This window comes from Rubripirellula lacrimiformis (genome assembly GCF_007741535.1).
GTDB classification, from domain to species: domain Bacteria; phylum Planctomycetota; class Planctomycetia; order Pirellulales; family Pirellulaceae; genus Rubripirellula; species Rubripirellula lacrimiformis.
The window spans coordinates 461,372-519,042 of the sequence record NZ_CP036525.1; the positions used below are offsets into that span (position 1 = coordinate 461,372).

General features: G+C 57.1%; 37 protein-coding genes (2 of these 37 running past the window's edge). 18 read left to right on the forward strand and 19 right to left on the reverse strand.

The window, feature by feature from the left end:
* Both K227x_RS01645 and K227x_RS01650 read left to right on the forward strand, forming a co-directional pair.
* Window positions 1–1,096: the 3' portion of a glutamate decarboxylase gene (locus K227x_RS01645; protein ID WP_145167773.1), read on the forward strand. 302 nt of this gene lie to the left of the window's left edge; only the last 1,096 of its 1,398 coding nucleotides appear in the window; its start codon lies off the left edge, out of view; its stop codon occupies window positions 1,094–1,096.
* A gap of 54 nt (window positions 1,097–1,150) precedes the next feature.
* Window positions 1,151–2,017: a hypothetical protein gene (locus K227x_RS01650; protein ID WP_145167774.1), complete on the forward strand. Its 867-nt coding sequence runs from the start codon at window positions 1,151–1,153 to the stop codon at window positions 2,015–2,017.
* A gap of 154 nt (window positions 2,018–2,171) precedes the next feature.
* Here K227x_RS01650 and K227x_RS01655 read toward each other — a convergent pair whose 3' ends face one another.
* Both K227x_RS01655 and K227x_RS01660 read right to left on the reverse strand, forming a co-directional pair.
* Window positions 2,172–3,161 (reverse strand): NAD-dependent epimerase/dehydratase family protein, encoded by a 990-nt coding sequence (locus tag K227x_RS01655; protein WP_145167775.1) that lies wholly within the window; start codon window positions 3,159–3,161, stop codon window positions 2,172–2,174.
* A gap of 2 nt (window positions 3,162–3,163) precedes the next feature.
* Complete coding sequence (locus K227x_RS01660; protein ID WP_218933692.1) at window positions 3,164–4,339, reverse strand: AraC family transcriptional regulator; 1,176 nt, start codon at window positions 4,337–4,339, stop codon at window positions 3,164–3,166.
* Between the two features lie 201 nt (window positions 4,340–4,540).
* Between K227x_RS01660 and K227x_RS01665 the strand changes: the two genes are divergently transcribed.
* The 3 genes from K227x_RS01665 to K227x_RS01675 all read left to right on the forward strand — a co-directional run bounded on the left by K227x_RS01665 (window position 4,541) and on the right by K227x_RS01675 (window position 10,072).
* Window positions 4,541–7,537 (forward strand): PSD1 and planctomycete cytochrome C domain-containing protein, encoded by a 2,997-nt coding sequence (locus K227x_RS01665; protein ID WP_246146438.1) that lies wholly within the window; start codon window positions 4,541–4,543, stop codon window positions 7,535–7,537.
* Window positions 7,538–7,596: 59 nt separating this feature from the next.
* Window positions 7,597–8,988, forward strand: a complete 1,392-nt coding sequence (locus K227x_RS01670; RefSeq protein ID WP_145177086.1) for a DUF1501 domain-containing protein — start codon at window positions 7,597–7,599, stop codon at window positions 8,986–8,988.
* Window positions 8,989–9,136: 148 nt separating this feature from the next.
* A complete protein-coding gene (locus tag K227x_RS01675; protein WP_145167777.1) occupies window positions 9,137–10,072 on the forward strand; it encodes an SMP-30/gluconolactonase/LRE family protein in 936 nt (311 codons plus the stop codon).
* Window positions 10,073–10,092: 20 nt separating this feature from the next.
* Here the strand turns inward: K227x_RS01675 and K227x_RS30165 are convergent, their stop codons facing one another.
* Entirely contained in the window at window positions 10,093–10,374 is a 282-nt protein-coding gene (locus K227x_RS30165) for a hypothetical protein (RefSeq protein WP_218933693.1), read from the reverse strand.
* A 127-nt stretch (window positions 10,375–10,501) separates the two neighbouring features.
* Between K227x_RS30165 and K227x_RS01680 the strand changes: the two genes are divergently transcribed.
* Window positions 10,502–13,387 carry a CRTAC1 family protein gene (locus K227x_RS01680; protein WP_218933694.1) on the forward strand — a complete coding sequence of 962 codons (2,886 nt, stop codon included), beginning with the start codon at window positions 10,502–10,504 and terminating at the stop codon, window positions 13,385–13,387.
* A 151-nt stretch (window positions 13,388–13,538) separates the two neighbouring features.
* On the opposite strand, the gene K227x_RS01685 is transcribed toward K227x_RS01680, so the two are convergent.
* Complete coding sequence (locus K227x_RS01685; protein WP_145167779.1) at window positions 13,539–14,909, reverse strand: tetratricopeptide repeat protein; 1,371 nt, start codon at window positions 14,907–14,909, stop codon at window positions 13,539–13,541.
* Window positions 14,910–15,070: 161 nt separating this feature from the next.
* Here K227x_RS01685 and K227x_RS01690 point away from each other — a divergent pair, with 161 nt between their 5' ends.
* Window positions 15,071–16,222 (forward strand): cytochrome c3 family protein, encoded by a 1,152-nt coding sequence (locus K227x_RS01690; RefSeq protein ID WP_246146439.1) that lies wholly within the window; start codon window positions 15,071–15,073, stop codon window positions 16,220–16,222.
* 254 nt (window positions 16,223–16,476) lie between these two features.
* Here K227x_RS01690 and K227x_RS01695 read toward each other — a convergent pair whose 3' ends face one another.
* A complete protein-coding gene (locus tag K227x_RS01695) occupies window positions 16,477–17,748 on the reverse strand; it encodes a DUF1559 domain-containing protein (RefSeq protein WP_145167781.1) in 1,272 nt (423 codons plus the stop codon).
* A gap of 390 nt (window positions 17,749–18,138) precedes the next feature.
* Between K227x_RS01695 and K227x_RS30170 the strand changes: the two genes are divergently transcribed.
* Window positions 18,139–18,288, forward strand: a complete 150-nt coding sequence (locus tag K227x_RS30170; RefSeq protein ID WP_218933695.1) for a hypothetical protein — start codon at window positions 18,139–18,141, stop codon at window positions 18,286–18,288.
* A gap of 326 nt (window positions 18,289–18,614) precedes the next feature.
* Here the strand turns inward: K227x_RS30170 and K227x_RS01700 are convergent, their stop codons facing one another.
* Both K227x_RS01700 and K227x_RS01710 read right to left on the reverse strand, forming a co-directional pair.
* Window positions 18,615–18,794, reverse strand: coding sequence for a hypothetical protein (locus K227x_RS01700; RefSeq protein ID WP_145167782.1), 180 nt, complete (start codon window positions 18,792–18,794; stop codon window positions 18,615–18,617).
* A 1,207-nt stretch (window positions 18,795–20,001) separates the two neighbouring features.
* Window positions 20,002–21,228: a PP2C family protein-serine/threonine phosphatase gene (locus tag K227x_RS01710; protein ID WP_218933696.1), complete on the reverse strand. Its 1,227-nt coding sequence runs from the start codon at window positions 21,226–21,228 to the stop codon at window positions 20,002–20,004.
* A gap of 6 nt (window positions 21,229–21,234) precedes the next feature.
* Between K227x_RS01710 and K227x_RS01715 the strand changes: the two genes are divergently transcribed.
* Complete coding sequence (locus K227x_RS01715; protein ID WP_218933697.1) at window positions 21,235–21,786, forward strand: hypothetical protein; 552 nt, start codon at window positions 21,235–21,237, stop codon at window positions 21,784–21,786.
* Window positions 21,787–21,807: 21 nt separating this feature from the next.
* Here K227x_RS01715 and K227x_RS01720 read toward each other — a convergent pair whose 3' ends face one another.
* The 3 genes from K227x_RS01720 to K227x_RS01730 all read right to left on the reverse strand — a co-directional run bounded on the left by K227x_RS01720 (window position 21,808) and on the right by K227x_RS01730 (window position 28,087).
* A complete protein-coding gene (locus K227x_RS01720; protein WP_145167786.1) occupies window positions 21,808–22,860 on the reverse strand; it encodes a Gfo/Idh/MocA family protein in 1,053 nt (350 codons plus the stop codon).
* A complete protein-coding gene (locus tag K227x_RS01725) occupies window positions 22,860–23,630 on the reverse strand; it encodes a phytanoyl-CoA dioxygenase family protein (RefSeq protein WP_145167787.1) in 771 nt (256 codons plus the stop codon). The genes K227x_RS01720 and K227x_RS01725 overlap by 1 nt, the downstream gene beginning before the upstream one ends.
* 2,981 nt (window positions 23,631–26,611) lie before the next feature.
* Window positions 26,612–28,087, reverse strand: a complete 1,476-nt coding sequence (locus tag K227x_RS01730; RefSeq protein WP_218933698.1) for a sulfatase-like hydrolase/transferase — start codon at window positions 28,085–28,087, stop codon at window positions 26,612–26,614.
* Window positions 28,088–28,267: 180 nt separating this feature from the next.
* Between K227x_RS01730 and K227x_RS01735 the strand changes: the two genes are divergently transcribed.
* The 5 genes from K227x_RS01735 to K227x_RS01755 all read left to right on the forward strand — a co-directional run bounded on the left by K227x_RS01735 (window position 28,268) and on the right by K227x_RS01755 (window position 37,630).
* Complete coding sequence (locus K227x_RS01735) at window positions 28,268–30,526, forward strand: sulfatase-like hydrolase/transferase (RefSeq protein WP_145167789.1); 2,259 nt, start codon at window positions 28,268–28,270, stop codon at window positions 30,524–30,526.
* Between the two features lie 71 nt (window positions 30,527–30,597).
* Window positions 30,598–32,700, forward strand: a complete 2,103-nt coding sequence (locus K227x_RS01740) for a DUF1592 domain-containing protein (RefSeq protein WP_246146440.1) — start codon at window positions 30,598–30,600, stop codon at window positions 32,698–32,700.
* Entirely contained in the window at window positions 32,681–34,045 is a 1,365-nt protein-coding gene (locus K227x_RS01745; RefSeq protein WP_145167790.1) for a DUF1552 domain-containing protein, read from the forward strand. The genes K227x_RS01740 and K227x_RS01745 overlap by 20 nt, the downstream gene beginning before the upstream one ends.
* 40 nt (window positions 34,046–34,085) lie before the next feature.
* Complete coding sequence (locus K227x_RS01750; RefSeq protein WP_145167791.1) at window positions 34,086–35,297, forward strand: c-type cytochrome; 1,212 nt, start codon at window positions 34,086–34,088, stop codon at window positions 35,295–35,297.
* Entirely contained in the window at window positions 35,294–37,630 is a 2,337-nt protein-coding gene (locus tag K227x_RS01755) for a PVC-type heme-binding CxxCH protein (protein ID WP_145167792.1), read from the forward strand. Before K227x_RS01750 ends, K227x_RS01755 begins: the two co-directional genes overlap by 4 nt.
* Before the next feature lie 264 nt (window positions 37,631–37,894).
* Here the strand turns inward: K227x_RS01755 and K227x_RS01760 are convergent, their stop codons facing one another.
* The 9 genes from K227x_RS01760 to K227x_RS01800 form a co-directional block, all read right to left on the reverse strand.
* Window positions 37,895–39,334, reverse strand: coding sequence for an IS4 family transposase (locus K227x_RS01760; protein ID WP_145167793.1), 1,440 nt, complete (start codon window positions 39,332–39,334; stop codon window positions 37,895–37,897).
* Between the two features lie 318 nt (window positions 39,335–39,652).
* The gene (locus tag K227x_RS01765) at window positions 39,653–41,098 is read right to left on the reverse strand and encodes an IS4 family transposase (RefSeq protein ID WP_145167794.1); all 1,446 of its coding nucleotides are present in this window, start codon (window positions 41,096–41,098) and stop codon (window positions 39,653–39,655) included.
* Between the two features lie 480 nt (window positions 41,099–41,578).
* Window positions 41,579–43,888, reverse strand: coding sequence for a HEAT repeat domain-containing protein (locus K227x_RS01770; RefSeq protein ID WP_145167795.1), 2,310 nt, complete (start codon window positions 43,886–43,888; stop codon window positions 41,579–41,581).
* Window positions 43,885–45,237, reverse strand: coding sequence for a DUF1552 domain-containing protein (locus tag K227x_RS01775; protein ID WP_145167796.1), 1,353 nt, complete (start codon window positions 45,235–45,237; stop codon window positions 43,885–43,887). The genes K227x_RS01770 and K227x_RS01775 overlap by 4 nt, the downstream gene beginning before the upstream one ends.
* Window positions 45,234–47,135 carry a DUF1592 domain-containing protein gene (locus K227x_RS01780; protein ID WP_145167797.1) on the reverse strand — a complete coding sequence of 634 codons (1,902 nt, stop codon included), beginning with the start codon at window positions 47,133–47,135 and terminating at the stop codon, window positions 45,234–45,236. The genes K227x_RS01775 and K227x_RS01780 overlap by 4 nt, the downstream gene beginning before the upstream one ends.
* A 140-nt stretch (window positions 47,136–47,275) precedes the next feature.
* Window positions 47,276–50,383 carry a DUF7133 domain-containing protein gene (locus tag K227x_RS01785; RefSeq protein ID WP_246146441.1) on the reverse strand — a complete coding sequence of 1,036 codons (3,108 nt, stop codon included), beginning with the start codon at window positions 50,381–50,383 and terminating at the stop codon, window positions 47,276–47,278.
* Between the two features lie 334 nt (window positions 50,384–50,717).
* Window positions 50,718–52,094 (reverse strand): NAD-dependent succinate-semialdehyde dehydrogenase, encoded by a 1,377-nt coding sequence (locus K227x_RS01790; protein ID WP_145167799.1) that lies wholly within the window; start codon window positions 52,092–52,094, stop codon window positions 50,718–50,720.
* Complete coding sequence (locus K227x_RS01795) at window positions 52,081–53,049, reverse strand: NAD(P)-dependent alcohol dehydrogenase (RefSeq protein WP_145177092.1); 969 nt, start codon at window positions 53,047–53,049, stop codon at window positions 52,081–52,083. The genes K227x_RS01790 and K227x_RS01795 overlap by 14 nt, the downstream gene beginning before the upstream one ends.
* A 158-nt stretch (window positions 53,050–53,207) precedes the next feature.
* Window positions 53,208–53,375, reverse strand: coding sequence for a DUF1328 domain-containing protein (locus K227x_RS01800; RefSeq protein ID WP_145167800.1), 168 nt, complete (start codon window positions 53,373–53,375; stop codon window positions 53,208–53,210).
* A gap of 343 nt (window positions 53,376–53,718) precedes the next feature.
* On the opposite strand from K227x_RS01800, the gene K227x_RS01805 reads away from it, so the two are divergent.
* From K227x_RS01805 to K227x_RS01820, 4 genes are all read left to right on the forward strand, one after another.
* A complete protein-coding gene (locus tag K227x_RS01805) occupies window positions 53,719–54,249 on the forward strand; it encodes a TIGR03067 domain-containing protein (RefSeq protein ID WP_218933699.1) in 531 nt (176 codons plus the stop codon).
* 104 nt (window positions 54,250–54,353) lie between these two features.
* Window positions 54,354–55,382: a 2,3-diaminopropionate biosynthesis protein SbnA gene (gene sbnA, locus K227x_RS01810; protein ID WP_145167802.1), complete on the forward strand. Its 1,029-nt coding sequence runs from the start codon at window positions 54,354–54,356 to the stop codon at window positions 55,380–55,382.
* A complete protein-coding gene (locus K227x_RS01815; RefSeq protein ID WP_145167803.1) occupies window positions 55,379–57,004 on the forward strand; it encodes an FAD/NAD(P)-binding protein in 1,626 nt (541 codons plus the stop codon). The genes sbnA and K227x_RS01815 overlap by 4 nt, the downstream gene beginning before the upstream one ends.
* 87 nt (window positions 57,005–57,091) lie before the next feature.
* Window positions 57,092–57,671, forward strand: partial view of a Y4yA family PLP-dependent enzyme gene (locus K227x_RS01820; protein ID WP_145167804.1) — the 5' portion only. The gene runs 881 nt beyond the window's last position; 580 of the gene's 1,461 nt are visible here — the first part of the coding sequence; its start codon is at window positions 57,092–57,094; its stop codon lies beyond the right edge, outside the window.

The window sequence follows — 57,671 nt, forward strand, 5'->3', positions numbered from 1 at the left end:
CCGCATGCTGGCCGCGCTGTGGAATTCGCCGGATGCGACCAACACCTCGGGCTGTTCAACGACCGGTTCTAGCGAAGCAGCGATGCTGGGCGGCATGGCGATGAAGAGGGCCTGGGAAGCCAATCGCAAAGCCGCCGGAAAGCCTTACGACAAGCCCAACCTGATCACAGGCCCGGTCCAAGTGTGTTGGCACAAGTTCGCTCGCTACTGGGATATCGAACTGCGAGAAATTCCCATGGAGGGCGATCGGATGATCATGTCGCCCGAGGAAGTGGTTCGCCGCTGCGATGAAAACACGATCGGCGTTGTGCCGACGCTTGGCGTGACGTTTACCTGCCAATACGAACCGGTCAAAGCGGTGGCAGATGCACTGGATCAATTGCAGCAAGAAACCGGACTCGACATTCGAATGCACGTCGACGGTGCCAGCGGCGGATTTCTGGCTCCGTTCTGCGCACCCGACTTGGAATGGGACTTTCGCATTCCCCGTGTAAAGTCCATCAACACGTCTGGTCACAAATTTGGCTTGGCTCCGCTGGGCGTCGGATGGGTGATCTGGCGAGACGCGAGCGACCTGCCCGAAGAAGAGATTTTCTGGGTGAACTACCTGGGCGGAAACATGAAAGACATTGCGCTGAATTTCTCTCGCCCCGGCGGTCCCGTCGTTTGCCAATACTACAACTTTCTGCGGCTTGGACGCGAAGGCTATCGACGGATTCACGCGGCGTGTTACGAGACGGCACAGTACCTAGCAGCCGAAATTGAAAAACTAGGGCCGTTCGAGATGATCTACAGCGGCGACATGGCCAGCGGCATTCCCGCGCTGTGCTGGAAGGTCAAACAGGGCGTGGATCCAGGGTTCACGCTGTACGATTTTGCAGACCGTCTGCGGGCTCGCGGTTGGCAGGTTCCTGCCTATTCGCTTCCCGCCGACCAACAGCAAATGGTCATCCAGCGGATCCTGGTTCGACATGGTGTCAGCCGAGATCTCGGGGAACTGTTGATGGAAGATATGAAGCGGGCGATCGATCACTTCGAAAAGCATCCGGTCCATACGCCGCTTTCGGAGTCCGAAGCGTCCGGTTTCCGTCACTAACGATTTGCCGGCGCTCGGCCCCGCAAATCGAATCAACCATTGTCAAGGAACGTGATGGATCAGCCATCCCAAGGTCATCTGGATTTGCGGAGTCAAGCGTTGTCGGCCGTTGGGCCATGGCCGTTCACAACACGCGTGGCGTTGGAGATTGGCGGAGTGATCCGTCAACGGACCTCTCGCAGTCATCGCAAACGAGTTTCCGAGGCTTGTTCGAGTCATTCGGCTAGCCCCGATTCATGGGCGCGAATCAGCCACCGATTGAACCTGTGGATTGGTTCGGTCTTTGCAATCGGTGCGTTGCTTTTTGCGGTCGCCAGCGGGTTGGCGTTGATGCCCGCGATCGCAGGGCACGTGTTCGACCAACCACGCATCAATGCAATCTACTTTGCGGGATCGATCCCGTTCACGATCGCGGCTTGGTTGCAGTTGTATCAGGCTGCGAACGCCGGTGAATTGGATTCTGGGACGGTCGATTCCGATCGTCGGTTTCTGTTCGGATGGTTCCCGCACCGGATTGGATGGACCAGCAGCGCGTTGCAGTTCATGGGCACTGTGTTGTTCAATCTGAACACTTTGGATGCGATGTTGCCGACGCTGAATTGGTTTCAACAGGACCTGTTGATTTGGTTGCCAGATTTTGCGGGATCGGTGTTGTTCCTGGTTTCGGGTTACCTAGCGTTCATCGAAACCTGTCATCGGTACTGGGCTTGGAAACCCCGAAGTCTTGCCTGGTGGATCGTGTTCATCAATCTGGCCGGGTGTGTCGGGTTCATGTCGTCGGCTGTGTTTGCATGGGTGTCCCCCGGCGCTGCGAACCCCGAATTTGCAACCTTTGCGACGATGTTGACTTTGCAGGGTGCGGTTTGCTTTCTGGTGGGGGCGTTGCTGATGTTGCCAGAGGCCGGGATCGGGTCTGCTTAGATCAGGTCTGCTTAGATCAGGTCTGCTTAGATCAGGTCTGCGGTGATCAGGTCTGCGGTGATCAGGTCTGCGGTGATCAGGGATGGGGTTGGCAGGCCTTTGTTTTCAGGTCTTCATTTACAGGCCAATGGTCACGTCGCGTTCCGAACGATTTCTAGATCTTCAATCGCCCTTGGTCGGCTTCTGCTACGAAGTGCTCGATCGATTGCTGTATCGACTCGGACAACGGCGTGTGTGTGGTGTTGGGGAATGCGTCTAGGAAGGGTTGAAAGTCGAGGTCGCAAACAAAGGGAACTTCGCTTTCACCGGCCGTGATTTGGAATCGCTCGGGAATGCCCAGGGATGAAGCGGACGTTTGCATCGCGTTGATCATTTCCGCGGTGGACGCTGTATGGCTTGGCAGGGTGAACGCACCGAATCCATCGTAGGGTTCCATCAGTGCATTGCCGAACGCGGCACCGACGTCGGGGGCATACAGATAGTCTTGTGAGTTGCGGTAGGGGATTTCGTAAGGCTGTCCCAACGCGATCTGCTTCATCGCTGTTGTTGGTGCTGCTGTTTGACCGGCATCCCGCCCCGGTCCGAACACTGCACCCGGTCGAAGGCAAGCCGTAGCGATGCCGGTGTCATGTGCAAACAGCCGGCACAGGTTTTCGGCTGCCAGTTTCCAGACTCCGTAAACGTTCACGGGCATCGGTTCCGAATCCGTCTCGATTCGGCCTGTCGGGTACGTTGATCGTGGTCCATAAACGGCCATGGAACTTGCGAAAACGAATCGTTGCAACGACGTTTGGCTATGTTTCATCGCTTCGATCAGGTTTTGCGTTCCCGCCAAGTTTGTCTGCAGCCCTCGATCGCGATGCGAATTGCAATCGGGCGTCTGCAGTCCAGCCAGGTGAGCGATGCGGGTGAACGAGTGATGCGATATCCATTGATCGACTTGTGGTCCGTCGCTCACATCGCAGGCGACGACTTCCAATCGGCTCCGGTCGACATTCTCGAACACTCGCTGCGTTCGGTCTTCGTCAGCGCTACGGCTCAGTAGGGTGACGTGGCTGTTGGTGTTATGGAGCAACCACTTTGTGGTCGCCGCACCGATACAGCCATAGCCGCCGGTGATCAGGACGTTCGGGACGGATTCCATGTTCAGATTTGCCTAGGTTGTTTTCGGTATTCGCCGGGGGTGATCCCGGTTTCGCGTTTGAACGCCACCGACAATCGTTCGGTATGTCGGTAGCCGGCCAAGGGGGTGATTTGTTCAAGTGTCATGTTCGTTTCACGCAGCAGTTGCTTGACGCGATCGACCTGTGCACGGGTGATTTCGTCGTGCAATGTGGATCCGAATTCAGCACGAAAGCGGCGTTCCAATTGGCGTCTAGAGATTCGCACGGCATCGGCGACGTGGTTGACATTGATGCCATCGCATGCGTGCTGGCGAATGAATCGGCAGGCTTCGGCCAAGTCCCGATCCTCGGATGCATGGACCTGAGTCGATCGTCGGCAGGATACGCGTTGGGGCGCAAGCAGTTCAAGTCGCGAGTGTCGTTGGCCACCATGCATCATCTGCTGCAAAGCTTCGGCCGCCCGGTATCCAATTCCTTCGGCATCGGGGCGGACGCTGGACAATGTAGGGTCGCACAGCGGGCAGATCGCGTCGTCGTCATCGACACCGATCACACCAATTTGGTCCGGCACCTGGATATCCAGAATGCCGCAAGCGTTCAGGACTTGTTGGCCTCGGATGTCATTGCATGCCAGCAGCCCGGTTGGGTGTTGAAGGGTTTTCAGCCAGGTCGAAACGCCGTGGTCGTCCATCATTCCCGACTGTTCGGCGCCCGAGACGCGTGCCCCTTCCGTCCCGGGTGATTCGTACACCGAAAGTGGCAATCCGGCCGCTTCAACGGCCTCGCGAAAGAATCGCAATCGGGCCATCGAAAAGTGAATGGTTTGGAATCCGCAAAACGCAAATCGTTCGAAACCTCGTTCACGCAAATGGTCAAACGCCAGCCGGGCAACCGCTCGGTCGTCGGTATCGAAACGCGGCATGCCGGGAAATTCGTGGCGGCAGCGGACGTCCACCACCGGCACCCCCAACGCACTCAATTGGCCCACCGAGTGCTGGTCGACTCGGGCGATGGCACCGCTGACCGATGCCGAACCGAGCCAATCGGGCAGGGCCGCGTCGATCGTCATTTCTTGGTGCATCAAAGACCAGTTGGTCCGCGTCCGAGCGAACAGGGCGATGCCTTTAAGTAGTTCGCGGCCGTACGACCGCGATGTTTCCACCATCAGGGCGATCTTGGGGCGGGGGCGGATACTCACTGGCACAGATCTCCCTGGTCACAAAGACTTGACGCAAAACATCATTCGTGTGTCGCAGATCATCATCGACAAACGGTCGGCTAATGTCGACAATGACTCCTGTAAGCAAGCGAAATGGCGTCGTTTTCTGGTAAGATGATATTAACTGCCTTTGACGCGTTTCATCAAGAATCTATCCCCAGCCATCACAGGTGTCGACTCTTGTTCAGGTCAACATTGGTTCTATCCGCGATTGTCACCGTGGTCCTGCAGGCCTGCGTCAGCGGTTTGCCGACGGCACGTGGCGACAGCCCATTGTCGGTCGAACAGCTTGATTTTTTCGAGAAACAAGTGCGTCCTTTGCTGGCACAGCACTGCTATTCGTGCCACAGCGCCGGTTCGAAGAAGCTGCAGGCTGGGTTGCGAGTCGACTACCGCAGCGGGCTGATCGATGGTGGCGATTCGGGCCAGGCGATCGTGCCCGGTGATCCGGCCGCCAGTTTGTTCATGGAGGCTCTGCACTACGAGTCGTACGAGATGCCGCCCAAGGGCAAGTTGGCCGACGACGAGATCGCCGTTTTTGAACAGTGGATCCGCAACGGGGCGCCGTGGCCCGAGGAAGATGTGCCTGAAGCCAGCGGTGATGATCGAGCGAAATTCAATCTGGAAGGTCGCAAACAGGAACATTGGGTTTGGCAGCCGATCCAGTCGCCATCGCCGCCCATGGTCAAGGATGCGTCTTGGCCCCGCGCCGAACTGGATCACTTTGTTCTGGCAAAGCTAGACGACAACGCTCTGGTGCCCAGTCCCGACGCGGACCGCGCCGCGATCTTGCGACGCCTGTATTTGGATCTGATTGGCTTGCCGCCTTCCCCGCAACAGACGGCCGAGTTTCTAGCCGACGATTCGGCGATGGCAACCGAGAACCTAGTGGACCGGTTGTTGCAGTCGCCCCGATTTGGCGAACGCTGGGGACGGCATTGGTTGGATCTGGTGCGGTATGCCGAATCCCGCGGGCACGAATTCGATAACGATTCGACCAATGCCTATCAGTATCGCGATTACATCATTCGGGCTTTCAACGCAGATGTTCCCTACGACCAGTTGATTCGCGAGCACATTGCCGGAGACCTCGTGTCGCCGCCTCGACTGAATCCCGAACAGGGGTTCAACGAGTCGATTCTGGGAACCGGTTTTTGGTTCCTGGGGGAATGGGTCCATTCGCCGGTGGACATCCTGAAAGACGAATCTGATCGTTTTGACAATATGGTCGATGTGATGTCGAAGGCCTTCTTGGGCGTCACGGTATCCTGTGCCCGATGTCACGATCATAAATTTGATGCGATTTCGACGGCGGATTATTACTCGCTGACCGGATTCTTGCAGAGCAGCGACTTTCGTCAGGTGCGTTTCGAGTCGATGGAATCGAATCGTCGTGTCGCGTCACAGTTGTCGAAGGTCGATGCATCCTATCGCGACCAGGTATCGCAGTGGTTGCTTGATCACGGTCACGCCCAATCGCAAGCGACACCTTTGCCCGAGGAAATTTCCAGCCGATTGGTGGTGGACTATCAAAACCTAGCGGACGATCAATTTCTGCAGGACGGATTTATCTTCGGCGATGCTCCGCGTCGATTCGGTGACGCGTGGCTGGATGAATCGGGGGATCAGCCGGTGATTCGTTTGGCGGCCCAGGGGCAGGCCGGGAATGATGCGATTTGGGATGGTTTGGAAACGTTGTCTGAAAAGGGACAAGAGAATCGTGGCAAACTGCACCGGCTTCCTCGCGCCGGTCGAACACTGCGGACGCCAACGTTCGCGTTGAATGCGGGGCGTGTGCTTTGTCGTGTGCAGGGGGAAGGGCATGTTGTCGCCTGCGTTGACTCGCATCGATTGATTGCCGGACCGCTGCATGGTCAAACCGTCCAGTCGATCACTTCGAAATCGCCTTGGGTGGAACTGGATCTGTCTCGCTACATAGGGCACCGGTTGCACCTTGAATTTACGCCCGCACAAAATTCCCGCTTGCAAGTCGCTTGGGTCATGCAAGGTGATCAAACGCAGGTTGCTGCTGCCAAGGCAGCGCTGGGGGATTCCGTGGCGGATCAACCGGATCCGTCGTTGGTCGATTTGGCTAAATCGTCCGACCCATGGCAGTCGCTTGCCGCAGAATGGGCACAGAAACGCGCCGACTTGAAGGGCCAAATCGTGAAGCGATCGCACGCTGCGATGGCGATGATGAACGGGACTGGCGAAGACGCCCATGTTTTGATCCGCGGGAATTCTTCCAGTCCAGGCGATCTTGAACCAAGACACTTCTTGACCGCCATCGCTGGCGATGCACCCATGCCGATCGAATCCGGTAGCGGGCGATTGGAATTGGCGGAACAGATCAATGATCCCGCCAATCCATTGACCAGCCGAGTCATCGTCAATCGAATTTGGCACCATTTGATTGGGCGTGGCATCGTTCCGACGACCGACGATTTTGGTGTGCTTGGCCAACGACCGACGCACCCAGAATTGTTGGATCATCTTGCAACGCGGTTCACCACCGGCGGACAGAGTATCAAGCAGATGATCCGGTACATCGTGCTTTCGCGGACCTACCAGATGTCCAGCAAGCCGGACGCCCAAGCCGTTGCCGCCGATCCTAAGAATTTGCTGTGGCATCACCGATCGCCCAAGCGACTCGAAGGGGAAGCGATTCGAGATTCGTTGTTGACGTTGTCGGGGGAAATCGACCTGACCTCGTTCGGCGAATCGGTCCCTATCCACCTGACATCGTTCATGGATGGTCGTGGACGTCCCAAACGCAACGGGCCATTGGATGGCAACGGAAGGCGATCGATCTATATCGCAGTGCGTCGGAATTTTCTGTCGCCGTTCATGTTGACTTTCGACACGCCGGTTCCATTCAGTTCGATGGGGCGGCGAAATGTATCCAATGTGCCGGCGCAATCGCTGATCTTGATGAACGACCCGTTTGTCGTTCAACAGGCCAGTGGTTGGGCTCAGCGTGCACAGCAGAATGCAGACACGCTCCCGCAGCGAGTTCGGTGGTTGTATCTGTCCGCGTTCGCGCGCCAACCAACGCAGCCCGAGCTTGCTGCAGCGATTGCCTATCTGGATTCGCCACAGGACCAACCGGACATCGGGCGCTGGGCCGATCTGGCTCATGCGCTGATCAATACGAAGGAGTTTATCTTTCTACGATGAATATGAAACCATCTTTTCCTTGTGAACGTTATCAGCCTGCACCGCTTTCGCGTCGTGAAATGCTGTCGCGTTGTGGCAGCGGTTTTGGTGCGGTCGCCTTGGCCGCGCTTCGCCAGGATCGGTCGTTCGGCGCTGCGGGACACTCCGGCGGACCGGGCGCTGCCGGTCACGGTCTGCATCATCCGGCACGTGCAAAGAACGTCATCTTTCTGTACATGGACGGTGGTCCGTCCCAGATCGATACGTTTGATCCCAAGCCGTTGTTGGATAAGTTCAACGGCAAGGATCCCGGCAAATTGTTCAATGTTGAACCGACGCAGTTCAACAACAACGGGTCTGTGTTGGCCAGCCCGTGGAAATTCAAACAGCACGGCGAATCGGGAATCCCGGTCAGCAGCCTGTTTCCGCACGTGGCCGAATGTGTCGACGAATTGGCGCTAATTCGGTCGATGGTTTCCGAGTTTCCCGAGCACACTTTCGCGAACTACTTTCTGCACACCGGCAGCGGGTTGCAGGGCCGACCCAGCATGGGCGCGTGGGTCAACTATGGGCTGGGCAGCGGGTGTCAAAATCTGCCCGGCTTTGTCGTCATCAATGGCGGCCTAATTCCGCCCGGTGGCCTCGATTGCTTCGGCAGCGGTTTCCTGCCGGCAAGTTACCAAGGGTCTGTGTTCAAGCCATCGGGCTCTGGCGTTGCCAATATCGCGCGGACGGAACCGACCGAAATGCGTCAGCGACAAAAGCTGGATCTGGTTCATCAGTTGGACCAGTTTTCGGTCGACCAGTTCGGCCAGCACGACAGCCTTGAATCGGCGATTCGCAACTACGAAGTTGCCTATGCGATGCAAGCCGCGGTGCCCGAGATCATGTCGGTCAAGGACGAGACACAGTCGACTCGGGAAATGTATGGATTGGAATCCAAGTACGAGCCAACACGGATCTATGGTGCCCAATGTTTGATCGCCCGCCGGATGATCGAAAGCGGTGTGCGATTTATCGAATTGACCTGTCCCGATGTCGGTGGTGATCGCTGGGATCAGCACAACAATTTGGAAAAGGGGCACCAGGACAATGCTCGCGCAGTGGACCAGCCGATCGCGGGACTGCTGAAAGACCTACGCCAACGAGGACTGTTGGACGAAACGTTGGTCGTCTGGGCGGGCGAGTTCGGGCGAACACCGTTCGCGCAAGGGAAGAACGGGCGAGATCATAATCAGTTTGGCTTTACGGTCTGGATGGCTGGTGGCGGAGTCAAACCAGGATCGATTTACGGAGCCACGGACGAATGGGGCTACAAAGCGGTCGAAAACCGAGTGGAAGTTCATGATCTGCACGCCACCATGCTGCACTTGATGGGCGTGGACCACACTCGCAGCACCTTCCGTTTTGGTGGTCGCGACATGCGGCTAACCGACGTGAAGGGCCACGTGGTTTCAGACGTCATCGCCTAGCCCCAACGCATGTGGCAGCGAATGTCGCCATGGCTTTCGGCTGCTCCCCCCCCCACCCTCACCGAAACTCTTGGCGAGTTTCGCTACGTTGATGTCCGGGCTTGACTCACCTCGCCCTCGTTTCTTTCCGCACAAAGACTACCACGCCATGCATCACGCACTCACGACGATCATCTTCGCAGCATTTGCAACTGCCGGGTTGGTTCAGGCCAAACAGGTTGACCATTCTTTCCTGGCATGCGGACAGCAAACATACATCATGGGGGCGGATGGCAAACGCACCTGGACCTATCCGCACTCCACTCGTGATGGATACGTTGCCGCCGATGGCACGATCACCTTGACGCTAAGTCGATCCAAACAGCATCCCGGGGGTGCGGTCGTTCAGATCGACCCGCAGGGAACCGAAAGCCTGTTGTGGAAAGGAACGCAAGCCGAAGTCAACAGTGCCCAACCGACCGCCGACGGCACCTATGTGATCACCGAGGCTGGGCCGAAACCGCGACTGTTGGAAATTGATCAAGACGGCAAAGTGTTGGTCCAGTTCCCCTTGGATTGCCAAACCAAGGACAACCACCACCAGACTCGAATGGCAAGGAAGTTGGACGACGGGACTTACCTGGCGCCGCATCTATTTGATTTCGAAGTCGTGCACTACTCCAGCGATGGAAAAGTCTTGGGACGTATCGACACCACGCTTCCCGGGGATCCTGACCGAAAAGTGCACACATGGCCGTTCACTGCCATTCGACATGGGGACGGCAAGACGTTGGTTGCGTGTACCAATGGAAACCAAGTCATCGATTTTGACGCCGATGGCAAGATCGTTTGGCAGTTGACCAACGACGATCTGCCCGGTCCTTGGTTGCAAGACCCGTGTGGCTGCCAATTGTTGCCCAACGGAAACGTGGTCGTCGCTTGCTATGCAGGTGGGCGGAAAGACGTGAACGCGCCGAAGTTGTTCGAAGTGACGCCCGATAAAGAAGTCGTCTGGGTATTTGGCGATGGAAAGAAGTCGGGAATCCACCACTTTCAAATCATCGACACCAACGGCGAACCGTTGAAGCGACCCGCAATGAAGTAGTGCGTCTTGGGTTTGCCGATTCACTTCGTTTGCCCCAACCCCTGGTCAAAATAGTTGCCAGCAGCATCCTGTTCGTGGGTATATTGGGTTCGCACGAACGGTCGAAAGATGAATGCAGGAAAGGTTTTGCAGCGATCGATTGTCTTCGAATCCAACGGTGGTGGGAACGATGTTGGCAACGATGTTGGCAACATTGACCGACAATCGCTCACCTTGCTTAGGTTGTCCATGAACCCGGTTTCTTTCCATGCGAAGTTTTCGATGCGTTGGGGCAGCGTGTGCTTTGCCGCGCGAGTGTTCATCGGTGTATTTCTAGTTCTGTTGCTGGTCGGGTGTCGTAGGGATTCGAGTTCGGCTGAATCGACGTCGAACCTAGCTGAGTCCCGTTCATCGTCACCGGTTGATCTGCGTGCACAGTTGCGGTCGTTCATGCAGGCGCGTGATTGGGAAGCCGCTCGCCCAGTGGCCCGCCAGGCAATCTTGGCGAATCCGAACGATCCCGACTTGTTGACCGACGCGGCGAAGGTTTTTGGGTTTGGTGGTCAGGCACGTCAGGCGGCTGAGATGCTGGTCGAAGCGGCGCGAGTTGCCGACTATCGTCCCGCATCGCGAGTGGATTTTGCGGTCCGAGCGTTGATCGAGGTGGGCGATCTGTACGGTGCGATCGAGTTGCTAGAGAGTGCGCTCGACGCAGCCCCGGAGCACGTTGAACTGCGTCGTGTCTTGGTTGGGTTCTTGGGCGAGGCAGAGCGGACCGAGAAGATCCCGCCCCATTTTATGCGTCTGATTCAAGATCGGAGCTTTGATTTCCCGCTGCTGGTATCGCTTACCGAAACATCCTCGCGGCGGTTCGCGGTGGACACGATCGAACTCATTTTGAAACGCAATCCAACGGATCATCGTTCGAAATTGGGACAAGCGTCTTCGATGATCGCCGAGGGAAACATCCCGGCGGCGGCCCGGGTGCTCGAAGAAATTCTGGAAAACCATCCGGACTTTGCACCCGCCCATGCGTTGTATGGTCGAACATGGGTCCTGCAACGACAGTTCGAAGAGATTGTGAACTGGAACGATACCGCACCCCCGGGGACCACGTCGTACTGTGATTACTGGCTGACCGTCGCAGACTGGGCGGCACACTACGATCGCATGGACGAAGCCGCCCGAGCCTACTGGCAGGCAACTCGTTTGGATCCAAATCGCAGTCTTGCTTGGTCCGGCTTGTCGCATGCGATTCGTGCGGGAACAACCGATGACATTTCAGCGAGCGGCGAACATGAACGAGCTGAGATGTTGCGTGCGATTGACGAACGCATTGTCAACTTGTTGGAACTGCGAAAACGGTATTACTCGTTCAACGTCGGGAATCGAGTCAGTCAATCCGATGCAGTCGCGGTCGCAGAGTCGCTATGGAAACTAGGAAGATATTGGGAGGCGGAGGCCTGGACCGCCTCGGCGACAAGCCTAACGGATTCACCCTCATCGCAGCTCGCGGGCCTGCGGACGCAGATCTTGGCGGCGCTGCAAAACGATCGGCGCTGGCAATCTGATACGGGTCAAGTGGCGTTAACTTTGGATCTGTCGGATTTCCCATTGCCAACGCTCCACAAACGCGGCGAAGCCAACGGTTCGAACCAATCATCGCTTGCTAACGCCCACGATCGTTCCGCTGTAATCCCGGAAAATCTGTCAACCGAACACCTTCAACTCGTCGAGCAAAGCGATCAATGGGGGCTCACGGGAATTGGTGCAAACAATAATCCCGGGGACGCCAAATTAGCAGCCTTGATTCGATCGACGGGAGCCGGCGGCGGCGCGATCGATTATGACCTGGACGGATACTGCGATTTCGTCGTCATGAATGCGGGTGGCACGATGCTGGAACTCGACTCCATGCCCAATGACTTGATGCGGAACGTCGGTCATCGATTTACCAAAGTCACTGACTCGGCAGGTGTCGGGGATCGTGGTTTCGGGCAAGGGATCGCGATTGGTGACTACAACGAAGATGGTTTTCCCGACTTGTTCTTTGCGAATTTGGGAAGCAACCGTCTGCTACGAAACAACGGGGATGGCACGTTTACCGAATGTTCGGACCAGCTGAATGACGATGAACGGCAATGGACGTCCAGCGCGGCATTCGTGGACGTGAACGACGATGGCATCTCGGACTTGTTAACGACCAATTACTGTGCCACGGTCGATTCGTTAAGCAAAGGATGTTTCGACGATTCAGGCCAGGAAGGACCTTGCCATCCGCTGCGATTTCCGGCTCGCAAGGATCAGTTCTTCGTTGGCAGCGGCAATGGAGAGTTTCGGGATGTATCGAAACAGTGGATCGGCAACGGTTCGACCGGACGCGGGCTAGGAATCTTGGCTGGGACGCTAGACAACGAAGGTTTGGGGATTTTGATCGCCAACGACATGTCTGCCAATTTTTACTTCACCCCGCAGGTGTCCGCGCGCGGCGATGAACCTGGGCGGTTATCCGAAAGCGCTGCGGCGAGAGGTGTTGCTGTTGACGGTCGCACGATGACTCAAGCATCCATGGGCATTGCGGCCAGCGACTTCGATGGTGACGGCGACCTTGATTTTTATATGACCGGGTTCGCTCAGGAATACAATATCCTTTACGAGCAGATTTCCGCGGGCTATTGGCGTGATCAAACCGGGCGTCTGAAACTCGATTTGCCAACGCTGTCGACGGTCGGTTTTGGTACCCAAGCCATTGATTTGGACGGCGACGGGATCGATGAAATTGCAGTAGCGAACGGGCACATCGGAGAATTTCCTGACCCCACCGTTCCTCGCTACGAGCAGCCGTTTCAGATCTTTCGCCGCGGTTCTCAGGGGGATTTTGCGCTGCTTGATGACGATCCCTGGGGAACCTATTTCAACACCCCGCATGTCGGGCGGGCAATGTGGCGAATGGATGTCAATCATGATGGCCGTGGCGATCTGATGATAACCCATAACGCCGAACAGGTTCGCTTGCTCGTCAACCAATCCGACGATGATAGCCATCGGATTGCTTTCCGGCTGGTCGCGACTGAATCGTCTCGTGACGCGATCGGAGCCATCGTTCGCTTTCAGGCCGATGGTCGCGCCCGGACGCTCTGGCAACTCGCCGGCGATGGTTACCTCTGCAGCAACGAGCGGACATTACGAGCGGGGCTGGGGAGTGACGACGAAGTCACCAACGTGACGATTACTTGGTCAGACGGCAGCGTCACCGAGCTTGGCACCCTAGCCGCGGATGTTGAGTATCTTGTGGTGCAGGGTCAGACGCTGCCTTATGAATTGAAGCAGTGGTAAGCCGTCGACGAAAAATCAGGAGGCGTCCGTTTGGCTGAGAAACACACTGGGCGCCTACCGCTGTTCCATCGATCGTTCCCAAGTCATGGGGCATTCGAAACGCAGGGAAGCATGACGCGTCGGGTTCGTGTTTCGCGTCCGCCGGATGTTTCTATTCCTCTTTGTTTTCAGTCGTGTCGCCGGTGGCGATCGACTCGTAGTCGACGCCGCAGAGCACAAACTGTTTGTCGACAGGTTGCGGATTCTTTGCGAGTTCCATTCGTTGCTGGTTGATCTCGGTGAGCTGTGACTGTTGTTCGTTCGCCGCGATGGTGGAACGACCATAGGCGATTCGAACGGCCTGCCACGAGAGTGACTCGAGCGGACGATGTAAGTCTTCGAGTAGCTTTGCCAGTTCGGCCAGGTCGTTCAAATTGCGTTGATTGGACTGGGCCAGCTGTTGGCCGATTTCGCGAGTTCTGGCGATCGACGTCGCACGCTGCAAGACCGTTTCGGCTTGATCCGCGCTCACGTTCTGGGCGTCCGGCACCAGACGGCTGAGCGACGATGCCAACTGGAAATAGGCTTTGTCATCGGTCGAATCCGACAGGATGGCTTCGCAAAAACACTTCACGGCACGGCGATCGTCCTGGTCGTTAGCAGCCGATACACCCCGTGCGAACCATGCGTCGGCGTTGTCGGGGATGGTTTCAGTGTTCGTTTCGATCCACTGTTTTAGCGATTCGAAATCTCCCTGCTCCGCATACGCTCGCCCGAGTAGTGCTGACTGCGTCGACGACTGTGGTGTGACCGACTGTAGCTCGGCGATCACCGAATCCCATTCGTCCTTGCCGGCCGCTGCGCGTGCCCTGCCCACCGAACCGATCGGGTCAAGATGTTCACGTGATGCATCGGCAGCAAAGGGAGCCGAAAGACTCAGCAGCGTACGCAGTTCGATTTCTTCGACGTTGCCTTGTTCGCACAATGCGTTCAGCGGTGCCGCGGCTTCGAGTCGCCGACCCTGACGCACCAGAAGCTGCGCGAGCTGGCGATGGGCCATCGTGGCGTCCGGGACCGCATCCAGCACCGCTCGATAGCGAGTTTCCGCTTCGTCCCAACTTCCCTGTTGCACCAACCACTGCGCGGTCTGCCCCAGCGCCGGCAGCTGCGTTTCAGGCACGGCTTCCGCCAATTCGTCCAGCATCATGATCGCTTCGGGGTAGCGATGTTCTTCGCCCAGCACCATTGCCATCGTGAAGACGACCTGCGGATTTTCAGGGGCCATCGAAAATGCTTTTCGGATGGGACCGCCGGCAGCCTTGATCTGTCCGGTCTGAAGTGCTTCTGTGGCGGTGGCAAGCAATGATGGTACGTCGACTATCTGTTCGACCGCAGGGGCAGCGGCGACCGGAGCGGGCGGTGTTACGGCCACTGGCTTTACAGGTTCCGAAAGGGGCTGGTCGGGCGTGCATCCGCAGGAAATGACGAACAGGAAATATCCGATCGTTCGGATGAAGTTGCGATTGCAGAGTCGAATTGTCAATTCTTTTTTCCCCAAGCCAGTGCAAGAATAGTTTGCATCATGAGCATACTCGAATTTCTAGGATATCGTTGGCCACGGTTCTGGGGACACTCGATCGTGTTAGAATTCGTGCCGTCTGGAAGTCGAAGCCTCGATGCGGCATGCATTCTCGGGAGATATCAGTGGGTCGCCTAATTCTTGTCGTTGTCGCGATGATCGCGATTGCTTTCTTGGCAGTCGCGATGTTGCAACAGTCATCGCCTTCCACGTCCGAAAGTGCATCGAACTCCCCTTCGGATTCGACCGATGCGGCCTTGGAGATGGCAGTCAGCCCAGTCGACTTGAGTTCGACATTTGTTGGTCGCCAAGTTTGCAGCGAGTGTCACGAAGATAACTTTCACATGCACGGCAAATCGGGGCATGCGTCGACATTTGTCAGTACTCGCGACTCTGATGTCGCCAAGAAATTTGTCGGGAAAACACTGGATGCCGGTGAACCGTATGGATTGCTAACGTACTCGATGGATGAAAACGGATTACGCGTTGCTCGCGTCGATGATCCGAGTGATCAGTCTTTTCCACTGCAGTATGCGCTGGGTTCGGGGCACAACGCGGTCACGTTCTTTTCGCTGATTTCGGATGCGGCCGACGACACCATTGGTATCGAGCATCGAGTGTCGTGGTTTGCTTCCGATGACCATTTCGGGCTGACGCCGGGGCAAATCGGAACCTCGTCAACGACGTTGGCGAATTGTTTTGGCAACTCCGTCCATGACGAACACATGCGGGCTTGTGTCGATTGCCATACGACTTCGGCAAACATCGTTGATCAAAACATCGTGGATTTAATCCCTAATGTGAACTGTGAAAAATGTCACGGTCCCGGCGGCGAGCATGTGCGTCAGGCTAGGCTATCCAACAATCCGCCGCCGTTTTCGGTCGGACGCGATGATTGGAACGCCGAATCCGAATTGCAGCTGTGCGGCGAATGTCATCGATTGCCGATTGATTTTCCGCCCAAACAACTGCGAGAGTACCCGGCGTTGATGGCCAGGTTCCAGCCGGTGGGAATGCTTCGTAGTAAGTGCTATCTAGAATCAAGCGGCCAGTTTCAATGCACGACCTGCCACAATCCTCATCAAGCGTCGACGGCAAAGTCGATGGAAGCGTACGTTAATGATTGTGTTCAGTGTCACCAAGAGAACACATCCGATCACGTCGTTTGTCCGGTATCGCCTCAAGAAGGGTGTATCGAGTGTCACATGCCGCCGATGCGATTCGAGCAAGGCATGACGTTCCATGATCACTACATTCGGGTGCATCCCGAGGACTGACACGGCAACATCAGGCATTGTCCTGCCGTAGCCGAACGAAGCAACGAGCGATCAATCGGTGTTGCCCGATCATTGGCATCGTATCAATGCCCTCGACGCCCGGTTGCCGGATCCGCGTCGCTCCGCTCCTTGATCCGGCCTACTTCACTTCGGCTATGCGTTGGATCGCTCTCGTTCTGACGGGCGCATAAGAAAACCTCGCCCACCATGTGCGGGCGAGGTTCGATGCTGATCAACAAAACGCTGATTGGCGATTAAAACTCTTGGATAATCTCTTTCGAAGCTCGTGTGCCGAGTGCGCCCCACAAGCCATAGGGACTCTTTGCACCAGGATTGTTGTCGCCGGTGATGATCGGAGCGTTTTGATTGCCAGCTTCGATCGAATCCGTGATGAATTTCACGGCACCGTCCGTCATCAATACATGAACGCCACCCTGGTGGAAGCTGCTTGGCGCAAATGCTCCCGGGTTATCCGCCCACTGGCCGATGCACAGTTCGCTATTCGGAGGACGAACCGTGTAGACATTCGAAATGCCAGAGCGAAGTGCTGCCGCCCATCGCATCCCGCGACTGTGGCTGGTGCTGGATTCCAGGTTGGAAGGAACCGTACAACCGGTGCTGGATGGGCCGCACCAGAATTGGGGTCGTTCTGGGTCAAGCTCGTTGGATGTCACGCAGTGCGAAGGGTCGTTCTGCACATCGTTCGCGCTGCCACCACTGTTCCATGAGTAAGCACCGCGTTTGTCTCGGTCACCTTGGTCGGTAATGATTTCGCCCATTGCGATTGTGTTGGACAGGCCGTCCTTCACGTCACGGAAAGCGCGAGCAACGTGCATCGAAAATACGCCACGATGAACAGCCCTGGCTTGGCTGGCACCCCACGTGCTGGTTGTTGGCCCGTACGGTGGGTTGTCCGTCCCATTCACGTTGATGTGGCTTTGATGCCGAGTGCTGAACGAGTCGCCCACGCACATGCCGTAGTTGGTACGGCCGAGCCCTGGCAAGCCTTTGCCACCATCGCTTGGGCAACGAATGTTAGAAATTTCGGTCGCCCATGGAACGTAGCCGGGATCCGTTGAGAAGGACTTTGGACTTGGCCCCATGGCTGGCCATGCGCCGGGGATTCCGGTGTCTCCGGGTGGTGGCGCGCCGGTCACGGTTCGGGTGTCCGGGTTCGAAATTTGTTCCCACAGCGCTTGTTGCTCAAAGAACGGTGTTAATCCAACCATGGCGCTTACGGTCAGCTTGTTAGAACTGTTGGATCCTTGCCACCAGTTCGATGATCCTGCGGTCAGTCCCACCCCGGTTCCGGTACCGTGCTGGGGCAACTGATTGAACGCGGAATGGTAGTTGTGCATTGCCAAGCCGATTTGCTTGAAATTGTTGCTACAACTCATCCGACGGGCAGCCTCTCGGGCTGCTTGAACAGCGGGCAATAACAGTCCCACTAAAACTCCAATGATGGCGATAACCACCAACAATTCGACCAATGTAAAGCCATTGGCCCGACGATCTCGTTGACTCATGTAGTCACTCCAAAGAAAGACTGGGAAAGAGGATTGGGCCGAAGGGGGGATGGATTGACCATAAACGCGACTAATAACATGCTGTTCCACCGTGACCTCGGCCCGATCTAGCCTAACGTCTGCGAGGGGGGCCCGGACAACCTGAAGCCGATAGTTTCCCTGGAAAAAAGAGAAAATTTCCTGCGTGGCGGTGCTTTTGGGGGGCTGTCGTGATCGGATGCACAGTGCCGTTGCCGCTTGATTCTCGGCATCGGTCCGGCTGGCTGGCATGCATCCGGACAGTGCCCAAAGATGATGTGCGTCCGAACAGCAAACCTGCCTGAAGCGTGCCTGTTTGCCACTCGAAAACGGGGTTTGGTGAGCACGGTCTGAATCGACCCGAATCCGGACGTGATCGGCGTTGGGTCAACGACGACCGATTGCCCGGATCGCAAGGCACTGCTTGATCAGCAGCAGGCGATCAACGACGCGCTGGTTCAGCAGATCGAGATGGTCTCTGCACTCGCTCCGCTGCCAATGTCGGTATCGGCGGATCAGTAGGGGGATTTCTCCAGACCTCCCACGCGGTCGATCGATTGGGAGACCGTGGGGCACGTCGTAGATATCCGCGGCAACGGAGGTGCAGATTTTTGGGAGGCGTGCCAGCGTTCAATGGATCCAGCGATGGAAGTCATCCATGACGGGTGTCCTGTTGTTGCCGGATTGCTTCGCAACCGAAGAACGACAGGACACCCACTTTTGAAATAGCGATTCAGGTTCCGCTAAGCCGCGAATTCGAACACCCCTCAACCAATCGTGATTTGGGGACCTGACGAGACCAGATCCGTTTCACTGGATGACGATTGGTGCGACTCGCTGATCAGAGATTATCGGGTTGATTCTCGCATCGACTTCTCATAAGCCGCACTTTCTGCAGCCGTCATTTCCGGCTCTTCTTCGGGGACCTCTCGGATGACTTCAGTGTCACCACCGGATCCGCCACAACCGACGAGGGAAAATGTGGAAACGCTGAAAACAGCGATCCAAATAAGGCAAAACTTCTTCATGTTAAGGTCCTTGGAGGGGATGAATGGGGAAGGCCAGCATAGGGTGCTTGGGGCACGCCATTTGTTTTTCGCTGTGGGGATAGCTTAACAGCTCGAAACTGCCGTCGCCACCAAGTTGGGGGCAGCTCGAAAATGAGTTTGCTGAATCGGCAATCGCAGTGCATTAGAGTTCATCGTTTCGATATCTGGTCAGTCAGATCAGGGTTGGTTATCGCGAATCGATCGAAACAAGATTGGTGAACGTTCGGCCATCCAGGGATCTCCCGATTGTCCTCGTTTGTTCTGGCGAAACGGTTGGACATGTTGGTGAAAGACCATTGGCTAGCCGAGAAGGCTTGCGGTGAAAAATTCGCTCTTTCACGCGGCCCACAAGCAACACGCTGAGCCATTGGACGCTTCCTGCACGACGCTCTGTGAAAGGATGCAACGCATTGAACCGGAGGTTTAGCGGGATCTGGTTCAATCAGGCTGCCGCACCGCTATGGAGATTCGGTAAGCCCTCGAAGGCGTCTAATGCCAAGACGTTCGGTTGCTCCAGAACCCCCGGCCGAACTCTGGATGCGTTTGTCGATCGAGTCGAACTTTCAACGGCAATGGTGAGCCGCGGGCCGTGAGGCCACGGGCATTAGGGGGATTCCCGGCCGCTCACGCGATCACGGCTCACTCAATCGATGAACTCTTGGCGATTTTCGCTACGTTGCTGGTTGGTTAGCCGCTTGGGCGATCGCCTGGGTTTGTCATCCTTGAACCGTCACTAGCGGCCTGCTGATTAAGTCGTTTTCCTGAACTTAACGTGCAAATCATAACCCGCTGCGTGAGCGAGGGATCACGTCGAATCCCTCGCTCGCGCAGCGGGTTACTCAATCAACAGCCCGCTAGCGCCCAAACGGCTAGGGAGGTTCTGTCCCAATCGTTCCTGTCTATCGGAGTTTGCCAAACCAAGCCGCATGAATTTGACCGTAAGGGTTGTCGTCCGCGAGAGCGAAACTGTCCAAGAAGCCGTTCGTCGGTTTCGAACGATGTGTCGCCGATCGGGCACTTTTGCCGGCGTTACGTTCGCATGAACGATCGAAATCGCCAGTGTTAGTACTGCGAATCCAAGGGCGTTGATAGACGCCGACGACTTCATCTTGCCAAAGGGCGGGCTCGCAGGTGATCGGAAGTGGCGGATCCGGCGCTGCCCCCGCCGGGGCGCCTGTGGGGCGGCCTACTCTGATTCGGTGACTTCGAGTCCAAGGATGGAAACGTCGTCGATCGGACCGCGTTCACCGCACCAATCTTCAACCGATTTCAGCAGCGATGACACACTGTCTTGCAGTGAATTGGATCGGCTGTCCGTGATGACATCGAGCATTCGTTCTCGCGAAAACTGGTCGTTCTGGCCGTTCATCGCCTCGGGAACACCGTCGGAGTAAAGGTAGATTCGATCTCCCGGTTTCAATTGAATCACCTCTTCGGCGAACTCGATGTCCTGCGCCCAACCGATCGTCATTCCATCGCACTCAACCATTCGCGGCGCACACGATTTGGGTAGTTGCACGATGGGGTCGTGCCCTGCAGATACAAATCGGAACTGAAGCGTTTTCAAATCGATCACGCCATACAGCATCGTGAATGACAGTTCATTCTGCTCTTCCATTGGAAAGCGACGATTCAATTCCTTGGCCACATCTTTGGGGGCAGTCACCCGCGGTGATAGCTCGCCTTTGTGTTGGCGGACCAGCAGGGACGACGTCGAGACGCGGGAGGTCAGCAGTCGTCCGATCGTCACCGAAAGCAAGGATGCTGCCACCCCATGACCGCTGACATCGACGACGTACAGCGCGACGTGCCGGTCGTCCAGCGGGATCACATTCAGGAAATCACCCGCTAGTTCGTCGCACGGTCGGAACGCCCAAGCGATTTTCAGTCGATCTAGTTTTGGCAGTTCGGAAGGCAGCAGCGATTGTTGAACGCGAGCTGCGGCCTCCAGGTCCCACTTCATCCGCTGGCTGACTTTCTGGAGCCGTTCATTGGCTTCTCGCGACGCCGCTTCGGCTTCCTGTCGGGCGGTGATGTCCGATTGCACGCCGATGAAATGAGTCGTCTTTCCGCTCGCGTCACTGATGGGTGTCACCGATAGACGGTTCCAGAACTTGGTCCCGTCTTTGCGATAGTTCAGCAGTTCGACCACCACGGGGCGATGGTTGCCAATGGCGTCGCGGAGTCTATCGACGGTGGATGGATCGGTGTCTTCGCCCTGCAGGAATCGACAGTTTTTCCCCAGCACGTCGACGCGGGAGTATCCGGTCAGCCGTTCGAATCCCTCGTTGGCGTAGATGATGGGATTGTCGGGCTGGCTGGGATCGCTGATCGTGATTCCCTCGGCAGAAGATCCAAGGGCACGGTTCTTCAGTTCCAGTTGGAACTCGAAACTCTGGTCATCCAACAGCATGGACGTATGCTCCGAAGCGTCTCTGCTCGTCTCTTCTGGTGCGTTCATCGACTCGCTGGTTCGGTTAGGATTGTCGTCATACCATGGCAGGTTGAAGTGGTGGCATTAGACCATAAAAAGCCGAGCCGCCGGTTGGCGAGGGATGCGTCCATGGAAGGTCACGGAAACGTAAACGGAGCTGGCCACCTGATCGGTTTCGCTGTTGGTGTCGGCCGTGTTACCTTCGAGGTTCTCGGCCATTTCAACCAGCCCCAGTCTCAACAACTCAGTGAGGCGGCCGTCAATCGCCTTCTCGGCGGCACGTGGATGGCGATCTGTCGAAACGACGGAGGCAACTACCACTTCACTAGCAGTGTGGATGCCGTGGCATGGGACGTGGCAAAGGAAATGCCTTTCGTTCCCAGCGGACTGAATTCCAAGCCGACCTTCGACCGGTTCGGCGGCATCTATTATCTCGGCTGGCAGGAAGCCACTCGCATCGACGGGGGCAATCGCAGCGTCTTCGACGTGGATGTTTCGCACGACGGCAGAATCGAGTCTTCGCTTACCGCAAACTAGGCTGCCCCTGGCGAAGCGTTCCTACCGCCCACGCCAAATCGGTAGGTCGATCGTTTCCCAACGTTTCGATTGGATCGACCGATAGCTAGCGTCGACAATGGCGTTCACGACGTATCCGTCGTAGAACGTCTCGGAGGGCTGGCGTCCTTGGTCCATGGCGTCCAGCATGTCGGTGAACATGGTGTTGTATCCCAACGCCGCGACTTCATCGCCGACCGGGAACATCCAGCCACCGCTGCGTTCCGATTTTTCGGTGGTGCACTGGGCGCTGTCCTTCGCCGAATACATTTCCATGCCTGTGCGTAGCCAGTGATTCAGCCACAGAGTGCCCTCGGTGCCGGCGACTTCGTCGCGCAGGTCCATGCCACCGCGAAATGCCCAACTGACCTCGAATTGACCGATCGCTCCGTTTTCATAGCGAACCATGCCAATGGCATGATCTTCCGCTTCGATCGGATGCACTTGCGTGTCGCCCCAACACACGACTTCGACCGGGCGGATGTCTTTGCCAATGAACGCGCGTGCGATTTCGATGCAGTGGCAGCCTAGGTCTATGATGGCACCTCCACCGGCTCGTTGCTGGTTCCAGAACCAATCGCTATGCGGTCCTGGGTGCGTTTCGCGAGATCGAACCCACAGGATTCGGCCCAGGTCACCGGCCTGAACCGATTGCAGGCCTTTGAGTGTTTTGGGCGGATAGACCAAGTCTTCCAGATAGCCGTGGAACACGCCCGCGGCTTCTACGGCGCGCAGCATCCGCAACGCTTCAGCGGAACTGCGTCCTAGCGGTTTGGTGCACAGCACGGCTTTGCCCGCTTTGGCTGCCGCCATCACCGCCCGTTCGTGCAGGTCGTTCGGCAGCGCGATGATCACGGCGTCCGTGGAATCGTCACCGATTGCGTCATCCAGGTTTGCCGTCCAGCGGTCAACGCCCCACTTCGCAGCGAACGCCGCCGCGTTCTCCGGCGATCGTGAATACACCAGTTGGACACGGTCGCGGCTGCGCCCGGCGTGCAGTGCCTGCGTATAGGACGATCCAATCAGGCCAGTGCCCAGCATTGCAATGCGAGTCATCAGCTGGACACCGATTCGGAAGTCAATCGCTTACCGACGCGTGCATCATCCCAGCGCTGCAAGGGCTCGTAACTGGCATGTTTGCCGGTGATGAACGGGTCGTTATGTCGTGTGTTGTAGCAGCAGATCAATGACCAACGCGGATGTTCGCTTTCGTTCTTGTCGCTGCGGTGCAGCAGGTTGGCATGAAAGAATAGGACATCCCCCGGCTGCATTTCGCAGTAGACCAGTTCATGGTGCTTCATTGCCTGTTCGACTCGCACCATATCCGCCCCGGCCTGTTGTCCCGACTTGCCATGATCGACCCGGCCTATCTTGTGAGAACCTTTCAAGACCTGCAGGCATCCATTTTCTCGGTTGGCTCGATCGACCGCCAGCAATGCGCTGCCCATGTCGGGGTACAAGCAACCGAAGTCGTACCAATACCCATAGTCTTGATGCCATTCCCAGGCACCGCCGACACGCGGCTCCTTCAGCATCATTTTGTGGTGATAGTGATAGATTTCGGAACCGAGGAACGCTTCCATTGGATCGACGATGCGGCGCGAACGCACGATCGCCGTGTACATGGAATCGTCGTCCAGGTGATTGCGAAGCGCCAATCGGCTCTCGCCACCGGTGGCATCCTTTCGAGTGATCGCTTCCGCATCGAGTTTGCGATCACCTTTGGAATAGCGGAGCAGGCCAGCCATTTCATCGGCGTCGAAAACATTGGGGATCAACACGTAACCGTCGCGATGAAAATCTTGAACTTGGTCGGTGGTTGGCATGGCATGACCTGGGATTGTTGTGAATCAGTCGTCGGCTTCGCGACCCCGATTTCAATGGCGTGCACACCAACGAGTAAACGACTCAAAAAACGTACTGTCAAGTCCAGTGAAGAAGAGGGACGCTTCGGTGCGATCCACATCGGAGTCGTTTCACCGCGTCCAGCGATCCGCTACTGGATCGTTTAACCGTGCGGGCAAAGCCCCACGCGTGTATGGGTGAAACGCGTGATCCGCTGCCGGATCGTTTAACCGTGTGGGCAACGCCCCACGCGTGTATGGGTGAAACGCGTGATCCGCTGCCGGATCGTTTAACCGTGCGGGCAACGCCCCACGCGTGCATGGGTTGAAACGCGTGGCCCGCTGGGCACACGGTTAAACGATAGCGGGCGACGCACCGGGAGAGGTTCCGTCGAGTCGTGTGATCCGCTGCTGGATCGTTTAACCGTGCGGGCAACGCCCCACGCGTGCATGGGTGAAACGCGTGGCCCGCTGCTGGATCGTTTAGCCGTGCGGGCAACGCCCCACGCGTGCATGGGTGAAAGGCGTGGCCCGCTGCCTGATCGTTTAACCGTGCGGGCAACGCCCCACGCGTGCATAGGTGAAACGCGTGGCCCGCTGGGCACACGGTTAAACGACAGCGGACGCCGCTTCGCGTCGGGTTCCGTCGTGTCGTGTGATCCGCTGCTGGATCGTTTAACCGTGCGGGCAACGCCCCACGCGTGTATGGGGTGAAACGCGTGGCCCGCTGGGCACACGGTTCAACGACAGCGGACGCCGCACCGCGTGAGGTTCCGTCGAGTCGCGTGATCCGCTGCTGAATCGTTTAACCGTGCGGGCAACGCCCCACGCGTGCTTGGGTTGAAACGCGTGGCCCGCTGGGCACACGGTTAAACGATAGCGGACGCCGCTTCGCGTGAGGTTCCGTCGAGTCGCGTGGCCCGATGCCGGATCGTTTAACCGTGCGGGCAACGCCCCACGCGTGTATGGGTGAAACGCGTGGCCCGCTGGGCACACGGTTAAACGACAGCGGACGCCGCACCGCGTGAGGTTCCGTCGTGTCGTGTGGCCCGCTGCTGAATCGTTTAGCCGTGCGGGCAACGCCCCACGCGTGCATGGGTGAAACGCGTGGCCCGCTGGGCACACGGTTAAACGACAGCGGACGCCGCTTCGCGTGAGGTTCCGTCGTGTCGTGTGATCCGCTGCTGAATCGTTTAACCGTGCGGGCAACGCCCCACGCGTGCTTGGGTTGAAACGCGTGGCCCGCTGGGCACACGGTTAAACGATAGCGGGCGACGCTTCGCGTGAGGTTCCGTCGTGTCGCGTGATCCGCTGCTGGATCGTTTAACCGTGTGGGCAACGCCCCACGCGTGCATGGGTGAAACGCGTGGCCCGCTGGGCACACGGTTAAACGACAGCGGACGCCGCTTCGCGTGGGGTTCCGTCGTGTCGCGTGATCCGCTGCTGGATCGTTTAACCGTGCGGGCAACGCCCCACGCGTGTATGGGTTGAAACGCGTGGCCCGCTGGGCACACGGTTAAACGACGGCGGACGCCGCTTCGCGTGAGGTTCCGTCGTGTCGCGTGATCCGCTGCTGGATCGTTTAACCGTGCGGGCAACGCCCCACGCGTGTATGGGTGAAACGCGTGGCCCGCTGGGCACACGGTTAAACGATAGGGGGTGACGCTTCGCGTGGGGTTCCGTCGTGTCGTGCGATCCGCTGCTGGATCGTTTAACCGTGTGGGCAACGCCCCACGCGTGCATAGGTGAAACGCGTGGCCCGCTGGGCACACGGTTAAACGACAGCGGACGCCGCACCGCGTGAGGTTCCGTCGTGTCGCGTGATCCGCTGCTGAATCGTTTAGCCGTGCGGGCAACGCCCCACGCGTGCTTGGTTGAAACGCGTGGCCCGCTGGGCACACGGTTAAACGACAGCGGACGCCGCTTCGCGTGAGGTTCCGTCGAGTCGTGTGATCCGCTGCTGAATCGTTTAACCGTGCGGGCAACGCCCCACGCGTGCTTGGGTTGAAACGCGTGGCCCGCTGGGCACACGGTTAAACGACAGCGGACGCCGCTTCGCGTCGGGTTCCGTCGTGTCGTGTGATCCGCTGCTGGATCGTTTAACCGTGCGGGCAACGCCCCACGCGTGTATGGGTGAAACGCGTGGCCCGCTGGGCACACGGTTAAACGACAGCGGGCGCCGCTTCGCGTGGGGTTCCGTCGAGTCGTGTGATCCGCTGCTGAATCGTTTAACCGTGCGGGCAACGCCCCACGCGTGCATGGGTGAAACGCGTGGCCCGCTGGGCACACGGTTAAACGATAGGGGCGCCGCTTCGCGTGAGGTTCCGTCGTGTCGTGTGATCCGCTGCTGGATCGTTTAACCGTGCGGGCAACGCCCCACGCGTGTATGGGTGAAACGCGTGGCCCGCTGGGCACACGGTTAAACGATAGCGGCGCCGCTTCGCGTGAGGTTCCGTCGAGTCGCGTGATCCGCTGCTGGATCGTTTAGCCGTGCGGGCAACGCCCCACGCGTGCTTGGGTGAAACGCGTGGCCCGCTGGGCACACGGTTAAACGATAGCGGGCGACGCTTCGCGTGGGGTTCCGCTGTGTCGCGTGGCCCGCTGCTGGATCGTTTAACCGTGCGGGCAACGCCCCACGCGTGCTTGGGTTGAAACGCGTGGCCCGCTGGGCACACGGTTAAACGACAGCGGACGCCGCACCGCGTGGGGTTCCGTCGTGTCGTGTGATCCGCTGCTGGATCGTTTAACCGTGCGGGCGACGCCCCACGCGTGCTTGGGTTGAAACGCGTGGCCCGCTGGGCACACGGTTAAACGACAGCGGACGCCGCACCGCGTGAGGTTCCGTCGTGTCGTGTGATCCGCTGCTGAATCGTTTAACCGTGCGGGCAACGCCCCACGCGTGCATAGGTGAAACGCGTGGCCCGCTGGGCACACGGTTAAACGATTGGGGGGATCCCCGCAGACTACTCGGCGCTGCGGCCTTTCGGGGTGTCGTAATAGGCTGACATCTGTTTCCACCACGCCTCGAGTTGCGGTTTCATGGCGTTCACGATGGTGGGGTGCGATTGGGCTACGCTGGCTTGTTCGCCGATGTCGTTCTTTAAATCGAATAGCTGCAGGGACGTGCCATCAGGATGCATCAGTAACTTCCATCGCCCGTCACGCATCGCCAGTGGCGGGCTGATGTGGTCTGGGTTTCCTGGTTGGATGCTGCCGTGAACACCGTACTCCCAGAAGATCGGAGCATCACGGTCCGTCGGCATTCCCAATAGCGCCCCGGACATGTCGATGCCGTCCGTTGGTTCGGTGGGTTCCACGCCACAGATCGATGCGATCGTTGGCAGGACATCGATTGCCGCCATGACCGTGCGGTCGTCGGTGGTAGCGGGCGCGATCTTGCCAGGCCAGCGAGCGATGAATGGCATGCGAATGCCGCCCTCGTACAGACTCCACTTGCGACCGAACAATGGTCCAGTGAAACCCGGCGGATCGAAACCTTTCTTGTAGTAGCGAGGCCAGTCGGTGGGCCCATTGTCGCTGGTGAACAAGATCAAGGTATCGTCGGCTAACTGCAGGTCATCGATCGCGGTCAACAGTCGGCCAATCTGTCGGTCCATCTCGTCCAACACGGCAAAGAATTCGATGTCCGGAGGATTCTTGGACGTACCAACCCATTTTTGATGTTGTTCATCCGACGGTGCGTGCCCATCGTGCACGTCATTGGGGAAGACACGTAGGTAGAACGGTTGGTCGTGGTTCCGCGTGATGAAGTCGATCGATCGATCCACGTAGGTTTCGGTTGTCTTGTGCTTGGGCAAGTCCAGAATTTCACCCCGGCCGTGTTCCCAGCTCTGTTCTTGATTGCCCGTTTTCTGCCACAGGATCCGATCGCCCAGTCCTTCGAAGGAAACGAGGGATTCGTCGAAGCCATATTCTTGGGGCAGCGGAGCGTCGCCGACGTCGCGGCCACCGCCCATGTGCCATTTTCCAAAGTGTGCGGTTCGATACCCGGCACGCTTCAGTAGCTTGGCCAGTGTCGGAGCCGATGGGTCTAGCCAATCCGGCATTTGGCGATCGCGATTTGATTCGCGAGTGGCAAGGTACGAATGGATCCGATGTCGCTGTTGATATTGGCCGGTGGTCAACGCCACTCGCGAAGCAGAGCAGATGGGCGAATTGACATAAAAGTTCGTCAGACGAATGCCCTCATTGGCCAGTCGGTCAATGTTGGGAGTCTTCATGGCTGGGTTTCCGAAGCAACTCGGATCCGCGTACCCCATGTCATCGATGAACAGGACCACAACATTGGGGCGGAGATGGTTCGTTTCGATCGCTGGTTGCTGGCCTCGGGACGATGGGCAGCACGTCAGCAGGATGAAGGTCGCTAACAGGCAAGTGGCTGGTTTGCTGCGGAAGGTTAGCATCGGCTGGATGGTCATTCGGGATGGCGTGGGGGGGCGGGTCGGTTCGTATTGTATTGCCCCGATCACGACGAGGGGATCCAGCCTGCCAGACAGGCTTGGTGCTAACAGGATAGTCGTTCGATCGTCCCCGCGCTGGCTCGATCGACTACGCTGGGGGGAAGTTCTATTTCGGCCAGCATTTACGAAAAACTCGCTATGAAACACTGCATCTTCTTGCTCGGCTTGACGCTTTCTGTTTTGGTGGCCAAGGGGGCCCATGGGATCGATTCGGCACGCCCGAACATTTTGTATTTCTATGTCGACGACATGGGATGGGGATCCATCGGGCCCAATGGCCAGGCCGCTCGCAAAGCCCAGGGGTTGCCGTACGTGCGGACGCCCAACTTGGATCAGCTTGCGGCCCAGGGTGTCAACTTTACCCGTGGCTATGGCTGTCACGTTTGCTCTCCCGCTCGATCATCCCTGCAAACAGGTTTTCACCAGGGGCATACCTTTGCCGATCGCAACGATCCCGACAACGCTCGGAAAGCACTGCGTGCCGATGACGTGTTGGTCGGCGATGTGTTATCGGCGGCCGGCTATGTGACGGGATACTGGGGCAAGTGGGGGTATGGCGGATCGAAGGATCAGGTCGATCCAGTCATCCAGAACGTGCAGACGTTGCCAACCCAGCATGGTTATACGCACGTGTTGGCCGAACTCCATCACGTGCGTGCGCATACGTTCTTTCAGCCGACTTTGTGGAGTGCGCCTGCGGTGCCCGGAGCTGTTGGTGGCATCCAGTTGGTGCCCAATTCGATGACGCGATATCAGGGCAACGTGTCTTATCCGAACGCGCCGGCAAATCAGAATCACGCTGACTATCCTGCGACGGCCTACTGTGACGACTCGTACGCCTTTGCTGCATTGGATTTCGTGCGCACGCAGGGTCAGAACTACAATCGCACCGGGCAACCATTCCATGGACTTCTTGCCGTCCAGATCCCTCACGCTCCCTTCGGTGAGATCGCGTCGCTGCCACAGTGGGACGAAGGATACGCCAACGATCCGAAGTTTTCGCAGCTCTCGGATCAGACTCGACAGTGGGCAGCCATGGTGACCCGTATCGACGCCCACTTTGGCAATCTGTTGGCGGCGCTCGATGACCCGAACAACGATGGGGATACATCGGATTCGATCGCGGACAATACGCTGGTGATTTTTCAGTCCGATAACGGAGGCCCCGGTGGGGGCAGTCATGTTGAACTGAACGCAAACGGTGGTCTACGCGGTACCAAGGGCATGATTCAAGAAGGCGGTATTCGAGTCCCGTTTCTGATGCGGTGGCCAGCAAAAATTTCGACCAACACGGTGTTGAAGGCGGGGACCGATAGCGACATGGTCGTCGACGTGACCGATCTGTTGCCGACTTTCTGTGAACTGGCTGGCGTGCCGGTGCCGCTGGGAATCGACGGTGTGTCGATCGCGCCGACTCTGCTTAGCAAAGGACATCAACGGCATCGGGATTTCATCATCCACGAAGCGAGCAATGGTCAATCCATCATTCGTGGCAAATACAAACTGGTGCGTTCCAAACGATCCCCGCTGAAACTTTACGACCTGGATGCGGATGCGGCAGAGACAACCGATATCGCAGCCGATCATCCCGACTTGGTCAGCGAGATGGAAACGCTGCTGTTGGGCGAACGGGTTGCCGAGCCAAAAGGATTCGCCAACACGTATCACCGCTGGACAGGCCGCGACGGTGCCTCGACGGATGATCCCGACAACTGGTCCGACTACCAGTACTCCAACGCTGGCATCACCTACATGCAGGATCCGGGTTCGCCGCAGTTGTCATGGGTGGCAAGGATCCGGAATGATGGCGACAGTGACAACGTCGCGGTTGCGAACTCCGACCTAAAAGTTCTGGGGCTGGAGATTCGTGGCGGTGCGGATGCCAGCCAATCGTTGCTGCTTGGGCCCGGTGTCAACTTGGTTGGTCGCAATGAAATTCGGTTGGCTGCAAATGCTAGGTTGACGGTTCATGACGCTGTCGTGTCGACGCTGCGTTGGATCGATATTCAACCCACCGCCACCTTGGTTGGCCAAGGAACGATCGATGGCACCCTCTACAACGACGGGCTGGTTGCCGTGACAGGCACCAATCGCCCCAAGCTAGTCGTCCATGGCGACTATCATCAGTCGGCCGAGGGCAGGCTAAAATTGTCACTGACAAATGATGGGAACTCGGTGCTTTCAGTCACCGGACACGCCAACCTCGATGGTGTGCTCGCGATCGAAACGACCGCCGGGTTTCGTCCCATTCCCGGGGGTGCGTTCGCCGTCATCGAATCCCAAGCAATCACAGGCCGATTCGCCAACGCCGGTGACGAAGTTGTCGCGGGAGACGGTCGACGCTTTGGAATCGAGTATTCACAGTCGACGGTGACTCTTGTCGCACAGGAACGATAATTCTCGATTTGTAACCGGCGGTCTCGGATCTTATGATGGCTGACCCCACCACTCTCGTATGGCGACCCACCTTGGCGATTTTTTCAACGCAACTTTCAAGCGTCTTTCGATACGCCGGCGTCGCTGCAGTTCTGATGCTTGCGGCACAGAACGGGTTAGCCGACACGCATCCCGAACCCATTGGGGCCATCGTCCGCGATCACTGTGTGCAGTGCCACGGGCAAAACGGGGAGGTCAACGGCGACGTTGACTTGTTGCCGTTCGTCGGATCCGTGTCCGAACTGGGGAATCAGTCATGGTTGCCTGATCTGATCCGGGTGGTGGAATCCGGCGAAATGCCACCACCGGATGAGTCGGTGATCGAGGCCGAAGATCGAGCCAAGTTGGCCGGCGCTCTGAAACAGTTGCTAAGCCAGGCGTCCGCTGAACGGGTGGGGCATGCGCCGGTGCGTCGGATGAATCGGTTCCAGTACGACAATGCTGTGCGAGATCTGTTTCAGTTGAACTGCGTGGTGTTTTCGTTGCCGGAACGGATGATGCGCGAACACAAAGGCTATTTCGATCCTGCGTCAGGGGTGATGCCTGACACCGTGATGGTCGGTAGCCGGCCGTTGGGGAAATCGCAAATGATCGAACCGCGTTTGCAGGGCGTCGCTCCGTTCCCGCAGGATCTTCGCGCCGAGCATGGTTTCGATAACCGCGGCGACCATCTGTCGCTATCGCCGCTGTTGATGGAAGCCTTTTTGACGCTCGGGCAATCGGTGACACAGAGCCCCGACTTTACAGCCAAGCGTGTTGGCATCTGGGCCGAATTTTTCGCCGATCCGAATTTGTCTGATGATGCCCAGCGGCGTGAAGTCGTCCGCCAACGTTTGGCTCCTTTTTTGACCAGTGCGTTTCGTCGGCCCTGCGATGATGCCATGTTGGATCGCTACGCAAAATTTGTCGATGCACAAATCAATGCGGGGCTGGGATTTACCGAAGCGATGAAGTCCGTTGCCGCCGCCACCATCGCCTCGCCCCGGTTTCTGTACATCTATGACGAAGCCAGCGACAAAGAGGGGCCGGAGCCGCTCGATGACTTTGAACTGGCTACGCGTTTGTCGTTCTTTCTTTGGGGCAGCCTGCCGGACGAAGAGCTCCTTCGCTTGGCTAGCCAGCACCGTTTGACTGAACCGGATGTATTGGTCGGGCAAGTGGACCGGATGTTGTCCGATAAGAAACTGAAGCGTTTCTGCGATAGCTTTCCTGCCCAGTGGTTGCAATTGGAACGAATCGTTTCGGCGAACCCAGACCCTGAACGTTTTCCGAAGTTCTACTATGCGAAGTATCGAAACAGCATGCACATGATGGTTGAACCGCTGTTGCTGTTCGAAACGGTGCTGATCGAAAACCTGCCGATTACCCAGTTCATTGATTCGGACTTTACGTACCGATCGATGCTATTGCGTGATGCCTATCGGGAAGACGTGTCGCCACAGGATCGCAAGCAGGGACGCGGTAACGACGTCATGGCGTTGACGTTCCGTCGATTGCCGGTGACCGATCGGCGTCAGGGAGGCGTGATCACCAACGCGGCCGTGATGACGATGACGTCGGGACCGCAGCGAACTCAGCCCATCACTCGCGGATCGTGGTTGTTGACCGTGATTTTCAACGAACCGCCCAAGCCGCCGCCTGCGGACGTCCCGCCCTTGTCGGAAGAACCTAAGGCGGACGAGGCACAAATGACTCTGCGGGAACGATTGGCGCTGCACCGCGAGCGGGCTGATTGCCGTGGTTGCCACGAAAAGATTGATCCGCTTGGCTTTGCGTTGGAAAACTATGACCCGATTGGGGTTTGGCGTGAAAAATATGAAAACGGCCGCGACGTTGATATGGCCGATACTTTGTTTCACGAGCATTCGTTCCAGAATGTGATCGAGTTTAAAGATGCATTGTTGGCCGAGAAAGACCGTTTCACGCAAGGGTTCACGCGTCACCTGTTATCGTTTGCACTGGCCAGAGAACTGGAATCGTCCGACGTCACCGCGGTCCAGGAAATTGCTGCTGCGGCTGCCGCGGATGACTACCGGATCGGGACGCTGATCCGAAACGTCGTTCTTAGCAAGCCGTTTCGAATGAAGATGAATCCATCTCACCACCAGGACAATCATGATCAACGCGAAAATTAGGTTGCAGTCGCGACGTCGGTTCCTGCGTGGTGTCGGCGGATCCGCTTTGGCGCTGCCGTGGTTAGAAGGTCTGGCTGTTGCCAGTCCAGTCCAGGCTGCTCCTCCGCTGCGGATGGCGCACTACTACGTCCCCATTGGCGTCGTTCGGCGTGCATTCTTTCCAGGTGAGGCCGGCGACGTGATCCCCAAGGGCAACCTGGGCAACGTGATGAAGTCGCTTGGCAAACAGGATCCCAAGTTCTTTGCAAAGCCGCTGGACGAATTGACGCCGACGATGGCACCGCTGGACGCGTTCAAAGATCGGGTCACGCTGGTCACAGGAATGGACCGTACGTTCCAACAAGGCACCGATGTGCATGCCCAGTGTGCCAGTTGTTACCTCAGCAGTGCCCCGCCGTTTGCCGTCAAAGGATCTGCCTGGCCGCTGGACCGGACGTTGGATCATATCGTTGCCGACCATGTCGGAACCCGAACGCCATTTCCGACGTTGGAATTCAGTTGCAACAGCCATCGCGATAACAAAGAATCGATCTACTTCGACAATATCTCTTGGTTCGGTACTGGGCACCTGGCGCCGTCGATCCGCGATCCTCGAAAAATGTACCGTCGTCTGTTCAGCACGACTGAGATTGACCAGTACCGAAACATCACGGATCTAGTGCTGGAAGACGCACGCGATCTGCGTCTGGATTTAGGGCACAGCGATCGTCAAAAGTTCACAGAGTACTTTGATTCGTTGCGGTCGATCGAGAAACAGTTGGATCGGCTGGAGACGATGAAGTCAGAACTCGCCAAAGTGGATTTCGAAGAACCCACCGAAGCACACATGCCGCGCGGGCAATACATTCGCGTGATGGGCGATTTGATGGTGGTCGCGCTGCAGACTGGGCTGACCAACGTCACGACATTCATGATCGGGCCTGAACGTTGGGACACGCCGTTCTTGTATGAAGACCTGTTCGACTCGCCCCGTAGCCATCATCAGATGTCCCACAACCAGACCAAGATGATTGACGACTTGGTCAAACTCGATCAGTTCCACATGCAGCAGTTCGCTTATCTGGTCCAAAAAATGGATGCCGTCCAGGAAGGCGAATCTGGCTCGCTGTTGGACAACACGATCTTTACTTACGGTTCGGGGTTAGGAGACGGATCGACGCATCAATACAACGATCTTCCGATCGTCGTCGCCGGCGGCGGGAAACGCGTTCGGTCGGGGCAACACATCAACATGCCCGAAGGCACTCCACTAGCAAACTTGTGGTTAACGCAAGCTCGATTGATGGGAGTCGATCTAGACCGATTCGCCGATAGTACCGACGAAATTTCCAGTCTCGTGGTCTGATCGTCGTTGACTATCCCCGCAATTCACCATAGGAGCCGTGATGGGCTTTGTTTCGAACCGTTTGTTGCTGTCCACTTTGATCCTGGTCTACGCGGTCGCCTGCATGCCCTTGGCGTCGGGGACTGCCAGTGAATCGCAATCGCTTGCCCTGTTGGTGGAAACGATTGACTCCAACCTCGGTGACCCTGCGGTGTGCAGTGCGCTGATGCGAGGGATGTTGAGCGGTTTGGAAGGTCGGCGAAATGTCATGCCGCCACCTGGATGGCGTGAAACCAGTGCCCGATTGACCGACAATCCCAACGCCGAAGTGCGTGAATTGTCGAGTCAGCTTTCCCGCGTGTTCGGGGATGCGGAAGCAACCGCACGTGCGTTGGCCTTGTTGACGGACGCAACCGCGGACATCGGCCAACGAAGATCGGCGTTGCGATCATTGCTGACACAGCAAAACGATCGTGTGCCCGAGTTGTTAGATTCGTTGCTAGATGATCCTGCATTCACGCTGGATGCTATCCGCGGGTATTCCATGGTTGCGAAAGATTCGGCGCCGTCCATCCTGTTGGGCAAGTATCCGCGACTGTCTTCGGCCCTGCGTCGTGCCGTGGTTGAAACGCTTGCCACGCGCAAGGAGTACGCCCAGTCGTTGTTGGTCGCGATGCGGCAGGGGATCGTTCAACGCAGCGAAGTGCCGCCACACATTGCACGTTCGCTTGCCGATCTTCTTGGCGATCCATTCATCGAAATCTACGGTGACGTGCGGGCGGTGGCGGTGGATCGGGAACGTTTGATTGCCAAGTACAAGGCGATGATCACACCCGATGCGATCCAAAAGGCGGATGCTTCACGAGGGCGTGTTGTGTTTCAAAAGACCTGCGCCGCGTGTCATTTGTTGTATGGCGAAGGCGGCAAGGTGGGCCCCGATTTGACCGGTTCGAACCGTGCCAATTTGGACTACATCCTGCTGAACAGTGTCGACCCCAGCTATGACGTCCCGGACGCTTACAAAATGGTTCAGATTCTGACCGTCGGTGGCCGGTTGATCAACGGAGTGCTAGCCGAAGAGGACGCGATTCGCGTGGTGCTGAAAACGGCCGAACAGCCTCGCGTGGTGATCGCAAAAGAAGACATCGACACTCGCCGTGTATCGCCTCAATCGATGATGCCGGATGGTCAGTTGGATCAAATGAAATCGGAACAGGTGATCGACCTGATCAAGTATCTGCAAACGACTCAGCAAGTGGAACTCGCAAAATGACCAATCGTTTTCATCGGCCAGTGTTGTTTGCTTCGGTTCCCTTGGTGTTGGCGATCGGTTTCGCGGCGCCCGCGACCGAACCACACAACACGCTTCCGAAACAACAGCACAGGACAAGTGAAGCGCCGTTTCTGACGCCCGACCAGGCTGTTGCCAAGATGGCGATTCCCGACGGATTTGATGTGTCGGTGTTCGCATCGGAACCCGATATCGCCGAGCCGATCGCGTTCTGTTTTGACGATCGTGGCCGGATGTGGATTGCCGAAAATTTTAACTATCAAACGCGGCGTCAACACACCGACGATCCGGTTAGCCGGATCCAGATCCTAGAGGATACCGATGGTGATGGTGTTTTCGACACCAAGAAGACGTTCTCCGACAAACTGACATTCACCTCGGGGTTGGCTTGCGGGTTTGGCGGCGTGTTTGTCGGGTCGCCACCCAACCTAAGCTTCATCCCCGATGCGGATGGCGACGACATTCCCGATGGGCCACCCCAGCCGCTGTTGGATGGATGGGGGATCAATGACCGACACGAAACGCTGAATAGTTTTATCTGGGGGCCCGATGGCTGGCTGTACGGCTGCCATGGCGTGTTCACGCAATCACGGGTTGGGCATATCGGTGATGACGATGCGGATCGCCAGTTCATCGACGGAGGAATTTGGCGGTACCATCCGACCCGAAAAACGTTCGAAATCTTTGCTCGCGGACTTTCAAATCCGTGGGGATTCGATTTCAACAACCAGGGGCAGGCTTTTGCGACCTGCTGTGTGATCCCTCACTTGTTTCATGTCGTTCAGGGGGGCGTCTATCACAAGCAGAGTTTGCCTCATGTGAATCCACACATCTATGACGACATCCAAACGATCCGCGATCACACTCACTTGTCGGCCCATGGTGGCGCACGATTCTATCTGGCGGATGCCTTTCCGTCGCAGTATCGCGACCGGTTGTTCATGTGCAATATTCACGAGCACGCCGTGTTGACCGATGTGATGGTGCCCCGTGGATCCAGCTTTATCGGCAAACACGGTGACGACTTTATGCCTGCGAATGATTTGGCATGGGTAGGGTTCAGTGTCGAGGTCGGCCCCGAAGGCGGAGTCTATATCCTGGATTGGCATGACACCGACGTCTGTGGCAACGCGATCAATTTTCCCAACAGCGGGCGGGTCTATCGCATCATGCCAAAGGATGCGCCGATGACGCCGCCGCCCAATCTGTCAGCGATGTCAGATTCGCAGTTGGTCGACTTGCAGATGCATTCCAACGATTGGTACGTCCGACACGCTAGGACGTTGTTGCAGTCGCGAAACGCGTCAGGGAAACTCGATCGGCCATTGGTTCACGCCATGCTGAATGATCTTTTCGAATCGGCGACCGATTCGGCAAAGCGGCTTCGAATGATGTGGGCGTTGCACGTCACCGACGGGATCGATCAAGCTGCGCTCGCGTCGCTGTTGAAGGATCAGGATCCGTACGTGCGGGCATGGGCGATTCAGTTTCTTTGCGATCAGAGTGAGGTCAATGCATTCCAGGATATCGATTCGGCCCAGCAGTCGGGCCTGACCACGGAAATTCTGGACGCGTTTGTGCGGTTGGCACACGATGATCCATCCCCGGTGGTGCGACTGTACTTGGCATCGGCGGTTCAGCGTTTGCCTTTTGGTGATCGATGGTCCATCTTGGCCGGGCTAGCTTCGCATGCTGAAGACGTCGACGACAATAACTTGCCTCGGATGATCTGGTTCGCACTGGAACCGATGGTGCAGGACAATCCCCGCCGATCTCTTCAGCTGGCAGTGGAGGGCAAATTGCCAAGGTTGCCCGAGTTTGTTGCCCGCCGATTGCTGTCCGGTTCGGCCGCTGCCGTTGACCAGCCTGACAAGCCAAAGCCCAGTGCCCATTGGCAGCAGTGGATTGGCAAGGTTGCCCCTGGCTTTACCGTTCGCAATGTCGGCGAAGGCGGTGTGGTGCATCACAGTGTGTTCCGAAATTCGGTTGCGGTACAGACACACCCGCTGGATCGAAAAACACCGTGCAGTCTCACTCGCCAGATCGACGTGCCCGCCAACAAGTCGACCAAGCTGCAGATGAAGGTCAGCCATCACCCGCACGGTGATTGGCAATTGCGAGTTTTGGCAGCAGGCAAGGTCGTTGCGGATCAGGTCATTGGTGCGAAATCAGTTGGCGCGGACCAGTGGCAAACCGTCACCGTCGACCTAAGCCAGTTTGCGGGACGCAAGGTCCGGCTGGAGATCCAGAACAGTGCCAATGATTGGCACAACGAATGGGCATACTGGAGCCAGGTTTCCGTGGTCAGCGAATGAACGCCACATGTCCCCACCTTCTGGCACCTCGTTAGCTCCCTCTCCCCCGGTTTCATCCAAGTTCGACTTGGATGGGACTGGGGGGCTGACGCTTGGTGTGGGCGCTTGCCGGATCCGCGTCGCTCCGCTCCTTGATCCGGCCTACATCGGCTCCGCACACTGGTCCCTTTTTTAGCCCCCTCTCCCCCGGTTTCATCCAAGTTCGACTTGGATGGGATTGGGGGAGAGGGTTGGGGTGAGGGGCAACGCCGTTAAGGAAATTTTTCATGCTGCATTTGAGAGGTCCAGTGCAGCTTTGGCAAGCTTCTGTTGCTCTGCGGTGGCGAGTTCAATTGTGGGTGGGCCGGTCCGGGGTTCCTCTTTTCGGCGTGGGTAGTTGCGACTTTTCTTTTTACTTGCGCGGTCGTATGTATCCGTCAACGCACCGGCCAAGAGACTCCGAAGCGATTCGCCCCGCGCGGGTATCTCGTTGGGGCAGTGCAGGATGTTTTGCAATATTCGTAACACCATCGCGACGCTCGTTTGAGCCGCCGGTTCGATCCGATCGATTTGTTCGCGAAGCGCCAGTAACTGCGCCATCCAAAGACCGACAAGCGACCAGGTTAACTCGTGCTCGACGACATCCGGCGTTCGCCCGAGCAGTTTCGAACGACCGTAAGTTTGCTTTAAGGATCGGAATTGCACTTCGATTCCCCAGCGTTTTCGATAAATTTCCCCAGCACGCGAATCACTTAACTTGCGTAAGTTCAATTCGTTGGTGACGAGATAGACTTCGCCACGTCCGTCGTGAAAGCGAAGTAGCCGAAGGACCAACGGCGGCTGCTTGCGTTGCTGTTTTTCTTTCGGCCAGCAGTACACGATGCCATCACGTTCGCGAACCCGTCCAAGTTGCTTCAGGAAGCGACAATTGCTTCCGACACGCGTCAGGAAGTGATGGCCGTGGCTGTCGATCGCGTTCCAAAAGTCGTAGCCGACGAAACCAGCATCACCGCAGATGAGCGTGTTTTTCGGTAGGTCTAAAGCATTCAGCATTTCCAACAGATGGGCTCGTTCGCTGGAATAACTCGGTCCGATTTTCCATGCCCATGGCAATCGCTGTCCGACATGCCACAGTAGCGTGAGCCAGACTTGAGGACCGACGGGCTGCGGATTGTAGTTCTTCTTTTTGCTCACCGGTTTTCGTTTGTTGGCGTGTCGACCACGCTTGTTCTTCTTCTTGTTCTTCTTCGATCCCCTTTTGTTCTTTGGCTTGCAGAACCGCTTCTCGTTGGCCAGGGTTCGGCAAGCATCCAAGCGGGAACCGTCGACGGCCAACACCAACCAAATCCCAATGCGAAAACTTGCTTGATCTGTCTTCTCCATCAAATGATGCATTCGTTGGACCAGTGGCGGAAGGATTTGCTCGGTGTACTTCTGCAGTGCAGTGATCAGCGTCTGATACGAATGAATCCCGGTCGTACCGAATAAGCTCTCGACACTTTTGATCGCGTCTTTGGTGGATTCGACGAGCAATGATTGACTACTCCAAACCCATAGAATTGCGACCTGCATCAAGTGAGTCGGCACCCAATTGGCATTGCCGTGAACACGAACCTTTGCGAATAATTGGTCGTTGGCGATCCAGCGAATCGCTTTGGCCAGCTGTTCACCTTGAGTCATTGATTGCTTCTGTTTCGAAGCAGCATCCTTGCCACTGTTACTCATAGCCAGGCTCCTTTTCTTTCGACGATGTAGTCGAGGATTTTGGGGGGAGCCTGGCTTATTTCATTTATGGCCCTCCAAAAGCTATCCTGGTTACCTAATTCACTCGAAAAATTTCCTTAACGGCGTTGGGTGAGGGGGGCTGACGCTTGGTGTGGGCGCTTGCCGGATCCGCGTCGCTGCGCTCCTTGATCCGGCCTACATCGGCTCCGCACACTGGTCCCTTTTTTAGCCCCCTCTCCCCCGGTTTCATCCAAGTTCGACTTGGATGGGACTGGGGGAGAGGGTTGGGGTGAGGGGCAACGCCGTTAAGGAAATTTTTCATGCTGCATTTGAGAGGTCCAGTGTAGCTTTGGCAAGCTTCTGTTGCTCTGCGGTGGCGAGTTCAATTGTGGGTGGGCCGGTCCGGGGTTCCTCTTTTCGGCGTGGGTAGTTGCGACTTTTCTTTTTACTTGCGCGGTCGTATGTATCCGTCAACGCACCGGCCAAGAGACTCCGAAGCGATTCGCCCCGCGCGGGTATCTCGTTGGGGCAGTGCAGGATGTTTTGCAATATTCGTAACACCATCGCGACGCTCGTTTGAGCCGCCGGTTCGATCCGATCGATTTGTTCGCGAAGCGCAAGTAACTGCGCCATCCAAAGACCGACAAGCGACCAGGTTAACTCGTGCTCGACGACATCCGGCGTTCGCCCGAGCAGTTTCGAACGACCGTAAGTTTGCTTTAAGGATCGGAATTGCACTTCGATTCCCCAGCGTTTTCGATAAATTTCCCCAGCACGCGAATCACTTAACTTGCGTAAGTTCAATTCGTTGGTGACGAGATAGACTTCGCCACGTCCGTCGTGAAAGCGAAGTAGCCGAAGGACCAACGGCGGCTGCTTGCGTTGCTGTTTTTCTTTCGGCCAGCAGTACACGATGCCATCACGTTCGCGAACCCGTCCAAGTTGCTTCAGGAAGCGACAATTGCTTCCGACACGCGTCAGGAAGTGATGGCCGTGGCTGTCGATCGCGTTCCAAAAGTCGTAGCCGACGAAACCAGCATCACCGCAGATGAGCGTGTTTTTCGGTAGGTCTAAAGCATTCAGCATTTCCAACAGATGGGCTCGTTCGCTGGAATAACTCGGTCCGATTTTCCATGCCCATGGCAATCGCTGTCCGACATGCCACAGTAGCGTGAGCCAGACTTGCGGACCGACGGGCTGCGGATTGTAGTTCTTCTTTTTGCTCACCGGTTTTCGTTTGTTGGCGTGTCGACCACGCTTGTTCTTCTTGTTCTTCTTGTTCTTCTTCGATCCCCTTTTGTTCTTTGGCTTGCAGAACCGCTTCTCGTTGGCCAGGGTTCGGCAAGCATCCAAGCGGGAACCGTCGACGGCCAACACCAACCAAATCCCGATGCGAAAACTTGCTTGATCTGTCTTCTCCATCAAATGATGCATTCGTTGGACCAGTGGCGGAAGGATTTGCTCGGTGTACTTCTGCAGTGCAGTGATCAGCGTCTGATACGAATGAATCCCGGTCGTACCGAATAAGCTCTCGACACTTTTGATCGCGTCTTTGGTGGATTCGACGAGCAATGATTGACTACTCCAAACCCATAGAATTGCGACCTGCATCAAGTGAGTCGGCACCCAATTGGCATTGCCGTGAACACGAACCTTTGCGAATAATTGGTCGTTGGCGATCCAGCGAATCGCTTTGGCCAGCTGTTCACCTTGAGTCATTGATTGCTTCTGTTTCGAAGCAGCATCCTTGCCACTGTTACTCATAGCCAGGCTCCTTTTCTTTCGACGATGTAGTCGAGGATTTTGGGGGGAGCCTGGCTTATTTCATTTATGGCCCTCCAAAAGCTATCCTGGTTACCTAATTCACTCGAAAAATTTCCTTAACGGCGTTGGGTGAGGGGGGCTGACGCTTGGTGTGGGCGCTTGCCGGATCCGCGTCGCTGCGCTCCTTGATCCGGCCTACATCGGCTCCGCACACTGGTCCCTTTTTTAGCCCCCTCTCCCCCGGTTTCATCCAAGTTCGACTTGGATGGGATTGGGGGGAGAGGGTTGGGTGAGGGGGGCTGACGCTTGGTGTGGGCGCTTGCCGGATCCGCGTCGCTGCGCTCCTTGATCCGGCCTACATCGGCTCCGCACACTGGTCCCTTTTTTAGCCCCCTCTCCCCCGGTTTCATCCAAGTTCGACTTGGATGGGATTGGGGGGAGAGGGGTTGGGGTGAGGGGGCGTAATGCAGTGTGCGTGCTCTATTTCTCGATCAGATCGATCGCTTTTTGATACGAGTCCTTCGATCGGTCGCTATCAGTTTCGTCACGTAGGCGCTTTAGCGTTGGCAACGCTTCCTTTGCGTCTGGCCCGACCTTGCCAATCAGAAACGCGGCATAGAACCGACGTCGACGGTCATCGGATTCCAGTCCCTTGACTAGCACGGGGACCGCGTCGGGGCCCGCGTCATCGATCGCTCGTAAGGCACCGCGAGCCGCGTCCTGGTCGACGTCGTCGGACAGCATTTCGAATAGCACTGGAACGGCAGCTTTCGCGTCCGATCCAATTTCGCCTAACGCAACCGCGGCGTCGCGGCGGACCGTCCATTCGGAGTCCGAAAGGGCATCGATCAAACGGGGGACGGATTGACTGGCATCGGATTCGATTTTGGCCAGACACCCCAACGCTGCGATTCGGATAGCAACTTGATCATGCTTTAGCAGTGGTGCTACCGCGGGAACACTTTCATGTGCGTCGGGGCCGATCAGTCGAAGAGAAGACAACGCGGCGATCAATACCTCTTCGTCACTTTGGGACAGCTGTTTGGCAAGCGACTGGACCGCCTGGGGTGAGCGAGCTTCGATTTGTCCTAGTGCCAACGCCGCGGCCGATCGAACGCTTGAATCGGTGTCGTCCATCAGCGCGATCATCGATTGCGCCGAACTGTTTGCGGCGACGCCTAGATTGCCTAGCGTGGATGCCGCCCCACGCCGAACTGCTGCGTCGGAATCAGCCAACGCAACAATCAGTTCAGGAATCGCTTGCTGTGCGTCTTTGCCGAGTGATCGCAGCCCATCGGTCGCGTTTTCGCGTACCAACGATTCGGAATCCTGGAGCGATTGCTTTAGCAGTTCGACCACCCATGCAAGGTCTGAATCGACCTTGGCGATCGATAGAATCGCAGCGGAACGTACCGTTGCGGCCGAATCATCGACTAGCAATCGAAGCTTCGGAATCATTTCAGGATCAAGGTCATGGCATTGCCCCAGTGCAGTGACTGCCGCGGCGCGAAGATCGGCGGCGGTATCTGTCAAACACGCCACCAGGGGATCGACGGCGGAATCTGGAATCGGTGTCATTTGAGCAATCGCACGTGCAGCGGCAATTCGCGTGTCCCTGGAATCATTCTCCAGTGCGTCGATCAGGGGGGCGGTCGCGCCGGGGCCGATCGCAGCAAGCGTTACGGCAAAGCGATCGCTCGTCACGCCCGCCCCGGTCGATGCTCGCAGCAGGGCAGGAACGGCAGGCGGGCCGATTCGGCTGATCGCGTGCGAGATTTCCGAGGCATCGCCGGTGTGCTGCTGCAACGCAGCGATCAAGGCGTCCGTTGCCGGTTGTGCACGCGCGCCCATGGACGCCAGCGCAAAGGCAGCATGGTTTCGTTCATCCTGTTGCTCGCTGGCAAGAGATTGGATCAGAGTTGGGATCACCTGTTCGGATTTCGATCCCATCTTTCGCAGTGTGATCGCGGCCGCACCACGAACGTTGGAATCATCATCCAAGGCCGCGGATGTGACCAAATCGATCAGGCGGTCATCGGGCAAATCCGACTTCGCCAATGCGACGACGGCAGCGGCGCGAACCGCTGGATCGGAATCGGATGTCAACTGGACCAGTCGATCACGAGCGGCGGGGGCAATCTGGTCTGTTTGGGACAGTCCTGTTGCGGCGATTGCCCGAACCACTGGATCATCGCTGTCCAGGGCCACAATCAGGGCGCTGTTCGTGTCTGGAACCAGCTGGGACAACGAAGTGACAGCTTGCAGGCGGACATCATCGTTGTCGTCGGAAATCGCGGCCACCAGGACCGGCATCAGCTGCTGGCCGCTGCCCGACATCCAACCCATGGATTCCAACGCGGTCACGCGGTGTTGGGACGATTCGTGATCAGCCGCTTCGATCAGTGCTGGGATCGCGGCGGTACCGATTCGTGACAGTGCCCAGGCCGCGCGATAGCGTTTCTGGTCCGAACGGTCGCCGAACGATTGGACCAGCGCTGGGATCGCTGGTTCCGCGTCGGGCCCAATCCGAGCAACCGCCATCGCTGACTGCATCCACACCTGATCGTCGCGATCGCCCAGGCCGATGACTAACGCGTCGATCGCTGGCAACGCATCGAAACCCATGCGGGCAAGCGCATAGGCCGCGTCTCGGCGCGTATCAAGTTCGACATCTGCCAAGTCTTTGGCAAGTTGGCCGACGTCGGTTGCGGATTCGTCTGCTTGCGATAGCGATGCGAGCGTGCATAGCAACAACGCGGACAACAATCGCGGAAGTCTAGTCGCGGTCAAATCGTCAACTCCGATACGCGGCCCGTGCTGTCACCGACAAAATCGACCGGCGTGCCAAAACGATCTAGCATCGACATGAACAGATTGCACATCGGGGTTTCGCGCGCGACATGGATGTGTCGTCCCGAGTCGATCTGGCCACCGGCGCGTCCGGCCAACAGAACTGGCAGGTCTTCGTTGTTGTGTCGGTTTCCGTCGCTGATCGCACTTCCGTAACAGATCATGGAATTGTCCAAAAGATTCCCTTCACCGTCGGGCGTCGACTTCAATTTCTGCAGAAAGTAAGCCAATTGAGCGACGTGGAATCGGTTGATCTCGCGAATCTTGGCGTGCTTTTCAGCTTCGCCGCGATGGTGCGATAGGTCGTGGTGTCCTTCGGCGATGTTGATGTGCCGATAGCTGCGATTGCTGCCGGCGTCGGCCAGCATGCAGGTCGCGATTCGAGTGCGATCGGTTTGGAACGCCATCACCATCATGTCGCACATCAACCGGATGTGTTCGCCGTAGTCACTCGGGGTGCCTTTGGGGATGGGGTAGTCGACATCGACCGATAGCTTCGGTTCATCGTCGCTGCGCTGGATCCGTCGTTCGACTTCGCGGACTCCACTTAGATACTCTTCCAATTTGTGCTTGTCGTTGCCGCCAAGTTTCGATTGCAGGCTGCGAGCGTCATCCGAAATGAAGTCCAGTACGCTCTTCTTCAGTTCGTCACGCCGTTTGGCGTTGGCGTCGTTTTTCGGTGCGGTGCCGTCGCCAAAGAGCCGTTCGAACACCAATCGTGGATTCGTTTCCTTGGCGACCGGCATGGAATCCGATGACCAGCTAACGTTCGACGAATAGGCACAGCTGTATCCGCTGTCGCAGTTGCCCGCGCTGCGTCCTGCTTCGCACCCGAGTTCCAGTGATGCAAATCGCGTGGCTTGGCCGGCTGCTTGGGCGGCCACTTGGTCGACGGAGACGCCCGAGCGGATGTTTTCGCCGGACGTTTTGCGAGGTTGGGCTCCGGTCAAAAACACCGATGCACTGCGGGCATGGTCGCCCGCCCCGTCACCGTTGGCGCGTCCTTTGTCGTGGGTCAGTCCGCTGATCACCATCAAGTCGTCTTGAACCGGGGCCAAGGGGCCAAGAATATGTGGCAAATCGAATCCCACACCCTGTTGCTTGGGCGTCCAGTCGGGCAGGTGCACGCCGTTGGGGACGAATATGAACGCCATTCGCTGTGGCGGACCCAAGGTTGGCGACGCAGCGACAGCCTTGGGGGCGATCGATTCCAACATCGGCAGGGCCAACGAAACGCCCAGCCCGCGTAGGATCGTGCGGCGTGATAGCCGGCTTTGATGAATGCTCATTCGTCCCTCTTTGTTTCCCGCAGAGTGAATGGATCGCTGGTGACGATCGCTGTCACCAATGAAGAGAATCGGTATTCGTTTTCGTGCAGCTCGCTAAGACATTCTTTGACAGTGCATCGATCATAAGATCCAAGCCCGCGTCCAAGTGCATAGGTCAGCATCTTTTCGGCCAAGCACTGACAGAACCTGTCTTTCTTTTCCGACACTAAAATCTGCATCAGGTCCGATGCGCCGTTGAACTTGCGTCCGCCTGGCAATTCGCCAGACGCATCGACGGTGAACTTCCCATCGGTATCACGCCAGGCTCCGATCGCATCAAAATTCTCCAGCCCGAATCCGAGCGCATCCATGGTCCGGTGGCAGGCCGCGCAAGATTCGTTCGAACGATGCTGTTCCATCTGTTCACGCAGCGATCCAAGCGTCTCGTTGCCCTCTTCTAATTCGGGCACGTCCGGCGGCGGCGGTGGTGGCGGTTCGGCAAGAAAGTTGTCCAGAATCCACTTGCCGCGTTTGACCGGCGAAGTGCGGGTCGGGTTGGACGTCAGCATCAGGATGCTGGCGTGCGTCAGCACCCCACGCCGTCCTTCGGCCAAGGGGACCTTTCGGAAATCGTCGCCAATCACTTCGGGGATGCCATAGTGCCGGGCCAATCGTTGGTTCACATAAGTGAAGTCCGCATCCAGAAACTCCAGCACGCTGCGGTCTTCGCGAATCATTTCTGCAAAAAACATCTCCGTTTCGCGTCGCATGGCGGATCGAAGTTCGCCATCAAAGTCGGGGAACTTGGTCGGGTCAGGCATCAAACGCGAAACATCGCGTAATTGGAGCCATTGGCCAGCAAAGTTGTCGACGATCGCAGCTGACTTCGGATCCGCTAGCATCCGCCGTGCTTCGGACCGAAGCACTTCGGGCCGAGTCAATTCACCGGAGGCGGCAAGTTCAAAAAGCCGGTCATCCGGCATGCTGCTCCACAGAAAATACGACAGTCGGGATGCCAGTTGGTATCCGGTCAGCGGTTGAATGCCATCTTCGCTTCCCGGCGGTGCCTCTTCGACACGGAACAAAAAGTGTGGGCTGGACAGGATCGCCGTGATCACGGTTTTGAATATGTCGGCTTCGCTGGCGTCTCGTTGCCAAGCAAACCGCATGATCCCGAACAGCCGTTCCTGTTCGTCGCCGGATAGTGGTCGACGAAAGGCACGCTGGGCGAACTCGTCGACGTTCAGGCGTGCCGTTTCGATCCGATCGTCTTCGGACTGAGACTTGTGTGGGAAAATCCTCTGACGCGCATCCTGGTCGTCGTAGACGCGGTCGGCGATGACCGTTGCTGCGGCTAAGTACTTTTCTAACAGGATAGGTGGGATCGTCAGGACGTCGCCGATGTTATCGAACCCGTTGCCGACGTCGTCGGATGGAAAGTCGTCGGATAGTCCCAGGTCCAGCCCAACCAGATCTCGCACCGTGTTGTTGTATTCGGCGCGATTGAGCCGTTGGATCGTGACCCGGCCGGGATGACGTTCGGCGCTGCAGTCAAATTTGGCCAATTCGGCATCGATGGCTGCGGAAACAGCAACCAATTCGTCCGATGTCGGCTGTGTCTCGTCGGCGGGCGGCATTTGATGAGCATTGATCAAACGCAGCACCTTCTCCCACCGCTCGTAGTCTTTCTGGACGTTGGCGGATTCAGAATAGTGGTCCAGGACAATGCCGCCCTCGGCATCGTCACTGCCATGGCAGGCGACGCAGTGGGTGGTCAAAAACGGGACAACGTTCTTCGCAAAATCCGTCTCTGCCGCAAAAAGCGGATTCGCCACCATCAGGATGGCGCAAAATGCCCACCCCGCTGGTGCCCAGAAAGCGAATCGGAGGCCGCGATTGCCGATGTTAGAAATCGTCATGTGCTTCTTGAAAGGAATGATCGGACCACTACGCCGAATCTATTTTAACCCCATTTCAAGTGACAAGTTCTGCTTTGACACGGCGCATTGTCCGCAGCCATTTTTGGATCGCAGTTTGGCTTGGGCGTCTTCGGTAGATGTCAAAGACCGGCTGCGTGCTTCAGTTCGGTCAACCGCCCAGGCCGATCGTTGACTTCGATCAAGAAACGGACCAAATCCAGGAACTGGTCGCGATCGGTCAGCTGGTTGACCAACCCGGCCGGCATCGCGGATGTGGCCGCTGGTTTCATCGCTTCGATGTCATCTTGAGGGATTTTGATCAGCTTTCCTCCCGCCGGCTCGCGAAGAATGTACTGGTCATCATCTTCGCTGACAAAGAACCCCGTCAACGCAACGCCGTCGGCGGTCAGCACCATCATCTGTGCGAACTCTTTTCGAATCGATTTGGATGGATCCAGAATCGAATCGACGATGAATTCATCGTTGACGTTGTCGCGTTTGGATGCCAGATCGGGCCCCAAACGGTCACCGCTGATCGGGTCATGGCATTTAGCGCATGACAACGATTGGTTGTAGAACCATTTGGCACCACGCACGGCGTCGCCTTTCTGCTTCGCTTCGCCCGCCAACGCACTTGCGGTTTCGGTCGACAGTTGTTGGCTCAGGGCCACGGGCAGCGGATCACGAAGCGACACGCCTTTGATCGCCAGTTCATGAATCGACCAGTACTTGTTGCTGGACGTCCCGGTTTGATCGATGCGAATGTGTTGAATGGGGGCGGCGCTGTCGATCTCGATTTCAAGCATGGGGGCGTCGCCGGTTCCTTTGGCGACCGGTTCGCTCCAAGTCTTGCCGTCACTGGATACCGACACCGTGTAACCACGCGGGTAATCGTCATTCGACTTGGTCGAATCCAATGTCAACGACATCAACCGAATGGGTTCGGGTAGTTCGATCGCAAACCACATTCCAGGTTTCTGGGTCGTGCCGGTATCCCAACGACTTTTCGGGTTCCCGTCGACTGCTGCGGCGGCGTTGCCGACGTTGTGGCTAGTGGTCAGTTTCCAGTTCGATGAATCCGCCAATGGTGGCGGATCAAAGTATTTCAACTCATTCAAAGTCCACGGGCCGACGCGGTCAGAGGATTGGTCTCGGATGCGAGCAATATCTTCGCTTTCGATCAATGATCCTTGGTTTCCCCATTCATTGCGGATGTAGTTGGCGACGTCACTGATCCACGGGTCCGTATTGGCGCCCATCGGCAACATCAGCCCCGCCGTGTAGGACTTGTCATCGATTGGCCCCATCAATCCGTGCAACAGAACTCGCGCCAATCGTTCTTTGTGACCGATCACACGCGGCGACCCGACCAGGGACGGTGCGACCATCAATCCAGAGTGGTCTGGCGACGCGATGCCTTTCCCGTCGGCGCCATGGCAGGTGACGCAAAGCGTCTTGTAGATCGACTTTCCACGGACGACGGAATCGGCCAGGATCTTGTTGCGTCGTCGAAGCTGTGCCAACTTTTCTTGCTCGGCACGCATCGCTTCGATTCGCGCCTTCATCTGATCGGCGATTCCCGTGATCGCTTCGTTATCACCATGTTGCGAAAGAATCTGGGCGGTGATCGTTTCGGATTCTGGATGGCCAATGCGGGTGATCGATAACAGGGTTTGGATCCACACCTCGGGACTTTCGTCCGTAACGGCCTGTCGGATGATCGCGTCAAGAGAGCGGTCCGACTGCATCAGTGGTTCGGCGATTCGAATGACTGCGGATCGCACGCGATCATCGGGATCGGCAAAGCAATCTCGCAACAATGCTGGATTCACCGCGTCCAACCCTTCCAGCGTCCACAAGGCATGCAGTCGACCCAGCGGGTTATCGCCCGACCGAGCCAGCTGTTCCAACTGGGGAACGACCGTTTGGTCGGCGTGCAGGACGATCAGTTTCTGTGCTTCGCTACGCCACCATCCGTTGGGATGGGAAAGGTGAGTCACCAGTTCGGTTGGTGTTTCGTCCAGCATGCGAGGTTGCGGACCACGCTGAGTGGTTTCGTGATCAATGCGGAATATGCGTCCGCGTCCGATGTTTTTGTCGAGTTCGTATTCTTGGACCACGCCACGTAGATACGATCCTTCGCGGACCCAATTTCCTTCTTGGATGATTCCGCGATACATGTCGACCAGATAGAGGCAACCGTCCGGGCCGGTCGCGCTGTTGACTGGCCGAAAGTTCGGGTCGGTCGCCGCGATGAATTCGGTTTGATCGTATGCATTGGATACGACAATGCGTCCATCGTCATTGGTGACTTTGGCGCGGCGTACCAGACGACCGACTGGTTCAGGAATGATCAGGTCGCCGTTGAAATCCGTAGGCATCGCGTTGCCACGGTAGATCGACTGTCCACAGCAGCCCGAAAACCGGTTCAACGAGTTGTCTTCTCGCACACGTGCCCGTCCGCCTTGCACATCAGGAACGTTGTCGATCGGGAAGCACTCGCGAAAGTTGTCCGCCTGTTCACCCGGCAGCGACAGTTCGCCGTAGATGATCGGACGCTGGAAATCCATTGCAGGGTTTTCGCCGCCGGCGGTCGAATAGAAGATTCGTCCGACATCATCGTGCGTCAGTCCCCATTGCCCGCTGCCATGTGGCAACGGTTCACGAACCACCTGATTGCCGGTGAAGCGATATCGATGCCTGGAATAGGTCGTGTAAAGCCAGTTATCCAGATTCCAAATCAACCCGCTGGGCTGGTGTTCCAGGTTGCCGCCTCGGGGGCCCCCTTCATGCCACATCTCGATCTTGTCGGCCACGCCGTCACCATCGGTATCTTGATAGCTCTTCAAGTCGAACGTGTTGGTTTCGCGAATGATGACACGATCCAGCAACGGCAGCACCATCCGTGGCAGGACCAAGTTGTCCGCAAACACGGTGTGAGTTTCGTAGACGCCATCGCCGTCGCGATCTTCGTGACGAGACACTCGGCTGGTTGGCTTCAACTGGTCATGACCGTCAATGTCCTGCATGTACGTCAGCATTTCGACGACGTACATCCGGCCGTTTCCATCCCATGCGATCGCTGACGGTTCGCTGATGTCGGGTTCGGTCAGTACCGGCACGACCGTATAGCCAGCAGCCACCTTCATCGTGGCAATGGAATCCGCTGGCGAAAGGGGTGGTGCAACGGAGCTGACTTCTTGCCCCATGGCCAAGAGAGCACTCAGGGGTGACAGCAAAAGGCTCAAGGAAAAGAGCAAGCGGAAATGGTGACTCATGCGATGACTGATGATTCGACTAATAGGAAAAGGCAACCTGAAAGGCGTATCTTAATCGCATGTCCCAAAAAAATGGACGGTGTTTCGGCAAGAGAGGGGGGCAGGGGCAGTTCGGGATTCCTGGCGTCCCCGGGGCTGCCGAATGACGCACAGGGAGCGGCGTCTGCTTCGGTAGCGGCGTTATGGGCTTCGGCGGTCAGCCTTTGCAGTAGGGAATTCTGGCAAATCCCACTACGAAGGCTTTGTGCATCGGGGCGACATTCCACGTTGATTCAAACGCCGAATCACGCGGTGCACGTCGCCGCTATTCGGTGCTGGGACCCAAGTGAATCAGTTTCTTGTTGACGAATTCCAAGATTCCCAGGTGTGAAAGTTCACGCCCGTAGCCTGAGTTTTTGATGCCACCAAAGGGCAGTTCGGCTTGCGAATTGGTCGGCTGATTGATGAATATCATGCCCGTCTCGATCCGCTCGGCAATTCGCCGGCCGCGTTCGATGTCCTTCGTATAAACGCTGCCACCAAGGCCATACGATGAATCGTTCGCCAACTTGACGGCTTCTTCCTCGTCTTTGACCACATAGACGGTCGCGACCGGCCCAAACAGTTCTTGATCGTAGGTCGGCATGTCCGACGTCACGTCCGTCAGGATGGTTGGATTGAAATAGGCGCCCTCGCGATCTGGCCGATCGCCGCCCAGGACAACCGTCGCTCCCGCATCGATGGTGGACTGAACCTGCTGTTGCAAATTCTCCGCCGCATCTTCGGTCGACAACGGGGATAGGGTCGTGTCCTCGTCCATCGGATCACCCATCACCAAATCCGACATCGCATCTTTGAACTGTTGCAGAAAGTTCTCGGCAATCGACTCCACAACAATGAAACGCTTCGCGGCGACGCAGGACTGTCCCGCGTTGACCATTCGACCTTTCACGGCCAATGGAATCGTCTTTGTCAGGTCGGCATCATCAAGCACGATGAATGGATCATTGCCACCGAGTTCCAGGACCGAACGTTTCAAGTTCTTGCCAGCCAGGGCGGCAACCGCCGCACCCGCACGTTCACTGCCGGTCAACGAAACCCCTTGGACCCGGTGGTCCGAGACGATCGCTTCGACGAACTCACTTGGAATGAACAGGTTGGTGTAGACGCCGTTTGGCAAACTACACGTGTCGAACAGATCGGCAATGGCCTCGGCACACTGCGGCACATTGCTGGCGTGTTTTACCATCACCGAATTGCCCGCCATGATGTTGGGCGCGGCAAACCGAGTGACTTGATAGAACGGGAAATTCCACGGCATCACGCCCATCAATACGCCAATGGGTTCGAACCGGATGTAGGCATCCGCGTCGATGTCTTGGATCGGCTGGTTAGCCAAAAAGGCCTCCGCTCCCTCGGCGTAGAACTCGGCGATCTCGGCACAGTAAATGATCTCTTGACGGCTTTCGGAGATTCGCTTGCCCATGTCCTCGGTGATCAATCGTGCGAACTCGTCGCAGCGGTCACGCAATTGGGTGGCAAACTCCAACAGCACACGTTTCCGTTCGTCGAAACTTGTTGTTCGCCAATGCTTGTAGGCTTCATCTGCCTTTTCAACCGCGTCCATCGTCTCGTCCTTTGTCAGCGGCGAGTACGTTCGAATCGTTTCGTTGCTGGCGGGGTTGATACTAGTGATGGTCATTGTCTTGTCCTTTGTAAACGTCGCTTGTTAACACCACCTTGCCGCGATCGACGCCGTCTTCGACACGGCGATGGGCACTGGCGACTTCACGCATCGGATAACGACTATCGATGGTGACTTTTAGGATCCCCTCTTCGTAAAGGCGGATCAGCTCTTTCAGGTCACTGGATTTAGGCTTCGCCAGCATGACGGTTCCCGACTTTGATAGCGGCCACGTCAACACGGTCATGATCATCCCTTTCAGGTCCGGTTCCGTCGACACGTACCGGCTGTCCTTGGTCATCACGTCGCGAGCTTCAAGGTAACTGGCTTTTCCCGCAGCATCGAAGATGACATCCCACCGCTCTGTCGAATCGGTGAAGTCCGTTCTCTCGTAGTCGTAGAAGTGATCCGCACCAAGTGCCATGCAAAATTCTCGATTGTCGCTACTGGCGACTGCATCGACATGACATCCGGCTGCCTTTGCGATCTGAACCGCGAACATGCCGACACCACCGCTGGCCCCGTTCACCAGCACTCGGTCACCGGGCGACATGTTTCCATGGTCTCGCAGTGACTGCAGCGCAGTCGTGCCGGCCAGTGGCATCGCCGCAGCGACGTCCGCTGGTAACGATGCCGGAAGTTTGGCGGTCGCATCGACTCCGCACACCGCGTACTCGGCGCACGCACCACCACGCGCTGAATCTAGGAACGCCATCACGCGGTCGCCAACTTCGAAAGGTGAATCCGCATCACAGTCAGCGATCACCCCCGCAACGTCGTAGCCCGGTATGCGAGGAAACCCGCCGGGCAGAAGCCCCTTCATCTGGCCGCTACGCAGTCGATAGTCGATCGGATTGACACTGGATGCCCAGACCTCGATCAATACTTGGCCTGGCCGCCGATCCGGGAAATCTACCTCGGCTAGGTGCAGTACGCTGGCATCACCATAGTCATCGTAGACCATGGCTTTCATCGTTGACGAATGATGGCGCGTACTCGACTTCGCGGTCGATGATGGAATCATTCTTTCTTTCCGTTCTAGCGATCATGGATAGGTTTCCAACCTTTTACCACATTGGCAAATCGCAACCTTCGCGATGTATGCCTTTGGTGGTCGTAGTCGTCGGCAACCTAGACCGCTGGACCGCGTCGACCCAGGACAAGACCGATCACGAACAGCACAAGGAACACGACGAACAGGATCTTTGCGATCGAAGCCGCGGTACCGGCGACGACGCCGAACCCAAGGACGCCAGCGATCAATGCGATAATCAAAAATGTCATAGCCCAGCCCAACATGGCAATTCTCCGGAAAGTGAACAAAAGGGAAGGGGGATCGGTGTGATCGCCCACGGTCAACACAACTCAGCCGCAGCGTGATTGCCCTGGCCAAATCGATGAAAATCTTCATTGCGATTGCCGTGCCAATCCCCACGCAAATTCAGCTAGCGGCTCCATCGGCCCGGAATTCGGGCGTCTGGACGCGATTTGATGAAGGGGTTGGTTCCCATTCGCGCATCATGGGTGCTGGGCGGTCAGAATCTTGATCCGATTCGTCGTTGCGTCGATGTGGGCGCATCGGCACGGTGATTGCTCGGAGGTTCGCGTTATCCAAACCTCTATTCACCCCCGGAGACTGACCATGCGATTCTGCATTGCCACACTTGCTGCATTGACACTTACTCTTCCCGTCGACTTTGCGTCTGCGGATGAAGGCGAACACAAAAACGCCCAGCAACGGCTTCAAGGCCGTTGGGAGATTGTCGGTGGCACCAACCAAGGACGCGAACTGTCTGAGGCCGAAGTCAGCGGTACTTACGTCACGATCACCACCAATTCGATCGTCACCTACGACCGCAGCAACCAGGCTCGCTATCAGGCAGTGTTCACAGTCGACGAAGACAAAGACCCGATGCACATCACGATGCGGACGGTCGCAGAGAATGCCCCGACGCGGCCGAAGGCGGGGGACCCACTTGAATCCGATGAAGTCACAACGGCCGCTGGGATCTTTAAGTTCGATGGGCAGTCAAAGTGGGTGCTGTGCTACGCGCTGCCGGGTGCGGATCGGCCAACGAAGTTCCAGTCACCGGACGGCAGCCGAACGATGTTGTTCTTGTTGGAAAAGAAACAAGGCGATCCAATCCCCGTGCTGGACGCTGAAAAACGCTAATCCAGATTCGCGGGTCCGGCGCTGTTGACGCGGTCCGGTCCCGTGCTTGGCACGGCGATTGCAAAGGCTCGGTGCGACGATCCCAATCACCGCGAGCCACTTCGATGATGCAGCCTTCCTTGATAGCCACCGGCGGTGTGCTCGATTCCATCGGGCACACGCCACTGATTCAACTGGATCGGTTCCTCCGCAACGAATCGGTCGAACTGTTGGTAAAGCTTGAATCCGCCAACCCGGGTGGCAGCGCCAAAGATCGCCCAGCAAAACAGATGCTGGAATCTGCACTGGAGCGTGGCGATGTGCATGGCGGTTCCACCATCATCGAATCATCGTCTGGGAATATGGGGATCGGTCTTGCGCAGGCTTGCCGGTACCACGGATTGAAATTTGTCTGTGTGGTGGATCCGCGAGCACAGCGTCAGAACTTGGCGATCATCGAGGCGCTGGGTGGAACGATCGACTTGGTCGAACAGCCACTTCACGGTGACTTTTTGGCTGCCCGCATCGCCCGGGTCCGCCACTTGCTGGATCAGACGCCGCACAGCTATTGGCCCAATCAGTACGCGAACCCGAACAATCCGCTGGCCCACTTCGAGGGCACGATACGCGAGATCGACGAAGCTTTGCACGGCGAGTGGGACGTTTTGTTTGTGGCAACCAGCAGCACCGGCACAGCGCAAGGGTGTCGCGACTATCTGCGAAGCCGTGGACGAAACGTGCAGGTTGTCGCAGTCGATTCAGTTGGCAGCGTGCTGTTCGGCGGGACATCCGGGCCTCGTATGATTCCCGGGTTAGGTGCGGGGAAAGAGCCTCGCTTGGCCGTCGGTCAGTCTTTCGATCATGTCATGCGAGTGACCGACCTGGACTGCGTTGTCGGTTGCCGTCGCGCCGCCCACAGGGAAGCATTATTGGTTGGCGGGTCTGCGGGTGGCGTGTTGATCAGCGTGGATCGAATGGCTAACGACCTTTCGGGGAAACGCTGCGTCGCGATTTTGCACGACTCGGGAACGCGGTACTTAGAGACTGTTTTCAATGACCGCTGGGTCGAAAATTCGCTTGATTGCAACCCAGCGACACTGGCACAATTGGTAGACGGTAGCCCGATGGTTCTTGAGACAGAGGTGTCTGTATGAAAGTTCTTGAAAAGAGTCCGATTGCAAATGTTCCGGTGGCACCGGAGAGTGACCACGCGGTTCTGCGAGTGGCGATCATCGGTTGTGGACCGCGTGGGCTGCAGTGCCTGGAATCGATTTCACGCCGGCTGACCAGTGGCCAATTGCAGCGACTGTGTGTGACGGTCTTCGAACCTTCGGGTGTCCCAGGCGCCGGCAATGTTTATGATCCATCCCAGCCACGCATTTTGCGGATGAACTTCGCAACGCAATACATCGATTTTTGGAAGTCTTCACGCGATTCGCAAACTTCACGATCGCGGTCTCTGATTGGTTGGCTGTCCACGCACCATCCGCAATTTGCCAGTTCCGATAGTTTCGTCCCCCGCGCGATCGTCGGTGAATATCTGCGGACTTGCTTTGCCGAAGTTGCCAACCGCTTTGAAGGTGCCCATCATTTCGAGGTGCAGCGATCGTGCGTCAGCGAGATCCGCCACGATGGGACTCAATTCGTTGTGGACACGGATGTCGATTCATATTGCTTCGATGAAGTTGTTGTCACCACCGGTCACGAAGGGCTTCGTGGTTCCGCGGCCGCACGTGCTACCACCATCGACATTCCAGCGTTGCCCGCCGCATCCAATTTGTCCGTCCCGCGTATCCCATCTGGCAGTCGCGTGCTGGTTCGCGGTTTTGGTCTGACTGCGATCGACGCTGTCCTGTCGTTAACCGAAGGACGCGGGGGGGAGTTCATCGACGATGGTTTTCTGCCAAGCTATATCCATGGATCGGATGAACCGGCGTGCATTGATTTGCGATCCCGATCGGGGCGACCGATGCTGTCGAAGCCTTCGGCGAAAATGGAACCGATTTCGGATTCGTTTTGGACCCCCTTTCGTGATCGCTTGTCCTCGCAGGCAAGCCAGCACGGCAAACTGAACTTCCAGCGTCAAATTTGGCCGGTAATCGTTGATGCTGCGGCCAGTCTATTGGATCAGAGTGGAACACCATCGACCGCTCGTGACGTTTGCGGTTGGTACCGTGGTTGGTCGTGTTACAAGATGGATGCAAAGACCGCACGTCACGCGATGCTGCAATCGTATTCGGTGGCGATGGGGAAACGACCGATCGATACACCGTTCGCACTGGGCGATGCATGGCGACGGCTCTATCCGGAAATGGTTCAACTGATCAGCCATGGTGGTTTGGAACGCAGCAGTCGGCGATCCTTCGCCTGCGTCGCAAGGGAGATGGAACGAATTGCTTTCGGTCCGCCCGCAGAAAACATCGGACGTTTGCTGACCCTGATGCGAGAACGCGTGGTCACGATCGGGAATCAGACCACGGACGTGTCCCGCTACGATGCGATTATCAACGCGGTGATTGCCGGGCCCCACGAGTTTTCGAAAAACGGGCCTCTGCAGAAGTTGGTCGAAGCGGGGTTGGTGCAAGTCGATCCGACTTGCGGGGGAGTGATGGTCGATTCGAGCGGCTTTGCTGCCGGTGGCGCTCCTGGATTGGCGGTCTTCGGCCGCGCGACCGAGGGGTGGGTGGTCGGCAATGATACGTTGACCAGAACATTGCACGACCATATCGAAAATTGGGCAGATTGCATGGTGGCTTCGATCAAACGATTGGGCTGAATCGATGCAGGCTTCGACAGAGTACGCGAGTCGGCCGAATCCGACGTCCACGGCGACCAATCACCTTCAAGATGCGAGACACCATTGATGTTGCTTTCTAGTTCGACACCCGCGGCCCGCGAAGGGATCGAGGATTGGCGTGGTCACTGTGTTGGCTCGCCTCCGCTAGACGCACGTGTGGAACCGTGGATGTCCGAGCTGATGGATCGATCCCATCTGCAGGAGCTAGTCGCGCAACATGGATCACCATTGAACTTGGTATCCACTTCACCGATGCGATCCAACCTTGGTCAGTTGAATCAGGTTGCAGAGGAACGCAATCTTGATTTCCAGGCATTCTTTGCCCGGAAGTCCAACAAGTGCTTGGCATTTGTCGACGAAGCAAAGCAGTGTGGTGCCGGGATCGATACGGCCAGCGAAAACGAAGTTCGCCAGTGTTTGAAGCGAGGGATGGATCCCATTCAGATCATCTGCACGGCGGCTGTGAAAAGTGATTCGCTGATTCGCCTTTGTTTGGAAAAGGCGATCTGTATCGCCGTCGACAACCACGATGAATTGCGGGTGGTCGCGGACCTTGCAGACGATCTAGCATGCAAAGCGGTCGTTGCGCTGCGTCTAGGTGGCTTTCAGCACGATGGACAGAAGTTGCAGACGCGTTTTGGGTTCG

Excerpts from the sequence above, each read along its gene's own strand:
- sbnA (WP_145167802.1), top strand. The coding sequence starts at position 54,354 with ATGATGCAGCCTTCCTTGATAGCCACCGGCGGTGTGCTCGATTCCATC.
- K227x_RS01775 (WP_145167796.1), bottom strand. The coding sequence starts at position 45,237 with ATGAGCATTCATCAAAGCCGGCTATCACGCCGCACGATCCTACGCGGG.
- K227x_RS01780 (WP_145167797.1), bottom strand. The coding sequence starts at position 47,135 with ATGACGATTTCTAACATCGGCAATCGCGGCCTCCGATTCGCTTTCTGG.
- K227x_RS01700 (WP_145167782.1), bottom strand. The coding sequence starts at position 18,794 with ATGAAGAAGTTTTGCCTTATTTGGATCGCTGTTTTCAGCGTTTCCACA.
- K227x_RS01805 (WP_218933699.1), top strand. The coding sequence starts at position 53,719 with ATGCGATTCTGCATTGCCACACTTGCTGCATTGACACTTACTCTTCCC.
- K227x_RS01735 (WP_145167789.1), top strand. The coding sequence starts at position 28,268 with ATGAAACACTGCATCTTCTTGCTCGGCTTGACGCTTTCTGTTTTGGTG.
- K227x_RS01670 (WP_145177086.1), top strand. The coding sequence starts at position 7,597 with ATGCTGTCGCGTTGTGGCAGCGGTTTTGGTGCGGTCGCCTTGGCCGCG.
- K227x_RS01790 (WP_145167799.1), bottom strand. The coding sequence starts at position 52,094 with ATGACCATCACTAGTATCAACCCCGCCAGCAACGAAACGATTCGAACG.
- K227x_RS01765 (WP_145167794.1), bottom strand. The coding sequence starts at position 41,098 with ATGAGTAACAGTGGCAAGGATGCTGCTTCGAAACAGAAGCAATCAATG.
- K227x_RS01795 (WP_145177092.1), bottom strand. The coding sequence starts at position 53,049 with ATGAAAGCCATGGTCTACGATGACTATGGTGATGCCAGCGTACTGCAC.
- K227x_RS01745 (WP_145167790.1), top strand. The coding sequence starts at position 32,681 with ATGATCAACGCGAAAATTAGGTTGCAGTCGCGACGTCGGTTCCTGCGT.
- K227x_RS01710 (WP_218933696.1), bottom strand. The coding sequence starts at position 21,228 with ATGCTGTTGGATGACCAGAGTTTCGAGTTCCAACTGGAACTGAAGAAC.
- K227x_RS01650 (WP_145167774.1), top strand. The coding sequence starts at position 1,151 with ATGGATCAGCCATCCCAAGGTCATCTGGATTTGCGGAGTCAAGCGTTG.
- K227x_RS01760 (WP_145167793.1), bottom strand. The coding sequence starts at position 39,334 with ATGAGTAACAGTGGCAAGGATGCTGCTTCGAAACAGAAGCAATCAATG.
- K227x_RS30165 (WP_218933693.1), bottom strand. The coding sequence starts at position 10,374 with ATGAACACTCGCGCGGCAAAGCACACGCTGCCCCAACGCATCGAAAAC.
- K227x_RS01695 (WP_145167781.1), bottom strand. The coding sequence starts at position 17,748 with ATGAGTCAACGAGATCGTCGGGCCAATGGCTTTACATTGGTCGAATTG.
- K227x_RS01675 (WP_145167777.1), top strand. The coding sequence starts at position 9,137 with ATGCATCACGCACTCACGACGATCATCTTCGCAGCATTTGCAACTGCC.
- K227x_RS01800 (WP_145167800.1), bottom strand. The coding sequence starts at position 53,375 with ATGTTGGGCTGGGCTATGACATTTTTGATTATCGCATTGATCGCTGGC.
- K227x_RS01755 (WP_145167792.1), top strand. The coding sequence starts at position 35,294 with ATGACCAATCGTTTTCATCGGCCAGTGTTGTTTGCTTCGGTTCCCTTG.
- K227x_RS01815 (WP_145167803.1), top strand. The coding sequence starts at position 55,379 with ATGAAAGTTCTTGAAAAGAGTCCGATTGCAAATGTTCCGGTGGCACCG.
- K227x_RS01715 (WP_218933697.1), top strand. The coding sequence starts at position 21,235 with ATGCTCCGAAGCGTCTCTGCTCGTCTCTTCTGGTGCGTTCATCGACTC.
- K227x_RS01750 (WP_145167791.1), top strand. The coding sequence starts at position 34,086 with ATGGGCTTTGTTTCGAACCGTTTGTTGCTGTCCACTTTGATCCTGGTC.
- K227x_RS01725 (WP_145167787.1), bottom strand. The coding sequence starts at position 23,630 with ATGCCAACCACCGACCAAGTTCAAGATTTTCATCGCGACGGTTACGTG.
- K227x_RS01730 (WP_218933698.1), bottom strand. The coding sequence starts at position 28,087 with ATGACCATCCAGCCGATGCTAACCTTCCGCAGCAAACCAGCCACTTGC.
- K227x_RS01720 (WP_145167786.1), bottom strand. The coding sequence starts at position 22,860 with ATGACTCGCATTGCAATGCTGGGCACTGGCCTGATTGGATCGTCCTAT.
- K227x_RS01680 (WP_218933694.1), top strand. The coding sequence starts at position 10,502 with ATGCAGGCGCGTGATTGGGAAGCCGCTCGCCCAGTGGCCCGCCAGGCA.
- K227x_RS01655 (WP_145167775.1), bottom strand. The coding sequence starts at position 3,161 with ATGGAATCCGTCCCGAACGTCCTGATCACCGGCGGCTATGGCTGTATC.